This window comes from Microbacterium luteolum, assembly GCF_039533965.1.
In the GTDB taxonomy this organism is placed as follows: domain Bacteria; phylum Actinomycetota; class Actinomycetes; order Actinomycetales; family Microbacteriaceae; genus Microbacterium; species Microbacterium luteolum.
This window is the reverse complement of record NZ_BAAAUN010000001.1, coordinates 2,598,962-2,655,864: the sequence shown is the minus strand read 5'-3', so window position 1 is coordinate 2,655,864 and position 56,903 is coordinate 2,598,962. Positions and strand designations below refer to the sequence as shown.

General features: G+C 68.3%; 51 protein-coding genes and 2 tRNA genes (2 of these 53 running past the window's edge). 26 read left to right on the top strand and 27 right to left on the bottom strand.

The features are described 5' to 3' along the window. Positions 1-2,114: the 3' portion of a purple acid phosphatase family protein gene (locus ABD648_RS12795; protein WP_282215337.1), read on the top strand. It extends 418 nt beyond the left edge of the window; the window shows 2,114 of its 2,532 coding nt (coding positions 419-2,532); its start codon lies beyond the left edge, outside the window; the stop codon is at positions 2,112-2,114. Positions 2,115-2,210: 96 nt separating this feature from the next. Then, positions 2,211-3,968 (top strand): alkaline phosphatase family protein, encoded by a 1,758-nt coding sequence (locus ABD648_RS12790; RefSeq protein WP_282215336.1) that lies wholly within the window; start codon positions 2,211-2,213, stop codon positions 3,966-3,968. A gap of 6 nt (positions 3,969-3,974) precedes the next feature. Here the strand turns inward: ABD648_RS12790 and ABD648_RS12785 are convergent, their stop codons facing one another. From ABD648_RS12785 to ABD648_RS12775, 3 genes are all read right to left on the bottom strand, one after another. After that, complete coding sequence (locus ABD648_RS12785; protein WP_282215335.1) at positions 3,975-5,921, bottom strand: MSCRAMM family protein; 1,947 nt, start codon at positions 5,919-5,921, stop codon at positions 3,975-3,977. A gap of 68 nt (positions 5,922-5,989) precedes the next feature. Beyond that, a complete protein-coding gene (locus tag ABD648_RS12780; protein WP_282215334.1) occupies positions 5,990-7,045 on the bottom strand; it encodes an LLM class flavin-dependent oxidoreductase in 1,056 nt (351 codons plus the stop codon). Positions 7,046-7,073: 28 nt separating this feature from the next. Further along, positions 7,074-8,609: a class I SAM-dependent methyltransferase gene (locus ABD648_RS12775; RefSeq protein WP_282215333.1), complete on the bottom strand. Its 1,536-nt coding sequence runs from the start codon at positions 8,607-8,609 to the stop codon at positions 7,074-7,076. Positions 8,610-8,708: 99 nt separating this feature from the next. On the opposite strand from ABD648_RS12775, the gene ABD648_RS12770 reads away from it, so the two are divergent. The 4 genes from ABD648_RS12770 (at position 8,709) to trxA (ending at position 13,942) form a co-directional block, all read left to right on the top strand. Next, positions 8,709-10,865 (top strand): DUF6049 family protein, encoded by a 2,157-nt coding sequence (locus tag ABD648_RS12770; protein WP_282215332.1) that lies wholly within the window; start codon positions 8,709-8,711, stop codon positions 10,863-10,865. Next, positions 10,855-12,474 carry a murein biosynthesis integral membrane protein MurJ gene (murJ, locus tag ABD648_RS12765; protein ID WP_282215331.1) on the top strand — a complete coding sequence of 540 codons (1,620 nt, stop codon included), beginning with the start codon at positions 10,855-10,857 and terminating at the stop codon, positions 12,472-12,474. Before ABD648_RS12770 ends, murJ begins: the two co-directional genes overlap by 11 nt. Positions 12,475-12,576: 102 nt before the next feature. Further along, on the top strand, positions 12,577-13,551 hold the full coding sequence (gene trxB / locus ABD648_RS12760) for a thioredoxin-disulfide reductase (RefSeq protein ID WP_282215330.1): 975 nt from the start codon (positions 12,577-12,579) through the stop codon (positions 13,549-13,551). A 67-nt stretch (positions 13,552-13,618) separates the two neighbouring features. Next, complete coding sequence (trxA, locus tag ABD648_RS12755; protein ID WP_046014687.1) at positions 13,619-13,942, top strand: thioredoxin; 324 nt, start codon at positions 13,619-13,621, stop codon at positions 13,940-13,942. A 420-nt stretch (positions 13,943-14,362) separates the two neighbouring features. Here the strand turns inward: trxA and ABD648_RS12750 are convergent, their stop codons facing one another. From ABD648_RS12750 to rpmH, 12 genes are all read right to left on the bottom strand, one after another. Beyond that, on the bottom strand, positions 14,363-14,572 hold the full coding sequence (locus ABD648_RS12750) for a GrpB family protein (protein ID WP_282215329.1): 210 nt from the start codon (positions 14,570-14,572) through the stop codon (positions 14,363-14,365). Between the two features lie 149 nt (positions 14,573-14,721). Next, positions 14,722-15,057, bottom strand: a complete 336-nt coding sequence (locus ABD648_RS12745) for a tryptophan synthase subunit alpha (RefSeq protein WP_116633351.1) — start codon at positions 15,055-15,057, stop codon at positions 14,722-14,724. 9 nt (positions 15,058-15,066) lie between these two features. Beyond that, on the bottom strand, positions 15,067-16,515 hold the full coding sequence (locus ABD648_RS12740) for a sugar porter family MFS transporter (RefSeq protein WP_282215328.1): 1,449 nt from the start codon (positions 16,513-16,515) through the stop codon (positions 15,067-15,069). A 61-nt stretch (positions 16,516-16,576) separates the two neighbouring features. Beyond that, positions 16,577-17,545, bottom strand: a complete 969-nt coding sequence (locus ABD648_RS12735; RefSeq protein WP_282215327.1) for a ParB/RepB/Spo0J family partition protein — start codon at positions 17,543-17,545, stop codon at positions 16,577-16,579. Next, positions 17,545-18,420 carry a ParA family protein gene (locus ABD648_RS12730; protein WP_282215326.1) on the bottom strand — a complete coding sequence of 292 codons (876 nt, stop codon included), beginning with the start codon at positions 18,418-18,420 and terminating at the stop codon, positions 17,545-17,547. Before ABD648_RS12730 ends, ABD648_RS12735 begins: the two co-directional genes overlap by 1 nt. A gap of 1,301 nt (positions 18,421-19,721) precedes the next feature. Further along, entirely contained in the window at positions 19,722-20,084 is a 363-nt protein-coding gene (locus ABD648_RS12725; RefSeq protein WP_282215325.1) for a VOC family protein, read from the bottom strand. A 245-nt stretch (positions 20,085-20,329) separates the two neighbouring features. Then, on the bottom strand, positions 20,330-20,971 hold the full coding sequence (gene rsmG, locus ABD648_RS12720) for a 16S rRNA (guanine(527)-N(7))-methyltransferase RsmG (RefSeq protein WP_282215324.1): 642 nt from the start codon (positions 20,969-20,971) through the stop codon (positions 20,330-20,332). A gap of 40 nt (positions 20,972-21,011) precedes the next feature. Further along, positions 21,012-21,503 carry a Jag family protein gene (locus tag ABD648_RS12715; RefSeq protein WP_282215323.1) on the bottom strand — a complete coding sequence of 164 codons (492 nt, stop codon included), beginning with the start codon at positions 21,501-21,503 and terminating at the stop codon, positions 21,012-21,014. Continuing rightward, complete coding sequence (gene yidC / locus ABD648_RS12710) at positions 21,500-22,570, bottom strand: membrane protein insertase YidC (RefSeq protein ID WP_282215322.1); 1,071 nt, start codon at positions 22,568-22,570, stop codon at positions 21,500-21,502. The genes ABD648_RS12715 and yidC overlap by 4 nt, the downstream gene beginning before the upstream one ends. 3 nt (positions 22,571-22,573) lie before the next feature. Beyond that, a complete protein-coding gene (gene yidD / locus ABD648_RS12705) occupies positions 22,574-22,924 on the bottom strand; it encodes a membrane protein insertion efficiency factor YidD (protein ID WP_282215321.1) in 351 nt (116 codons plus the stop codon). After that, positions 22,921-23,277, bottom strand: a complete 357-nt coding sequence (gene rnpA / locus ABD648_RS12700) for a ribonuclease P protein component (protein ID WP_282215320.1) — start codon at positions 23,275-23,277, stop codon at positions 22,921-22,923. Before rnpA ends, yidD begins: the two co-directional genes overlap by 4 nt. Before the next feature lie 6 nt (positions 23,278-23,283). Further along, complete coding sequence (rpmH, locus tag ABD648_RS12695; RefSeq protein ID WP_045278552.1) at positions 23,284-23,421, bottom strand: 50S ribosomal protein L34; 138 nt, start codon at positions 23,419-23,421, stop codon at positions 23,284-23,286. Between the two features lie 240 nt (positions 23,422-23,661). Between rpmH and dnaA the strand changes: the two genes are divergently transcribed. The 7 genes from dnaA to ABD648_RS12660 all read left to right on the top strand — a co-directional run bounded on the left by dnaA (position 23,662) and on the right by ABD648_RS12660 (position 34,128). Continuing rightward, complete coding sequence (dnaA, locus tag ABD648_RS12690; protein WP_425561708.1) at positions 23,662-25,131, top strand: chromosomal replication initiator protein DnaA; 1,470 nt, start codon at positions 23,662-23,664, stop codon at positions 25,129-25,131. A gap of 493 nt (positions 25,132-25,624) precedes the next feature. After that, positions 25,625-26,767, top strand: a complete 1,143-nt coding sequence (dnaN, locus tag ABD648_RS12685; protein WP_282215319.1) for a DNA polymerase III subunit beta — start codon at positions 25,625-25,627, stop codon at positions 26,765-26,767. Positions 26,768-27,130: 363 nt separating this feature from the next. Further along, complete coding sequence (gene recF, locus ABD648_RS12680; RefSeq protein WP_282215318.1) at positions 27,131-28,360, top strand: DNA replication/repair protein RecF; 1,230 nt, start codon at positions 27,131-27,133, stop codon at positions 28,358-28,360. Then, complete coding sequence (locus tag ABD648_RS12675) at positions 28,353-28,856, top strand: DciA family protein (RefSeq protein WP_282215317.1); 504 nt, start codon at positions 28,353-28,355, stop codon at positions 28,854-28,856. Before recF ends, ABD648_RS12675 begins: the two co-directional genes overlap by 8 nt. Before the next feature lie 118 nt (positions 28,857-28,974). Further along, positions 28,975-31,059 (top strand): DNA topoisomerase (ATP-hydrolyzing) subunit B, encoded by a 2,085-nt coding sequence (gyrB, locus tag ABD648_RS12670; RefSeq protein WP_282215316.1) that lies wholly within the window; start codon positions 28,975-28,977, stop codon positions 31,057-31,059. Positions 31,060-31,171: 112 nt separating this feature from the next. Continuing rightward, on the top strand, positions 31,172-33,727 hold the full coding sequence (gene gyrA, locus ABD648_RS12665) for a DNA gyrase subunit A (protein WP_282215315.1): 2,556 nt from the start codon (positions 31,172-31,174) through the stop codon (positions 33,725-33,727). Continuing rightward, positions 33,724-34,128, top strand: a complete 405-nt coding sequence (locus tag ABD648_RS12660) for a DUF3566 domain-containing protein (protein WP_116633337.1) — start codon at positions 33,724-33,726, stop codon at positions 34,126-34,128. Before gyrA ends, ABD648_RS12660 begins: the two co-directional genes overlap by 4 nt. A gap of 88 nt (positions 34,129-34,216) precedes the next feature. Here the strand turns inward: ABD648_RS12660 and ABD648_RS12655 are convergent, their stop codons facing one another. Then, positions 34,217-34,927 (bottom strand): VIT1/CCC1 transporter family protein, encoded by a 711-nt coding sequence (locus tag ABD648_RS12655; protein ID WP_282215314.1) that lies wholly within the window; start codon positions 34,925-34,927, stop codon positions 34,217-34,219. Positions 34,928-35,048: 121 nt separating this feature from the next. Between ABD648_RS12655 and ABD648_RS12650 the strand changes: the two genes are divergently transcribed. From ABD648_RS12650 to ABD648_RS12630, 5 genes are all read left to right on the top strand, one after another. After that, positions 35,049-36,317: a sensor histidine kinase gene (locus ABD648_RS12650; protein WP_282215313.1), complete on the top strand. Its 1,269-nt coding sequence runs from the start codon at positions 35,049-35,051 to the stop codon at positions 36,315-36,317. Then, on the top strand, positions 36,305-36,994 hold the full coding sequence (locus ABD648_RS12645; RefSeq protein WP_282215312.1) for a LuxR C-terminal-related transcriptional regulator: 690 nt from the start codon (positions 36,305-36,307) through the stop codon (positions 36,992-36,994). The genes ABD648_RS12650 and ABD648_RS12645 overlap by 13 nt, the downstream gene beginning before the upstream one ends. Further along, the gene (locus tag ABD648_RS12640) at positions 36,991-37,911 is read left to right on the top strand and encodes a DUF4097 family beta strand repeat-containing protein (RefSeq protein WP_282215311.1); all 921 of its coding nucleotides are present in this window, start codon (positions 36,991-36,993) and stop codon (positions 37,909-37,911) included. The genes ABD648_RS12645 and ABD648_RS12640 overlap by 4 nt, the downstream gene beginning before the upstream one ends. Before the next feature lie 87 nt (positions 37,912-37,998). Continuing rightward, a tRNA-Ile gene (locus ABD648_RS12635) sits at positions 37,999-38,072 on the top strand. Positions 38,073-38,099: 27 nt separating this feature from the next. Beyond that, positions 38,100-38,172: transfer RNA gene (locus ABD648_RS12630), tRNA-Ala, on the top strand. Between the two features lie 46 nt (positions 38,173-38,218). Here the strand turns inward: ABD648_RS12630 and ABD648_RS12625 are convergent. Both ABD648_RS12625 and ABD648_RS12620 read right to left on the bottom strand, forming a co-directional pair. After that, entirely contained in the window at positions 38,219-38,695 is a 477-nt protein-coding gene (locus ABD648_RS12625) for a DUF3253 domain-containing protein (protein WP_282215310.1), read from the bottom strand. A gap of 65 nt (positions 38,696-38,760) precedes the next feature. Then, positions 38,761-41,262 carry a LuxR family transcriptional regulator gene (locus ABD648_RS12620; protein ID WP_282215309.1) on the bottom strand — a complete coding sequence of 834 codons (2,502 nt, stop codon included), beginning with the start codon at positions 41,260-41,262 and terminating at the stop codon, positions 38,761-38,763. Positions 41,263-41,429: 167 nt separating this feature from the next. Here ABD648_RS12620 and ABD648_RS12615 point away from each other — a divergent pair, with 167 nt between their 5' ends. Beyond that, positions 41,430-43,502, top strand: a complete 2,073-nt coding sequence (locus tag ABD648_RS12615; RefSeq protein ID WP_282215308.1) for a hypothetical protein — start codon at positions 41,430-41,432, stop codon at positions 43,500-43,502. A 96-nt stretch (positions 43,503-43,598) separates the two neighbouring features. Here the strand turns inward: ABD648_RS12615 and ABD648_RS12610 are convergent, their stop codons facing one another. Beyond that, complete coding sequence (locus ABD648_RS12610) at positions 43,599-44,429, bottom strand: helix-turn-helix transcriptional regulator (RefSeq protein WP_282215307.1); 831 nt, start codon at positions 44,427-44,429, stop codon at positions 43,599-43,601. A gap of 76 nt (positions 44,430-44,505) precedes the next feature. On the opposite strand from ABD648_RS12610, the gene ilvD reads away from it, so the two are divergent. After that, complete coding sequence (gene ilvD, locus ABD648_RS12605) at positions 44,506-46,410, top strand: dihydroxy-acid dehydratase (protein ID WP_282215306.1); 1,905 nt, start codon at positions 44,506-44,508, stop codon at positions 46,408-46,410. A gap of 25 nt (positions 46,411-46,435) precedes the next feature. Here the strand turns inward: ilvD and ABD648_RS12600 are convergent, their stop codons facing one another. From ABD648_RS12600 to ABD648_RS12590, 3 genes are all read right to left on the bottom strand, one after another. Beyond that, positions 46,436-47,560 (bottom strand): M24 family metallopeptidase, encoded by a 1,125-nt coding sequence (locus ABD648_RS12600; RefSeq protein ID WP_282215305.1) that lies wholly within the window; start codon positions 47,558-47,560, stop codon positions 46,436-46,438. 62 nt (positions 47,561-47,622) lie between these two features. Continuing rightward, positions 47,623-48,072, bottom strand: a complete 450-nt coding sequence (locus ABD648_RS12595; protein WP_282215304.1) for a hypothetical protein — start codon at positions 48,070-48,072, stop codon at positions 47,623-47,625. Between the two features lie 95 nt (positions 48,073-48,167). Further along, positions 48,168-48,662, bottom strand: coding sequence for a GyrI-like domain-containing protein (locus ABD648_RS12590; RefSeq protein ID WP_282215303.1), 495 nt, complete (start codon positions 48,660-48,662; stop codon positions 48,168-48,170). Positions 48,663-48,738: 76 nt separating this feature from the next. On the opposite strand from ABD648_RS12590, the gene ABD648_RS12585 reads away from it, so the two are divergent. Further along, positions 48,739-49,161, top strand: coding sequence for an NUDIX hydrolase (locus ABD648_RS12585; RefSeq protein ID WP_282215302.1), 423 nt, complete (start codon positions 48,739-48,741; stop codon positions 49,159-49,161). A gap of 93 nt (positions 49,162-49,254) precedes the next feature. Here ABD648_RS12585 and ABD648_RS12580 read toward each other — a convergent pair whose 3' ends face one another. Both ABD648_RS12580 and ABD648_RS12575 read right to left on the bottom strand, forming a co-directional pair. Beyond that, the gene (locus ABD648_RS12580) at positions 49,255-49,710 is read right to left on the bottom strand and encodes an aminoacyl-tRNA deacylase (protein ID WP_282217545.1); all 456 of its coding nucleotides are present in this window, start codon (positions 49,708-49,710) and stop codon (positions 49,255-49,257) included. Positions 49,711-49,766: 56 nt separating this feature from the next. Beyond that, on the bottom strand, positions 49,767-50,273 hold the full coding sequence (locus ABD648_RS12575; protein ID WP_282215301.1) for a DNA helicase: 507 nt from the start codon (positions 50,271-50,273) through the stop codon (positions 49,767-49,769). A 173-nt stretch (positions 50,274-50,446) separates the two neighbouring features. Here ABD648_RS12575 and ABD648_RS12570 point away from each other — a divergent pair, with 173 nt between their 5' ends. Then, positions 50,447-51,004 (top strand): peptidylprolyl isomerase, encoded by a 558-nt coding sequence (locus ABD648_RS12570; RefSeq protein ID WP_282215300.1) that lies wholly within the window; start codon positions 50,447-50,449, stop codon positions 51,002-51,004. 21 nt (positions 51,005-51,025) lie between these two features. Next, a complete protein-coding gene (locus ABD648_RS12565; RefSeq protein WP_282215299.1) occupies positions 51,026-51,925 on the top strand; it encodes a rhomboid family intramembrane serine protease in 900 nt (299 codons plus the stop codon). A gap of 292 nt (positions 51,926-52,217) precedes the next feature. Here ABD648_RS12565 and ABD648_RS12560 read toward each other — a convergent pair whose 3' ends face one another. Next, a complete protein-coding gene (locus tag ABD648_RS12560) occupies positions 52,218-52,457 on the bottom strand; it encodes a cell division protein CrgA (RefSeq protein WP_282215298.1) in 240 nt (79 codons plus the stop codon). Between the two features lie 77 nt (positions 52,458-52,534). Between ABD648_RS12560 and ABD648_RS12555 the strand changes: the two genes are divergently transcribed. From ABD648_RS12555 to ABD648_RS12545, 3 genes are read left to right on the top strand one after another with little or no spacing between them, the layout of a single operon-like run. After that, complete coding sequence (locus ABD648_RS12555; protein ID WP_282215297.1) at positions 52,535-53,329, top strand: class E sortase; 795 nt, start codon at positions 52,535-52,537, stop codon at positions 53,327-53,329. Positions 53,330-53,357: 28 nt separating this feature from the next. Next, positions 53,358-53,513 carry a hypothetical protein gene (locus ABD648_RS12550; protein ID WP_165807956.1) on the top strand — a complete coding sequence of 52 codons (156 nt, stop codon included), beginning with the start codon at positions 53,358-53,360 and terminating at the stop codon, positions 53,511-53,513. After that, on the top strand, positions 53,510-54,142 hold the full coding sequence (locus ABD648_RS12545) for an anthranilate synthase component II (protein ID WP_282215296.1): 633 nt from the start codon (positions 53,510-53,512) through the stop codon (positions 54,140-54,142). The genes ABD648_RS12550 and ABD648_RS12545 overlap by 4 nt, the downstream gene beginning before the upstream one ends. A gap of 86 nt (positions 54,143-54,228) precedes the next feature. Here the strand turns inward: ABD648_RS12545 and pknB are convergent, their stop codons facing one another. Further along, positions 54,229-55,920: a Stk1 family PASTA domain-containing Ser/Thr kinase gene (gene pknB / locus ABD648_RS12540; protein WP_282215295.1), complete on the bottom strand. Its 1,692-nt coding sequence runs from the start codon at positions 55,918-55,920 to the stop codon at positions 54,229-54,231. Positions 55,921-55,963: 43 nt separating this feature from the next. Continuing rightward, positions 55,964-56,903, bottom strand: partial view of a protein kinase domain-containing protein gene (locus tag ABD648_RS12535; protein ID WP_282215294.1) — the 3' portion only. 803 nt of this gene lie beyond the right edge of the window; 940 of the gene's 1,743 nt are visible here — the last part of the coding sequence; its start codon lies off the right edge, out of view; the stop codon is at positions 55,964-55,966.

Below are 56,903 nucleotides of genomic sequence, written 5' to 3'. Positions count from 1 at the left end.
AGGTGGCGTCGCTCTCGAGCTCCGTCACCTACGACGACGCGATCGTCGTGTGGATCAACGGCACAGAGGTCGCCCGCTTCGTCGACGGCCGCATCACCGACACCACGAACGTCGAGTACGCCGGCGACTCGAACGGCGACCCGCTGACCAGCACCATCACCGCCGAGGGCGACGTCCTGCAGGACGGCACGAACACGGTCGCCGTCGCGCTCTTCCAGGACCGCGAGACCAGCTCCGACATCTACTTCGACATGTCGTCGCTCACGCTGGTCGAGGCGTCCGACCCGGGCACCCCGGTCGTCGCCCCGCCGACACGCGTCATCCTGACCCCGACCGAGCAGCCCGAGATCTCGCAGTCCTTCTCGTGGCTCGCCGGCGATGCCTCGCACACGATCGGCCAGGTCGAGATCGCACCGGCCGCCGGCGGCGACACCCGCACGGTCGACGCCTATGACGCTGGCGTGGTGAACGGCAACCCGAACCACCACTTCTCCGCCACGGTCACCGACCTCAGCCCCGCGACCGAGTACCGCTACCGCGTCGGGCTCCCGGGCAGCTGGAGCGACTGGTTCACCTTCACGACGGCCGACCCGAACGCGACGGACTTCCAGTTCGTCTACTACGGCGACGCGCAGATCGGCCTCGACACGACCTGGCCGAGCGTCGTCAAGCAGGCCGAGGCGAACGCGCCCCGATCGATCGGCTCCGTGCACGCCGGTGACCTGATCAACAAGTCCAGCAACGAGGACGAGTGGCTGAACTGGTTCAAGGGCATGGAGGACTCGGCCACGCACACCAACGTGATGGCGGCGCCGGGCAACCACGAGTACTCGGGCGACAAGCTGCTCACCGCCTGGAAGGCCGCGTTCGAGTACCCGCACAACAACCCGTCGATGGAGTCGATCGGCGAACTGGCCGACCTCGCCAAGGGCGACACCGAGGTCGCGGCGCAGTACCGCTCGCTGTTCGACCACTGGAGCGCGTTCGCTGCCGAGACCGCGTACTACACGGACTACCAGGACGTGCGCTTCATCACCCTCAACGCGACCCGCGACGCGACGTTCCTCACGCCGCCGGCTCTGCCGTCCTGCACGGGAGACGACTGCCCGATCAACCAGGGCGAGGAGCTGTGGATCCGCTTCCAGGGCGCCTGGCTCGACCTGCTCCTGCAGAACAGCCCGTCGAAGTGGAACGTCGTCACGTTCCACCAGCCGGTCTTCTCCGCATCCGAGGGTCGCGACGAGCCGAAGCTCCGTGCCGACTGGGTACCGGTCTTCCAGCGCAACGACATCGACCTCGTGCTCATGGGTCACGACCACACCTATGCGCGCGGCTACGTGAACACCGACGCGACCGAGACCCCTGGCCTCACGACCGGACCGGTCTACGTCGTCTCGAACTCGGGCGCGAAGCACTACGAGCTCGAGACCCCGGAGAAGAACGTCTGGACCAACAACGGCGCCACCCAGGTGCTGCGCGGCCAGGGCGTCACCACGTACCAGGTGATCGACGTCTCGCACGATCAGCTCGTCTACCGCTCGTACCTCGCGGAGAAGCAGCCGAACGCCACGACCGACCTTCCCGTCGGCGCCGTCTACGACACCTTCACGGTGACGAAGTCGGATGCCGGTGAGAAGTGGGTCACCGAGGCCGGGGTCACGCCCCCGACCACCGAGCCGGAGGTTCCGGCAGAGGTCGAGCTCGGGGCGGCATCCGTCAAGGCCGGTGGCACGGTCACGGTCTCGGGTACCGGATTCGCAGCGGATGCCGAGCTGCGGCTCGAGCTGCGCTCCGACCCGGTCGACCTCGGTACGGTCACCGTGGGCGCGGACGGCGCGTTCTCGCGCAGCGTGACGATCCCGGCGGCCACCCCGGCCGGCGTGCACACCCTCGCGGTGATCCGCGCCGACGGCACCGAGGTCACCGCCTCGCTCACCGTCACGGCGGCGACGTCGGGCGGCGGAGCGGTGACCCCGGGCGCCGGTGGCCCCGCTGCGGGCGGCCTCGCCACGACCGGTGCCGACAGCACCCCGTACGTGGTCGCCGCGGTGGTGCTCCTCGCGCTGGGTCTCGGCCTCTTCGCGCTGCGACGCCGCCGGAAGCACGCCGAGTAGTCCACGGCATCCAGCGAAAGGCGTCGTCGGGGCTTCGGCTCCGGCGGCGCCTTCGGCCTCTGTCGGGGCGACTCGGCCCGCCGTAGGATCAGCCTCGTGACCGAAGACCCCGCGCGACCCGGACCCGACCCCTCCCGCCGAGGGTTCCTCAAGCTGGGCGGGGCCGCGTTGGCCGGAGCAGTGGTCGGCGGAGCCGGCGGCGCCGCCATCGGAGCGACGATCGCCGCGAGCCATCGCGACGGCTTCGCCTCCGATCCGGATCCGTTCGCCGCCCTGACTCCTCGGAGCGAGCCGGGATTCGATCACCTCGTCGTGGTGATGGGCGAGAACCGCTCGTTCGACAACCTGCTCGGCTACCTGTACTCGAAGGAGAACCTGCCCGAAGGCGAGACGTTCGAGGGGCTGGCCTTCGGCGACCACAGCAACACCGCCCCCGATGGGACCGTCGTCGCAGCGCACGTCCACCAGGGCGACACCGACCGGATCATGAGCCTTCCCGACCCGGATCCGGGCGAGGAGTATCCGCACGTCAACACCCAGATCTTCGGCACGATCGATCCGAAGACGAACGCCGATCTCTTCGTCGACGAGATGACGGCGCCGTTCAATGCCCCGACGAAGGGCGAGAAGGCGACGATGTCGGGGTTCCTCGAGGACTACATCATCAACTTCCGGCGCCTCCGTCGTGGGGTCGACCCGAAACCGGAAGAGGCCGCGCACATCATGGGCTCGTTCTCCCCGGAGATGCTGCCCGTGCTGTCGACGCTCGCCGCCGAGTTCGCCGTGTTCGACCACTGGTACGCGGGTGTGCCGTCGCAGACGTTCTGCAACCGGTCGTTCTTCCACGCATCGACCTCGCACGGCTTCGTCACGAACCAGGGCGAGGGCGGGTACCGGAAGTGGCTCGACGCCGCGGCGGCGCCGACGGTCTTCAACCGGCTCGAAGACAAGAAGCTGAGCTGGAAGATCTACCTCGACAAGCTGCAGCTCGTCTCGTTCACGGGCATGCTGCATGCGGCCGTGCTCGAGAAGTACTGGCGTACCGAGCACTTCGGCACGATGGAGGACTTCTACGCCGAGGCGAAGGAAGGGAAGCTCCCCGCCTACGCCTTCATCGAGCCTCGGATGGTCTACGACCACAACGACTTCCACCCGCCGTTCGGCGCCGTGCGCGAGAGCAGCGCCGACGGCGAGGAGATCTTCGACAGCGCGGTGTCCGATGTCCGTGCGGGCGACCGTCTCATCCACGACATCTACGAGGCGGTGCGCACCAGCGCGTCCCCGCAGGGCTCGAACGCCGTGAACACGCTGCTGCTCATCACGTTCGACGAGCACGGCGGATGCTACGACCACGTGCCCCCGCCCGCTGCGACGAAGCCGACAGCCGACACGAAAGCCGGCGAGATGGGTTTCACGTTCGACCGCCTCGGATGCCGGGTACCGGCGATCGCCGTCTCGGCGTACACGAAGCGCGGCACGATCATCCACGACGAGATGCACCACGGCTCGGTGACCGCGACGCTCTCCCGCCTGCACGGGCTGAAGCCGCTGAACGACCGCGACCAGTCGGCCAACACGCTGACGAACGTCGTGAACCTCGACAAGCCGCGGCATCCGGCCGACTGGCCCGTCACCACCCCGGCGTACACGCCACCCAACCCCGAGGAGGCTCCGCCGCAGCCGAACGACGCCGATCAGACCAGGCCTCTCACGCCGCCGGCCCGCGGCCTGCTCGGTCTGCTCATCGCGCGCTACGGCAAGCCGGGCGAGCCCGAGCCCCAGACGTTCGCCGACGCCTACCGACTGCTCCACGAGCACGGCGAAGAGCTCTTCGGACCTCCGAAGGGCAGCTGAGGCCGCTCAGTCCTTGGTCGCCCGGCGACGCGAGACGACGAACAGCACGGCTCCGATGAGGAGCACGGCGGCACCGCCCGCGGCCCAGGCGAACGTCTCCGGGCCGAGCCCCGTGGCCGGAAGCGGCTTTCCGCCGCCGTTGCCTCCGCCGCCGACGGGCGGATCAGGGTCAGGCGACGGAGGTGTGACCACGATGGCGCCGAGGGTGAAGTCCTGCTCCACCACGGCCTCGCCGGCGGCAGTGATCACGACGGTCCTGGTCGCCGAGCCGACGACCGTGGTTCCGGCGGGGGGCACGACGGTGAACGTGTAGGTGCCTGGCGGGAGATCGCCGAGGCCGAACGATCCGTCGGCATCCGTGATCAGCTGCGCGGGCACGCCCGGACCGGTGACCTGGATGACCGCTCCGGGCACGGGTGCCCCGCCGTCGGTGCGCACCGTTCCGTCGACGGCGCCGAGGCGGGCGAGCTCGAAGTCCACGTTCTCGACGTCGGCTCCCGCGATCTGCTCGTTCCGCGTGACCGGGGTCACGGCCACGTACCCGCCCGGCGTCGTGATGGTGATCTCGTAGTCACCCGCGGGAAGGCGCGGGAAGGCGTATCCGCCGCTTCCGTCGGTCACGGTCGTGAGAACGGCGCCACCCGGACCGGTCGCGGTGACCGTCACCCCGGCGACGCCGGTGCCGTTGGACGAGACCAGGCCGCTGAGACTCGGGTTCTCCGCAACCTGGAAGTCGACGTTCTCGATCGGGTCCTCGCTGCCGGGAGGGATCGTGAAGGCCGGCGGTGACGTGACGAGGGTGTACCCGTCGGGCGTGGTGATGGCCGCCGTGTGCGTGCCGACCGGGATCGAATCGAACAGGTAGCGCCCGTCGGCATCCGTCGTGGTGGTCTGCCCGTCGATCGTCACGGTGACGCCCGCGATCGGGCCGCCACCGGCATCCGTCACCTGCCCGGAGACCGCGACGGGAACGATGTCGCGAACCGTGAAGTCCGCGACCGCGTCGGAGGTCGTGAGATCCGCGGTGAGAGTGGCGGGGCCGGTCGAGATCTTCCCTGCCGGGGGCGCGACGCGGACGATGTAGCCGTCAGTCGCGATGAAGCCCGGGAACGCGTAGGTGCCGTCGGCCGCGGTCGTCGTCGTGCCGACCACCGCACCGGTGCCGTCGATCAGCGTGAGGCCGACGCCGGTCAGGGGCCCGTCGACGATGTCGACGACTGATCCGGTGATGTCCCGCGCCTGCGAGGCGAACCAGGTCTGGTAGACGGGGAAGCCGGATCGGCGGGTGAAGAAGAAGGTGAGCGAGGTGATCGGAGCGGCCGGTTCGAACCAGGCGGCCGAGCCGCTGGTGTCGGCAGCTGCCGCGTTCCCGGTCAGGGTGAGCGTCGCGGGGTCCCAGCTCGGGATGTCATCCGCCGCGCCCGTGCATGACGGCTTTCCGACGACGCCGGGCGCGCAGTAGTTGAAGCCGCCCTGGAAGCCGAGTTCCGCGGCGTCGAGCGCCTGCCCGTCGGGACCGATGGCCTGGATGCGCACGGCATCCGCGTCGATGTCGCCGAGTGCGAACGCCCATCCCGACGACGGCGTCGGCGTCGCGAACGAATACGTCGTGGTCGAGGGGCTCGCCGCATTGTCGGCCTTCGGCCGCAGGTTCAGGTACGCCTGGTCACGGCTCGACCCGTACTTGGCTCCGATCGGGGTGCCCTCCGACAGCCAGGTGGATGCTCCGGAGATCACGGCCGGTCCGCCGCCGCGGGAGTCGCTCGTCATGGTCGCGGTGAGAGCGGGCTGCGGCGCGATCTGGACCGTGGTCGTGTAAGCCCCGGCACCGCCGGCCAGCGGCTGCCAGGTGGCCCAGGAACTGGTCGTCGCCGCGGCCGCCGGGATGGCGCCCACGAGCACGGCGACCATGACGATCGCTCCGGCAAGAATCCCCCGCTGACGCACACGCATGCGGCCAGCGTACCGATATACCGGAATGACGTGAAGGGCGGATGCCGCGGCATCCGCCCTCTGCGCGATCAGACCGGGTCGCCCTGGACGGGGCCTTCGGTGTTCGGCTTCCACCCGAGCGCCGGAGCGACATGGGTCGCGAACGACTCGAGCACGTGCAGGTTGTACGCCGGTCCGAGCTGGTTCGGAATGGTCAGCAGCAGGGTGTCGGCGCTCATCACGGCCTCGTCGCGCTTCAGCTGCTCGATGAGCACATCGGGCTCCGCGGCGTAGGTCTTGCCGAACGTGGAGCGGAACCCGTCGATGATGCCGATCTGGTCGCCGTTCTCCTCGCTGCGCAGACCGAAGTACGCCCGGTCCATGTCGGAGATCAGCGGGAAGACGCTGCGGCTGACCGAGACGCGGGGCCGACCCGTGTGGTCCGCCTCCTTGTAGGCGGCGCGGAAGAGCTCGATCTGCTCGCGCTGCAGCTCGTGGAACGGCTGACCGGTGGCCTCGGTGACCAGCGTGGAGCTCATCATGTTCAGGCCCTTGCGGCCGGTCTCTTCGGCCGTGCCCCGGGAACCGGAGCCCCACCAGATGTGATCGCGGAGCGTCGGGGACTGCGGCTCGATCGCGAGGTAGCGTCCCTCTCCGACCATGCGGGGGTCACCGGCGGCGATCCGCTCCCCCTCGATCGCACGGAGGAAGATGTCGAACTTCTCGCGCGCCAGCACGCTGCCGCGCTCCGGGTCCTCCTGATCGACGTAGCCGAAGGCCTCGTAGCCGCGCAGCGCGGTCTCGGGTGAACCACGGCTCACGCCGAGAGCGATCCGGCCGTCGGCGATCAGGTCGAGCGCGGCCGCCTCCTCGGCGAACTGCAGCGGGTTCTCGTAGCGCATGTCGATCACGCCGGTGCCGACCTCGATGCGCTTCGTGCGTGCCGCCATGGCCGACAGCAGCGGCATCGGCGACGCCGCCTGCCGCGCCCAGTGGTGCACGCGCACCGAGGCGCCGTTGACGCCGATCTCGTCCGCACCCTCGGCGATCTCGATCGTCTGCTTCAGCATGTCGCCCGCCGTGCGGGTCGCCGAGCCGGGCACATCTGCGTAGTGCCCGAAGGAGAGGAATCCGAATGCCTTCATGATCTATTCCAACGCATGGATGCTGCGCCTATTCCCCCGGCACCAGCAGACCGTCGAACACGAGGGCGCGGATGCGGGGCTCGAGCTCGGACCAGAGGTCGCCCAGCGGCACCTCGAACAGGTCAGCCAGCGCCGCGACGATCTGCCCGACGGTCAGCTCCCCGTCACACGCGCCGACGAACGCGGCGAGCGCAGGATCGACGTTCACGGTGCGGGCGAATCCGCTGCCCTGTCGCAGCTCGATGACGCTCGGATCGTCGTTGCCGGGCAGCAGGTGCCGCGCCTCCGTCACATCGGATGCCGTGACGAGCGTCGCCGGCACGCCCTCGGTCAGCACGTCGTGGGCGGCCAGCCCGATGGCGAGCGCCGTGCCGACGTTCGACACCGGCTGCGACAGCTTCTCCATGCGCCGGATCGGTGCGGCATCCGCCTGCTCAATGCCCGAGCCCGCCGACGGGCGCCGGATCAGCACGTAGCCGAAGCCGACGGAGATGACCTCGCGCGCGGCGAAGTCATCGAGCCAGGCCGTGAGCAGCGGCGTGAACTCGGGGTCGCGCGGCGTCGTGCCTCCGTCGCGGATCCACAGCTCGGCGTAGCCGAGAGGAGACAGCTGCTCGCGCTCGATCACCCAGAGGTCGAGGTCGGCCGGCACCCAGGCGTCGAGACGCGCGAGTCCTGCGACACCCGCGCGCGACTCCCAGTTGCCGAGCAGCTGGGCGATGCCGCCGACGGTGAGGAACGCCGGGGCAGTCCGCACGAACTGCTCGACCAGCGCATCGCCGACGAGACCGCCGTCGCGGTACTCGTAGGCGGGGACTCCATCGACGCGCGGGGTGATGACGAACGGCGGGTTCGAGACGATCAGGTCGAACGCCTCCCCCTCGACCGGATCGAACATGCTCCCGAGGCGGAACTCGATGTTGGTCACGCCGTTGAGCCGGGCGTTGAGCTCGGCGAAGGCCAGTGCCCGTGCGGAGATGTCCGTCGCGACCACGGTCCGCGCCCGGCGGGCGACCAGCAGCGCCTGGATGCCGCACCCGGTGCCGAGATCGAGGGCCCGGTCCACTTCGATCGGCACGATCGTCTCGGCGAGGGTGCGCGACGCCCCGCCGACGCCGAGCACGTGGTCGGCGGGCAGAGCGCCGTCGAGCGCGACCTCGTCGAGATCGCTGGCGATCCACCACTCCCCGACACCGTCGGCGTCGACAAACGACTGCGGGCGCAGCAGGGCGGCGGGCGTCACGGTGTCGGCGTCCGCCGTCGCGAGCCCGAGGGCGATCAGCCCCTCGACGCCCAAGCGGGGCAGGGCGTCGTCGACCGCGACCCTCGGCTGCGGCATCCCGAGCATGAGCAGGCGCCCGAGGGTGGCCAGGACACCGCTGTCACCGGCGATCGCACGGAGGATCGGTTCGCGCATGCCCCGAGCGAGGGCGTCGTCGGCCTCCTCGCCCCACAGGCGTCGCAGCGGCTCGGAGCGGAGGTCGGCGGCATCGAGATCGGCGGCGAGATCGGCGCTGCCGAGCGGCTCGGGAACGGGTGCGGGGGTGTCGGACACGGCCGTCACTCTACGCGTCTTCAGGGTTCTCCTTCCTCGGGCCTCCTAGAATCACAAGGTCAGTACTCACGAGCAGCCCCCGTCCCGGGGCGTTCGAGGAAGACCTTCATGTCCGTCAACACCCCCGAAACCGGCTTCCGTGCGCGCCTGCAGCAGCTCGCGCGCAGGACCGTCGTCTTCGCGATCGCACTGTCCGTCGGCGGATTCGTGGTTCCGAGTGCCGCATCCGCCGCGGAGACGCCGCCGGCCGATGGCGAGCAGAGCGTCGAGCTCCACGTCTCCGCAGGACTCCGCGGAACGATCGCACCCGGTTCTTCGACCTCGGCGACCCTCACCGTGCGGAACAGGACCGACGAGGAACTGAGCGCCGGTCGCGTCCAGGTCGAGATCGGAAGCACCCCGCTGGCCGACGACGAGGCCGTCACGAACTGGCTCGACCAGGAAGAGGCATCCGGCGACTTCACGCCGCTCGGGACCGACAGCACGGGATCGATCGATGCGGGCGAATCCGCGACCGCCACGGTGTTCCTTACCGAGAGCGCCGTCGGCGATCTCGTTCCCGGCATCTACCCGCTGCGAGCCGAGCTGACCGGCGCGACCACCGGCGGACCGGCGGCGGATGACACGGTCGCCAGGGACGCCTCGGCGACCAGCATCCTGGTCGTGACGGCGGCGCAGACGTCTCTGATCGGCGTGCTCGTGCCGATCACGGCCACGCCCGCCGGCGGGGCGCTCCTCACAGCGGACGAGCTCGCGGCTCTCACCGCCCCCGAGGGCTCGCTGACGGCGCAACTCGACGGCGTCGCCGGCACAACGGCCGTGCTCGCGATCGACCCGTCGATCCCGGCCGCGATCCGCGCTCTCGGCACCGCAGCACCGGAACAGGCGACGGACTGGCTCGCCCGCCTCGATGACCTCCCGAACCCACGCTTCGCCCTGCAGTTCGGCGATGCGGATGCCGCCGTCCAGGCGCAGGCGCAACTCCCCGAGCTGCTGCAGCCGACGACGCTCTCGCCCTTCCTGGATCCCGCGAACTTCCCGGTCGCGCGCGTCACCACGCCCCCGACCGCCGCCGGCGACGGGACCACCGCCCCCACGCCCGCGCCGACCGAGGCCCCGGTCCTCCCCGATGACGAGCAGCTCACGGTCGTCGAGGGCGCGTTGCCCCGCATCCTGTGGCCGCGCGCAGACGTGACGCCGCAAGATCTCGCCGCCTTCCAGACGTACCTCGGCGAGGGGACGACCACGATCGTCTCCTCCTCCACGGTGAGCGGGCAGAGCGCAGCGCACGCGACCGCCGAGGGCCAGGACCTCCTCGTCACCGACGCCGTCGCCTCCGCCGCGCTCTCGGATGCCGCGGCCGAAGCCGACCCCGCCGCCCGTCAGCGCCTGCTCGCCGAAGCGGCCGCACGCCTCTTCCTGGCGGAGAGTCGAGCCCCCGGAGCGCCGCTGCTCATCGGGCTGGACCGTGATGAGACCCGCACTCCGGACGCACTGCGCGAGGTGATCTCTGCGGCCGACTCGATCGGCTTCGACCTCGGCACGCTGCGCGACACCCCGCCGGCCGCCGCGACGATCTCCGTCGAGACGGGCACCCCGGGAGCGGCAGACGTCGCGAGCCTCCTCGCAGACGAGCAGACCCTCGTCGCCTTCTCGACGATCCTCACCGACCCGCAGGTGCTGCTCGGCCCGGAGCGCATCAGGATCCTGCGCACGCTCGCGGTGGGAACTCCGGCGGAGGATTTCGCCGCGGTCGTCGCCGCGCACCGGGCGCAGACCACCGCGACCCTCGGCGCGGTCAGCATCCCGCCGTCGAGCACCATCCAGCTGCTCTCCGCCAACGCCGACCTGCCGATCCGGGTGCGCAACGATCTGCCCTGGCCGGTGACGGTGCAGCTGACCGCCTCGCCGAGCGACCCTCGCCTCGAGGTGAAGCCGCTCATCGAGACGGTCGTGCAGGCGAACAACACCGCGACCGTCAAGGTTCCCGTGTCGGCACGAGTCGGCAGCGGCGAGGTCGACCTGCGGCTGGGCCTCATCAGCCCCACGGGTGTGCAGATCCAGGGCGTCCAGACCGTCCGCGTCGCGGTGCGCGCGGAGTGGGAAGGCATCGGCCTCGGCATCTTCGGCGGACTCGCCGTGCTGCTGATCGGCCTCGGCGTGATCCGCACCGTGCGCCGCAAGCGCCGGGAGGCAGCCGAGGAGGCCGCAGCGGATGCCGCAGCACTGGAAGCAGCAGAGCCGAAGGACGGGCGTGGAGAGTAGCCTCGGGCGCGCGAGCGCCGTCATCGGCGCCGGCACCCTGGTGTCGCGCCTCACCGGACTCCTCCGGAGCATCGTGCTGGTCGGAGTGCTGGGCGCCGTCGGTTCGGAGGCCGCGGACGCGTTCACGTTCGCCAACACCCTCCCGAACAGCGTCTTCGCCCTGATCTCCGTCGGTGTGCTGACGGCGGTGATCGTGCCGCAGATCGTGAAGGCGACGGCGGATGCCGACGGCGGCAACGCCTTCATCTCCAAGCTCTTCACTCTCGGCACCGTCGTCCTGGTCGTCACCACGTTGATCGCGACCATCGCCGCGCCCTGGCTGGTCGTGCTGGTGGCCGGCCAAGCGCCCCCCGCCGCCCAGGCGCTCGCGACCGCCCTCGCGTACTGGTGCCTCCCGCAGATCCTCTTCTACGGGCTCTACGCGCTGCTCGGGGAGGCGCTCAACGCCCGACGGATCTTCGGACCCTTCACCTGGGCTCCGGTCGTGAACAACATCGTCTCGATCGTCGGCTTCCTGCTCCTCGGAGCGCTCTTCGCTCCCGTGCCGACCAAGGCCGCGGAGTGGACGCCGACGATGATCACCACCCTCGGCGCCACGGCGACCCTGGGCATCGCGCTGCAGGCGGTCGTGCTGCTGGTGTTCTGGCGGCGCACCGGTCTCGCGCTCAAGCCCGACTTCCGCTGGCGAGGCGTGGGCCTCGGGACGGTCGGGAAACTCGCCGGCTGGACGTTCCTGATGGCCTTCGCAAGCCTCGCCGCGGGAGTGCTGCAGGGGAACATCGTGAGTGCGGCCTCGGGAACGGGCGCCTCCGCGACGGTCACCGCCAACGCCTGGCTCATCTTCATGCTCCCGTACTCGGTGATCGTGCTGTCGATCGGGACGCCGTACTTCACCCAGATCAGCGAGCATGCCGCGGCTGGTCGACACGTCGAGGTGCGAGAAGACATCTCGCGCAGCATCCGCACCCTGCTGTTCTTCATCGTCGCGGCCGTCGCGGCCGTCGCCGCCGCCGCGATCCCCGCGTCCCGGGTCTTCACGAGCTCGCCCGCCGACGCCGAAGCGGCCGCGCTGGTGCTGATCTGCTACCTCGTGAGCCTGATCCCCCTGACGATCCTCTTCATCGTCCAGCGGACGTTCTACGCCTACGACGACACCCGCACGCCGTTCTGGTTCACGATCTTCCAGTGCTGCCTCATCGTCGGCACGGCGCTGATCGCCTGGGGGCTGCTCCAGGCCGATGTGATCCCGATCACGGGTCTCGCCGCGGCCGTCGCCCTCGGCCAGTCGATCTCCAGCACCGTGCAGACGATCGTCGCCACGTGGTTGCTGCACCGCAAGATCGGCAGCCTCGGAGTGCGCTCCTGGCTCGTCACTCTCGGCCGCTTCGCCGTGGCCGCGATCCCCGCGGGGCTCGCCGGCTGGGGCGTCTTCGTCCTGTTCGGCGCGAGTGCCGGCTGGACCGTCTCGGACAAGATCCCCGGCGCCCTCGGCACCGCCGTGATCGGCCTCGTCGTGGTCGTCGTCTACCTCGGGATCCTCGCCCTGCTGCGCGCGCCGGAGCTCAAGGTCGCCGGTTCGCTCGTGCGCCGTTTCCTGCCAGGTCGCTGAGCCCGGCCGGGCGCCCCGCGCGGGGAATGCCGCGCGGTTACCATGGGTTGAACCATTCGGGACGTCTTTCGGCGCCACCGCAATTTCTCAGACGGAGAGCACATGCGTCAGGTCATCATCATCGGTTCCGGCCCCGCCGGATTCACGGCCGCCATCTACGCTGCACGCGCGAACCTCAAGCCGCTGCTCATCGCGAGCTCCGTCGAGGTCGGCGGCGAGCTGATGAACACCACCGAGGTCGAGAACTACCCTGGCTTCCCCGAGGGCATCCAGGGACCCGAGCTCATGGCCAAGTTCCAGGAGCAGGCCGAGAAGTTCGGCACCGAGGTGCTCTACGACGACGTCACAGAGCTGCAGCTCGACGGGCCGGTCAAGACGGTCACCCTCGGCAGCGGTGCGGTGCACGAGACGCAGACGCTGATCTACGCCACCGGTTCCGCCTACCGCAAGCTCGACATCGCGGGCGAGGAGCGCCTCTCCGGATACGGCGTCTCCTGGTGCGCCACGTGCGACGGGTTCTTCTTCCGCCAGAAGACCATCGCGGTCGTCGGAGGCGGCGACTCGGCGATGGAAGAGGCGACGTTCCTCACGCGCTTCGCCGACAAGGTCTACGTGATCCACCGCAAGGACACCCTGCGTGCCTCGAAGATCATGCAGGAGCGCGCCTTCGCGAACGAGAAGATCGAGTTCGTGTGGAACAGCGAGGTCACCGAGGTCCTCGGTGGCGACTCCGTCACCGGCGTGCAGCTGCGCAACACCGTCGACGGCACGCTGAGCGACCTGCCGCTCGACGGTCTGTTCATCGCGATCGGCAACGACCCGCGCACGCACCTCGTGCACGACAAGCTGAAGCTGACCGCCGAGGGCACGATCTGGGTCGACGGCCGGTCCTCGGTCACCTCGGTCCCCGGTGTCTTCGCCGCCGGCGACGTCATCGACCCGACCTACCGCCAGGCCATCACGGCTGCCGGCACGGGCACGATCGCCGCCCTCGACGCGGAGCACTTCCTCGCCGATATTGACGACGCCTCCGTCGAGTTCCCGGCCGCGGAGGCCGCCGAGATCCTCACCGCCTAGGCACGCGGGAACACTTTCACCTCGTTTGCTGTTGTAGCAGGCGAACCTCGAATCAAGGAGAACTCTGATGAGTGCAAAGGCTACGAGCCAGGCGACCTGGGAACAGGACGTTCTGCAGGCCGACGGTCCCGTGCTGGTGGACTTCTGGGCCGAGTGGTGCGGTCCCTGTCGCATGGTCGCCCCGGTGCTGGACGAGATCCAGGCCGACAACCCCGACAAGATCACCATCCTCAAGCTCAACGTCGACGAGAACCCCGAGCTCGCGATGAAGTACCAGATCACGTCGATCCCGGCGATGAAGGTGTTCGACGGCGGTGAGGTCAAGACGACCATCATCGGCGCCAAGCCCAAGTTCGCCCTCGAGAAGGACCTCGCCGCATTCATCGGCTGATCCTCTGAGACCCAGCAGGGCCGTCACCTCTTCGGAGGTGGCGGCCTTTTCTGTGCCGGGTCGTCGGTCGTCGGTCGTTGAGCGACACGCCCCCGGTCGTTGAGCGAGCGAAGCGAGACGAAACGTTAGTACGTCGGGGTCCCGGGCTCCGGGATGTTCCCCTCTCTCGCAGAGCGGGTTCCCTCCCGCTGCGCGGGCCCCTCCCGATGCTCGTTCGGGGAACATCCCTACGCCCTGCGCTGCGCGGACGGGCGCAGTGATGCGGGCGCGGGCCACAGAGGGTGTGATTGTGGGGCACAGAGGGTGTGAATACGGGGGCACGATTTCGGGGGGTTTCACGAATTTCGGATGCTTTGGGACGATACATCCGAAGTACGTGGGGTTGTCCGAATTCGTTGCAGAGCGGATGCCGGGGACGGGTCAGTTCTTGTCGGAGACGGGGACGGACGGAACGGCATCCGCCGGGTGAGTCCGCAGCCAATCGCGCAGGATGCGCTGGTTCACGGTGTCCCAATCGCTCGCGGTGAAGAAGTGCGCGATGCGAGTGCGGATGCCGTCCACCTCGAACACCATCGACGACCGGTCCCGGGGCGCAGTCGTCGAGCGCAGCGAGACGCTGCCGTACCCCAATGAGAAAGAGTCCCGCTGCCTTGCATTTCCGCAACGTGAGGGAGTCGGGGCGCTCCCGGAGTGAGCATCGGGAGGGGACCCGCGCAGCGGGGAGGGCGCCCGCTCTGCGAACGAAGGGAGCGTCACGACTCCCGACCCACGAGTCGACGCTACGAGGCGTCGGCGACCGTCGGGTCCCACCGGCGGTGACGCTGCTTCTCGTCGAGAAGCCCCCAGACCGCCGGGGTCAGTTCCGGGTACTCCAGGGCGATCTGCCGGAGCACGCGGTAGTGGCGCGCCGCATTGGGGCGCACCCCGTCGTTCGCGGTGATGTTGTCGGCCCGCAGAAGGTAGACGACGAGCTCGTCGACGCTCGGGAGCTCCTCCATGAAGTCCCACGGGTCCTCGCCGCCGAGGAGCCGTTCCTGGATGAGAACCGCGAGCTCGTCCGCCGCCTCCGCACGCAGCACTTCGAGGCTGGCGCGGCGCTGGACGGACTCGGACATGCTTCCAGCCTACGTCCGACTCGGGCGTCGCCGGCGCTCGACCTTCGTGTCTTCGCGCATGTCCTCGAGCTCTTTGCCCTTGGTCTCCGCGACCTTGAAGTACACGAAGAAGAACGACAGCAGGGCGAAGAACGCGTAAAACCCGTAGGCGAACGGGAGACCGATCGCCGAGAACGCCGGGAACGTCGTCGAGATGAAGAAGTTCGCGACCCACTGCGCTGCCGCGGCGACGGCGAGGGCGCCGGCACGGATCGAGTTGGGGAACATCTCCCCCAGCAGCACCCACACCAGCGGGCCCCAGGTGGCGCCGAAGAACACCACGAAGCCGTTCGCGCAGATCAGTGCGACCGTCGACCACGGATCGGGCAGCGTGACCGCCCCCTGGGCATCCAACGTGCCGAACGAGAACGCGAGTGCCATCAGCCCGAGCGTCAGGGTCATGCCGACCGAGCCCACCAGGAGCATGATGCGCCGACCGACGCGGTCGACGAGCAGGATCGCGATGATCGTGACCACGATGTTCGTCACCGAGGTGATGACCGTGATCAACAGGGCTTCCGACTCCCCGAACCCGACCGACTGCCACAAAGTCGTGGAGTAGTAGAAGATCACGTTGATGCCCACGAACTGCTGGAACACCGACAGCAGGATGCCGACCCACACGATCGGCTTCAGCCCGAGGCGGTTGCCGCGCAGATCCCTCAACGACTCGGAGCGCTCGGTGTTGAGGGTGCCGGTGATCTCGGCGATCTTCGCCTTGACGTCAACGGCTCCCGTGACCGTCGTCAGCACCTCGGACGCCTTCTCGATCTCGCCCTTCGCGACGAGGTAGCGCGGAGACTCGGGAAGCCTCATCGACATGACGCCGTAGACGATCGAGGGGACGGCGCCGGCGATGAACATCCAGCGCCAGGCATCCAGTCCCCAGAGCGGCTCTGCCGCTCCCCCGGCGACGTTGGCGAGCATGGCGTCGGAGAGCAGCGCGATGAAGATACCGGTGACGATGGCCAACTGCTGGAGCGATCCCAGGCGTCCGCGGATGTGCGCCGGGGAGACCTCGGCGATGTAGGCCGGAGCGATGACGGATGCCGCGCCGACGCCGAGGCCGCCGATGACGCGCCAGAAGATGAGATCGATGACTCCGAACGCGAAGCCGGAGCCGAGGGATGAGAGCAGGAAGAGGACCGCAGCCACGACCATCACCGGGATGCGCCCGAAACGGTTGGCGAGCGGGCCGGCGAACCAGGCTCCGACAGCACAGCCGATCAGCGCCGACGACACGGCGAATCCCTTGAGCCCGACGTTGAGGTCGAAGCCCGACTGACTGCCGGCCAGAGCGTCGACCGCACCGTTGATCACGGCGGTGTCGAAACCGAACAGGAAGCCGCCGAGAGCGGCGGCGATGCTGACCGCGATGACGCGGCCTCGAACGGCTGATCCGGGTTGTGTGCGCGACATTGTGCCCCTCCTCGACATCATCTGACGCGAGTCTAGGCCTGCATCTGCCGCTGGGGGTGGGTCAGCTGCGGCCGTATCCCTTTTCGCCGAGCTCCTCGAGAATCCGGTTCAGATCCTGGATCGACGCGAAATCGATCGTGACCTGGCCTTTACGGGCACCCAGTGCGATCTTCACGCGCGTGTTCAGGCGGTCCCCGAGCTTGCCGGCGACCTCGTCGAGGTAGGCGCGTCGCGCCCCGGGAGTCGGCTTCGGGGTCTTCCCCGCGTCGGCCGGCTGCGACTTCGCGACCTCTTCCGTGGCACGCACGGAGAGATCCTCGTTCACGACCTTGTCAGCCAGCCGCTGCATCGCCTCGGGGGTCTCCAGGCTGAGGATCGCGCGGGCGTGACCGGCGGTGAGCACGCCGGCCGCGACCCGCTGCTGCACCGGGACCGGGAGCTTGAGGAGGCGGATCGTGTTGCTGATCTGCGGCCGCGACCGCCCGATGCGCGTCGCGAGCTCCTCCTGCGTGATGCCGAAGTCCTCGAGGAGCTGCTGGTAGGCGGATGCCTCTTCCAGAGGGTTGAGCTCGGAGCGGTGCAGGTTCTCGAGGAGCGCGTCGCGGAGAAGGTCCTCGTCCGCGGTCTCGCGGACGATCACGGGGATCGTGTCGAGCCCCGCCTCACGAGCAGCGCGGGTTCGCCGCTCCCCCATGATGAGCTCGTACTCGCCGTCGGAGTTCTTCCGCACGACGACGGGCTGCAGCACACCGAACTCGCGAACGCTGTGCACCAGCTCCGCGAGGTCCTCGGGGTTGAAGTGCGTGCGCGGCTGCCGAGGGTTCGGCACGATCTTGTTCGGATCGACCTGCACGAGATGGATGCCGGGAACGGCTGCGAGCTCCTCCTGCTCACGCGCGACCGTGCTGACCTGGTCATCGCTCGGACGGAGGTTCGCGCCCGGGAAGAACACGTCGACAGGACGCTCCGCCTGATCGGCCGTCGGAATCAGGGCGCCGATGCCCCGGCCCAGTCCAGTGCGCTTCGCCATCATTTCTCCTTGCTCTGCGTCGCTGTGCGCGACGCGATCTCGACAGCGGCCTCGCGATACGCGATCGCTCCGGCGGACTGCCCATCGTAGGCGATCACCGTCTGGCCGAAGCTCGGCGCCTCCGACACCCGCACCGAGCGCGGAATGACGGTCTCCAGCACCTGCGTCGGGAAGTGGGTGCGCACCTCATCCGCCACCTGCTGGGCCAGGCGGGTTCGCCCATCGAACATCGTCAGGAGGATGGTCGAGAGGTGCAGCGAGGGATTCAGGTGCTTCTGGATCATCTGGATGCTGCCGAGCAGCTGACTCAGACCCTCCAGCGCGTAGTACTCGCACTGGATCGGGATGAAAACCTCGGATGCCGCCGTGAAGGCGTTGATCGTCAGCAGCCCCAGCGACGGAGGGCAGTCGATGATGACGAAGTCCATCGGGCTGTCGACGAGGTAGTCCTCGAGGGCACGACGCAGACGATGCTCCCTCGCGACCTGGGCGACGAGCTCGATCTCCGCGCCGGCGAGGTGGATCGTGCTCGGAGCACAGAAGAGGTTGGGATCCTCCGGGCTCTGCTGCACGATGTCCGCGAGCGGGAACTCCTCGATGAGCACGTCATAGATGCTGGGAACCTCCGCGCTGTGCGGGACTCCGAGAGCCGTGGACGCATTGCCCTGCGGATCGAGGTCGATGACCAGCACCTTGGCACCCAGGCCGGCGAGCGCGGATGCGACGTTGACGGCCGTGGTCGTCTTGCCCACTCCGCCCTTCTGGTTCGACACCGTCAGAACGCGGGTCTCCCCGGTGAACTCGACCTTCGCGGCTTCAAGCGCACGGCGCCGAGCGGAGAGGTCGGCGAGTTCCCGCGCGAGCGGCGTGTCCATCCCGAACGATTCGTTCGATGATGCCTTCTCGGATTGTTTCACGTGAAACATCCACTCCTTTCGGGGCCGCGTACCACTCTAATCGCAGGAGACGACCTTGGACTTACCGGCGGTCTCCGAGGCTCGTCGGGTGACGCCCTGAGCGCTTTCCCGCGGTGCCCTCGGGGTGCAGGGGTCGGTCCCCCGACATTCGTGGCGCCGACGTCTGTCCCACGCGGGGAACCGCGGATGTCCGTGTCGGCGATCGGCGCATTCACGCCTCGATTCGAAGCGCAGCAGGCGGAAACCGACACATGTTTCACGTGAAACGGGGTGTTCGCGAAGCCTCGGCGTCGTGCTGTCAGCCGTGGCCCTCCCCCACCTGCACTGTCACGCGCTCCTCGAGCTGCGGCTCGCAACCCATGACGGAGGTTGTGCTTGACGTGACCATGAGCGTGCTCGCATGGCCTACCCGTCCCAGCGGCCCACCACCATCACGGTTCCATGAAGGCTGCACTTGAAGAGCGTCGCCTTGGTGGATATCACCGGCGAGCCCAGTCGTCTCTCGACGGTCACCTCTCGCGACCTCCACATCCTACGGTCGCTGATCATCCTCCTGTGAAGCGACTCCTGAGGCTTGGAGGGGTAGGCCACCTCCACCCGAGGAATCACGCGAGCGCACGCCGGAGCGACTCCGGGACATGTTTCACGTGAAACGGAGTGCTCGCGGCTCATCGTCGCCCGGTCCTCGCGCGGGACTCCTCAGTCGCCTCACGTCAGTGAGTCACGTAGTCGAGGTACCCCCGTGCAGATCTTGCCCATCCGCGAGCGGAAGGTCGCGGAATGCTCGCCGGTCCCCCATCAGAATTCCCCGGTTCGGAAGCCCCTCCTCTTTCACACACCCATCGAGCGCTCGGTCCCGCGATCACGCGGTTCATTCCCTCGCGCAGGACTGCAGACATCCGTACCCACTCTCCTGCGCGTCAGGAAAGGTGAGTACTGGAGATGTTTCACGTGAAACGCTAGATATGGAGCGGGTGCCAGACGTACCCTCCACAGTCACATGGTTCCCGTACGGGCGCGCATCAGAACCGCATCCATGCACGAGCGCACCCAGCGTTCAGGGAGGGACGTTTTTCCGGCACGTCGAGAGTCCCCTGTACCGCCGATCCTCGAGTCCATGGCGGGCGCGGCTTGGTACGCGAGACCCCTGACCTGCTCGCAATTCGATGTTTCACGTGAAACATCGAGCACGGGCGGCTGGTCTCCTCGTGTGCGCCTCCGTCACACAGATGCAGGCGCGGCGAAACCGCGAGGGCACCCTACTGCGGAGCAGAGGGCTCCGCGTGCGTGCCGACGTTGATGACGCTCCCACCGGCGTCCCTGTAGAAGAAGCGGGTGACTCCCCAGGGTTCGTCCGTCAGCGGATGCACGATCTCCGCACCGGCGGCGATGGCCTGGCGCAGTGCCTCCCCTACGTCATCCACGAAGACCGAGACATCCGGGTTCACCGCAGCGGACGCGTCACGAGTCATGACGCTCAGCTGTCGCCCGGCCTCATCCGCGAGGGTCACGATCCATCCATGGTCCATGACCACCGACATCCCCAGCACGCGCCGATGCGTCTCCACGGCACTTGCGACATCCGTCACGGTCAGGATCGGCACCACTCGTTCCACACGCATGCTTCTAATAGGACAACAGAACCCGTGGCGACGCCAGCCCCAGCCATCAAGACCGACCTCGCACTCAAGCACTGCATGCACGCTGGTCCGCGAGTGCGGGATCACTCCCGGCGTGAGCATCGGGAGGGGTCCCCGCTTGCGGGGAGGGTGCCCGCTCTGCGAACGAAGGGAGTGATCCCGCTCACGCCCACGAGGAACTATCGAAAGACAGCTGAGCGATGTTTCACGTGAAACATCCCCCCGAATCAGCGAACGACGGCCCGCACGACTCGCGTGGTCTCGAGGAGCACGCCCTCGCCCAGCACCTCGACGCGTACGTCGGACAGCCGGAACTTCTTGATCTGCTTCTGAGCAGCGTCGATCTCATTGCCGACGTTCATACCCTTGAGGAGCGTGAGCTCTCCCCCGTCCCGCACGAGGGGTGCCGTCAGAGGGATGAGCGTGCGGAGTGCACTAACCGCTCGCGCCGTGACGACGTCGAAGCCCTCGGCGGGGCGCACGTCCTCCGCCCGGGCACGCACGACATCGACATTGTCGAGCCCGAGAGTGGAGACCTGCTCGTTGAGCCAGGTGATCCGTCGCTCCATGGGCTCGATCAGCGTCCACTGCACGTCAGGCCGTGCGATCGCCAGTACCAGACCCGGCAGGCCGGCACCGGAACCGATGTCCGCGACGGACCCGTGGAAGAGTGGCGCAGCGACCACGCTGTTGAGAATGTGCCGGGTCCACAGGCGTGGAAGCTCGAGCGGACCGATGAGGCCGCGCTCCTCCCCCTCCCGGGCCAGCGCCTCGGTGAAGGATCGAGCCGCATCGATACGATCACCGAAGAGCTCAGCGGCGATCTCGGGTTCGGCTTCGAGCTCACCACTATCCGTGTTCGTCGTCACGCGACCAGGTTCCTCGCCACTCGATGTTTCACGTGAAACATCAACGGCGACGAAGCACCGTGTGCCGGTCGGCGCCCTCGCCGTAAGACTCGGAGACGAGGCCACGGTCCGCAGCGATGTCGTGCACCAGCTTGCGCTCGTAGCTCGACATCGAAGGCAGCGACGCCTGCGAGGATCCCTCGTCGAGCTTCGCGGCCGCCGCGTCCACCAGCGTCTCGAGCTGACGGCGACGCGTGTCGCGTGATCCGCCGATGTCGAGGATCAGACGCGAGAACGAGCCCGTGCGGTTCTGCACCGCGAGACGCGTGAGCTCCTGAAGTGCCTGCACAGTGTCCGGCGCCGAGAGCAGCGCGAGTCCTTCGCCCTCCGCTTCGACCGAGACATACGCACGGCCCTGGCGGACATCCAGGTTCAGATCGCCATCGATGTCGGCGATGTCGAGCAGCTCCTCGAGGTAGTCCGCGGCGACGTCGCCCTCGTTCTCCAACTGTGCCACCGTCGGTTCGGTGGTCTCGGTCACGACCTCGCTCATGAACCGCTCCCCTTCTTCTTCGCACGCTTCTTGCCGACCGGCTGCTGACGCTTGGGTGCCTCGGCCTTGGCCTTCTCCACCTCGTCGAGCAGACGCTTCTGCTCCGCCTCGTAGGCAGCCATCGGGACGACCTTGCCGGACGAGTCGATCGCCTTGCCCTTCTTCGCCAGACGCTCTTCACGAGCCTTCGCCGCTTCGGACCCAGGAGTCGGCATCTCGCGGATCACGAGGAACTGCTGGCCCATGGTCCAGATGTTCGAGATGAACCAGTAGACGACCACACCGAGCGGGAAGAAGATACCCGAGAAGATGAAGCCGAGCGGCAGCACGTAGAGCATGATCTTCTGCATCTGGTACGCCTGGCCGGTCTTGGCCTCGGGCGACAGGTTCTTCGAGATGATCTGCAGCTGGGTGAAGAACTGCGAACCGATCATCAGGACGACGAGCGTGACCAGAATGATGATCGCCGTGGTGTTGCCCGCGTCGACGGCATCGCCGAGCGTTCCGTGCAGCGAGGCGACGTCGAACAGCTTGGCGTCGTAGAACTCCTTGGTGAGCTGTGGGGTGAGCAACCCCACACCACCGAGCTCGTTCTCGGCATGCTTCTTGACGTCGCTCAGCACGCTGAAGAGCGAGAAGAAGATCGGCATCTGCACCAGCAGCGGAAGACAGCTCGACATCGGCGTCGTGCCGTGCTTCTTATACAGGCCCATGGTCTCGCGGCTCATCGCCTCGCGAGAGAGCTGATCCTTCTTACCGCGGTACTTCTCCTGGACTTTCCGCAGTTCAGGAGCAATTTCCATCATCTTTCGCTGGCTCTTGATCTGCTTCACGAAGAGCGGGATCAGAGCAGCGCGGACGACGATGACGAGCCCGACGATCGAGAGCACCCAGGTCAGACCGGATGCCGCGGGCAGACCGACCGCGGTGAGAAGCCAGTGCCAGGCGACGAGGATCATCTCGACGACCCACTTGAGCGGCCACAGGATCGTGCCGATCAGGTCGAAGCCACCCGCCGCGGGCGCATCGCTGGGGGTGGTGCTGGCGAGCAGAAGGTCAAGACCCACCGTTCAGTCCTTTCGGGCAGGGACGACGAAACCGTGAGCAGTCAGGTCGTAGCGGAAGTGTTCATGCGGACGGACGTCATCGACGCCGCCGCGAGTCCAGGGATTGCAGCGGAGGATGCGCCACGCAGAGGACAACGTCCCCCGCACGGCGCCGTGCTGCTGCACCGCACCTACAGCGTAAGCGGAGCAGGAGGGGTAGTAGGCACAGACATCTCCATACAGAGGGGAGATCGTCTTGCGGTACGCGGTGAGGAACCCGAGCACCAGATTGCGAGGAATCAGCGGGATGCTGCGCAGCAGGTCCTGTGACTGCATCCGAGCCGAGCCGATCGACGATGCCGGCAGCGCCGTCATGACGCACCCGCCGTCGATGCCGGCGCGAGCCGACCGAGACAGCGGTTCACATCCGCGCTGAGTTCGGCGAACGACGCCGTCGCGGATGCAGGAAGGGCACGGATGACGACATCCGTGCCCTCGGGTACGCGCGGGAGCGCATCCGCACAGACGGCTTTCAGACGCCGACGCACGGTATTGCGGACCACAGCGGTGCCCACCTGCTTGCTGATGATGAATCCGAACCGTGCAGCCCTGCTCTCACCCGTCGACATCATCGACGTGATGACGCTCGACCCGCCACAACGCGATCCGCGACGAACGACCAGTCGATAGTCGCTCCCGCGGGTCAGCCGATACGGGCGGGCGAGCACAGCAGACTACGCGGAGAGCTCGGTGCGGCCCTTCGCGCGGCGGGCAGCGAGGATGCCGCGGCCGGCGCGCGTGCGCATGCGAGCGCGGAAGCCGTGCTTCTTGGCGCGACGACGGTTGTTGGGCTGGAAAGTGCGCTTAGTCATGGAATCACTCCGGGAATACTGCCACCGGGTTCACTGCGACCGGAGACATGGGGAACTGCCAAAAAAATGGCATAAGTCAACCAAGTAAGGGTACGTCCTGCCGGCGCGCAGAGCAAATCTGCGCGCTGGGGAGGCCGGCACCCTGCACGAACCGCACAGCCATTATCCACAACCGAGGCGCGCCCGGAGTGCAGGACACGCGCGCGGAATTCCCGGGGCAGGTTGCCGTTCCCAGCCGCGATGACTACCGTGGCAACCGAAGTTATCCACAGGGGCACGGCACGTCGGAGCCCTCATCGATCCCCCGTCCGGAGCGTCATGTCCTCACCAGCCCAGCCCGACGTTCCGATCTGGACCACGGTGCAGGAGCTCCTCGTCGACGACGACCGGGTCACCCCGCAGCTTCAGGGCTTCCTGAGCCTGGCGGTTCCGGCAGGTGTGATGGCTGCGACGCTCTATCTCGAGGTCCCGAACGATCTCACCGCCGCACAGATCAACAAGCGTCTGCGGCTGCCGATCATGGAGGCCCTCTCCCACATCGGTGAAGAGGTCACCTCTTATCGCGTCGTCGTGAACCACGAGCTCGCCGAGCAGCCCACCGCGCCGATCGCCGTCGCGGACTTCGGTCGCCACGAGCCCGTGCGCGTCGAGTCCCCGATGGAGCAGCCCACGCAGCTGCGGCACGAATCGCGACTGAACCCGAAGTACACCTTCGACAACTTCGTCATCGGCCAGTCCAACCGCTTCGCCCATGCGGCAGCGGTCGCTGTCGCGGAGGCACCGGCGAAGGCGTACAACCCGCTCTTCATCTACGGCGACTCCGGTCTCGGCAAGACGCACCTTCTGCACGCGATCGGCGACTACGCCCAATCGCTCTACGCCGGCGTCAAGGTGCGCTACGTCTCGAGCGAGGAGTTCACCAACGACTTCATCAACTCGATCGCGAACAACCGCGGCGCGGCATTCCAGGCGCGCTACCGCGACGTCGACATCCTCCTCATCGACGACATCCAGTTCCTGCAGGGTCGTGCCGAGACGCAGGAGGCGTTCTTCCACACCTTCAACACCCTCCACGACCACAACAAGCAGGTGGTCATCACCAGCGATGTCGCACCGAAGCACCTGACCGGCTTCGAGGACAGGATGCGCAGCCGCTTCGAGTGGGGTCTGATCACCGACGTCCAGGCTCCCGACCTCGAGACCCGCATCGCGATCCTCCGGAAGAAGGCGCAGAGCGAGGCGCTCCACATCCCCGACGAGGTCCTCGAATACATCGCGACCGTCGTCTCCTCGAACATCCGCGAGCTCGAGGGCGCTCTCATCCGCGTCTCCGCATTCGCGAGCCTCAACCGGTCGTCGCTCGACATCTCCCTCGCGCAGACCGTGCTGCGCGACATCATCGACACGGCCGAGGACAACATCATCTCGCCGACAGACATCATCACGGCGACCGCTCAGTACTTCAAGCTGACGGTCGACGATCTCTACGGCTCGAGCCGTTCGCAGCAGATCGCCACCGCCCGCCAGATCGCGATGTACCTCTGCCGCGAGCGGACCAGCCTCTCCCTGCCGAAGATCGGACAGCTCTTCGGCAATCGGGATCACACGACGGTGATGTACGCGTACAAGAAGATCAGCGAGCTCATGAAGGAGCGTCGTTCGATCTACAACCAGGTCACCGAGATCACGACCCAGCTCGGCCGACGCTGACCGCACGCAGGCCCGTAGAGGGGGATACGACACCGATTCCGGTGCCGTATCCCCCTTTTCGTCGTCTCGACACGCCTGTGCAGCATCCGATAAATGCCTCTATGCACATGTGGATAACTTGTGGATGATCGAGCGAACCATCGGGACGAATGTGGGCTCAGGCGTCAAACCTGTGGATAACTACGTGAACGTCGGAGAGGGGTCGGATGCTCCGAACCCGCGGATTCCTCAGGGTTTCCACAAGTCACAGCCGTGTAGTTCCTTACTCGCGTCTGCTTTCCACCGAGTTATCCACAGAATCCACAGCGGTTAACACCGTTAAGGAGTTAACACTTAGAAGCGGCGATCCGATCACCAGACGATGGGGAGAACGCTGAGCGGATCACAAAACCTCCGAGCGTAGGGATACGCGGGACTGTGGGGCTAGCATGGGAAGCCCTGCACCGGCAGGACTGACGACGACATGTCACAGAACGACGACAAGGGAGCACCCGTGAGGTTTCAGGTCAACCGCGATGTCTTCAGCGAGGCAGTGTCGTTCGTCGTCAAGCTCCTCCCCCAGCGGAACCCGCAGCCGATCCTCGCCGGAGTGCTGATCGAAGCAGACGGTTCGGGCCTCACGCTCTCCGCGTTCGACTACGAGGCATCCGCTCGCACGACCATCGAGGCCACCGTCGAGACACCGGGCACGATCCTGGTCCACGGCCGTCTGCTCTCCGACATCGCCAGCCGCCTCCCGAACGCTCCGATCGAGATCGCCGTCGAGGACGACGGCGGGATCACCGTCACGTGCGGCTCCGCCCGATTCACCCTCGCCGCCATGCCCGTCGAGGAATATCCGTCGATCCCCGAGGTCTCCGGGTCCTCCGGCGTGGTTCCCGCCGACGACTTCGGCACCGCGATCGCGCAGGTCGGCTTCGCTGCGTCGCGCGACGACGTCACCCCGGTGCTGACGGGTGTGCAGCTCGCCGTCTCCGGTCACAACCTCAGCCTCGTCGCGACCGACCGCTACCGGGTCTCGATCCGCGACGTGCCGTGGGACGGCGAAGAGGTCGAGGCCACTGCCCTCGTCCCGGCGCGCACCCTGGTGGAGGTCGGAAAGACCTTCGGCCACGCCGGCACGATCCAGATCGCCTTCTCCGGTGCCGGTGAGCGCGAGATCATCGCCTTCACGGCGGGCAACAAGACCGTGACGTCGCTGCTGATCAAGGGCAACTTCCCGCCGGTCCGCCGTCTCTTCCCCGAGCAGACCGACCACTACGCCGTCGTCAACACCGCCGACCTCGTCGAGGCCGTCCGCCGTGTGTCGCTGGTGCTCGACCGCGCTGCCCCGCTGCGGTTCACGTTCTCGAGCGACAGCGTCACGATGGATGCGTCGGGCAGCGAGCACGCTCGGGCATCCGAGTCGGTCGACGCGATCCTCTCGGGCGGCGACGAGGTCACCCTCGGCCTGAACCCGCAGTACCTGATCGAGGCACTCGGTGCGGTGAAGAGCGAGTTCGTCCGCGTGACCTTCACGTCGAGCGACAACGCCAACAAGCTCAGCCCGGTTCTCATCACGAGCCAGACGTCGGTGGATCAGGCCGGTCTCGACTCGTTCAAGTACCTGCTGCAGCCCAACCTCCTCCTTCGCTGACCTACTCCGCCAACCGTTCCGGCCCCTTCGACAAGCTCAGGGACCCAGCGAGGCTCGGGACCCAGGTCGCGCGAGGATGCAGTTCCGCTCCACGTTTCGTCTCGCTCCGCTCGCTCGATCAACGACCGGGCTACGCGGAATTCGCACGCAGTCGGAGAGCGAAGCGAGCCGCTGCCACCCCCGTACCCACCCGTTCGTCGATGCGTACAACGCAAGGGAGTCGGGTCGTTCCCGGGAGTGAGCATCGGGAGGGGCCCGCGAAGCGGGAGGGAACCCGCTCTGCGAACGAAGGGAACGACCCGACTCCCGACCCACAAGACCCAAGAACAAGAGACTGTCCGACCCCGAAGATAGGCTGATCCCGTGATTGTGGAGCACCTGAGTCTGGTCGATTTCCGCAATTACGCGACCGCTGAACTCGCCCTTCACAGCGGCCCGAACGTTCTCGTGGGCCGGAACGGCCAGGGGAAGACGAATCTGGCGGAGGCCGTGGTCTTCCTCGCGACGCTGGGTTCGCATCGGGTGTCGTCGGATGCGCCGATGGTGCGTGACGGTCAGGAGTACGCGATCATCCGGGCTCGTCTGTCCCATGGTGAGCGCAAGGTCCTCGTCGAGGTGCAGCTGAATCGGCAGGGGTCGAACAAGGCGCGCATCAACGGCTCTCCCTCGAAGGCGAACGAGCTTCCGCGGTATGCGCATGTGGTCCTGTTCGCTCCCGAAGACCTGCAGATCGTGCGCGGGGATCCGTCGGCACGTCGACGTTTCGCCGATCAGCTCCTCATCCAGCGCACTCCGCGGATGGCGTCGGTCCTGGCGGACTACGACCGCGTGCTCAAGCAGCGCAACGCCCTGTTGAAGTCGGCGCGTGCGCGCGGCATCCGCGGGGAGGGTCTCAGCACTCTCGATGTGTGGGACGACAAGCTCGTCGCTCTCGGCTCAGAGATCATCACCGCCCGTCAGCGTCTCGCCGCGGATCTGCAGCAGCCGGTGGCCGATGCCTACGCGGCCATCGCCGGCGAGGATCACCGTCCGCAGCTCGAGTGGGCACTGTCGGTGCGCGGCGGCGACCCCGAAGAAGACGGCGCCGACCCGACGGACGCCGATGACACCGCGCCGTACGACAAGGTCGGCGAGACGCGCCTGATCGCCGACATGTTCCGTGCCTCTCTCGCGGCGAAGCGTTCCAACGAGCTCGATCGAGGGCTCACCCTCACCGGGCCGCACCGCGACGACCTGGTGCTGCGGGTGCGCGATCTTCCCGTGAAGGGCTATGCCTCGCACGGTGAATCGTGGTCCGTCGCGCTCGCGCTGCGCCTCGCCTCGGCCGAGCTGCTGAGGAGCGAATCCCCGGCCGGCGACCCGGTGCTCATCCTCGACGACGTGTTCGCCGAGCTCGATGCCGACCGCCGTCAGCGCCTCGCTTCCCTGACCGCGGCGTACGAGCAGGTGGTGGTCACGGCGGCGGTGGAGGAGGATATCCCCGAGGTGCTGCACGCCCACGTGGTGCGGATCAGCGCCGGAACGATCAGCGATGAGCGATCCCTTCGACAGGCTGAGGGACCCAGCGCAGAGGAGGCGGGCGAAGATGACTGACGCCGCGTCCACGCCGGCAGCCGCCGATGTGCCGGAGACGGTCGCCACGTACCTTCGACTGCGAGGCCTGAAGCCGAGCTCCACCTCATGGAAGCGCAAGCGCCGGATCGTCGACGACGACAACGCGCCCTTCACCCCGGGTCGCGACCCGGGATCCCTCGGCGCCGTGCTCGACCGGCTGAGCCGGGACTCCGGCTGGCAGACGACCCTGGCCCGCGAGGACCTGGTGCGGCAGTGGGCCGACCTCGCCGGCGCCGACACCGCGAAGCACTCCGAACCGGTCTCCCTGGAGCGCGGTCTGCTGACCGTCAAGTGCGATTCGACGGCGTGGGCGAAGAACCTCCAGTTCATGCGCGCGACCATCCTCACCGAGATCGGTCGACGCTATCCGGATGCCGGTGTCGAGAACCTCCGCTTCATCGGGCCGGACGTTCCCTCGTGGAAATGGGGTCCCAGAGCCGTTCCAGGACGGGGCCCGCGCGATACCTACGGGTAGGGCACCATGCGAGGGGTCTGAAACGCTCAGAGGGCCACACGCGGCCTCTGAGCCGCATATCGTGACGAAATCCCGCTAGAATGGGAGTTCGTGATATCGATGTGGAGAATGCCCTCTGATGACGCCTGAATCCCCCGCAGACGAGACGGAATCGACCAACGGAGGAACCCCCGAGAACGGCTCCGTGAACGGACACTCGCCGATCTCACCCACCTCGAAGCAGCCCGGCGAATACGGCGCCGACGAGATCCAGATCCTCGAAGGACTCGAGGCCGTCCGCAAGCGCCCCGGCATGTACATCGGCTCCACGGGTCCACGTGGTCTGCACCACCTCGTCTACGAGATCGTCGACAACTCCGTCGATGAGGCGCTCGCGGGCTACTGCGACGCGATCATCGTCTCCCTCCTGGAGGACGGCGGGGTCCGTGTGGTCGACAACGGCCGCGGCATCCCGGTCGACCCGCACTCCTCCGACCCGAACAAGTCGACCGTCGAGGTCGTCCTGACGATCCTGCACGCCGGCGGAAAGTTCGGCGGCGGCGGATACGCGGTCTCCGGCGGTCTGCACGGCGTCGGCTCCTCGGTCGTGAACGCGCTCTCGACGCGGTTCGAGATCGACATCAAGCGCCAGGGGTACACCTGGCACCACAGCTTCGCCGACGGCGGTCACCCGCAGCAGGCGCTGGAGCGCGGCGCCGAGACCGACGAGACCGGAACCGACATCACGTTCTGGCCCGACCCCGCGATCTTCACCGAGGGCGTCGAGTTCGACTACGAGACCCTGCGCACGCGTTTCCAGCAGATGGCGTTCCTGAACAAGGGGCTGCGCATCGAGCTGCACGACGAGCGCGCCGGCCACACCGAGGTCATCGAAGAGGGCGGGACGAGTGTTGAGCAGCAGCGAGGCGACGTCTTCCTCTACGAGCGCGGTCTCGTCGACTACGTCGAGTACCTGAACAAGGTGCGTCACGCCGAGGTCGTGAACGACGAGATCATCGCCTTCGAGTCGGAAGACGCCGAGCGCAAGATCTCGCTCGAGGTCGCGATGCAGTGGACGACCTCGTACACCGAGAACGTCTTCACGTACGCGAACACGATCAACACCCACGAGGGCGGCACGCACGAGGAGGGTTTCCGTGCGGCACTGACCACGCTGGTCAACAAGTACGCCCGGGCGAACAACCTGCTCAAGGAGAAGGACGACAACCTCTCCGGCGATGACGTGCGCGAGGGGCTGACCGCGGTCATCTCCATCAAGCTCGGCGAACCGCAGTTCGAGGGCCAGACGAAGACCAAGCTCGGCAACACCGAGGCGAAGGCCTTCGTCCAGAAGGTCGTGGGCGATCAGCTCGGCGACTGGCTCGACCGCAACCCGACGCAGGCGAAGAACGTGATCCGCAAGGCCATCGACGCCGCGACCGCGCGTCTCGCAGCGCGCAAGGCGCGCGAAACCGCTCGTCGCAAGAGCGTGTTCGAGTCGGCGGCGATGCCGGACAAGCTCAAGGACTGCACGAGCAAGGACCCGTCGATCAGCGAGATCTTCCTCGTGGAGGGTGACTCGGCCGGCGGTTCCGCGGTGCAGGGCCGCGACCCGCACACCCAGGCGATCCTGGCGCTCCGAGGCAAGATCCTCAACGTGGAGCGGGCGCGCCTCGACAAGGCGCTCGGCAACCGCGAGGTCCAGGCGATGATCCAGGCCTTCGGCACGGGCATCGGCGAGGACTTCGACATCGAGAAGGCCCGGTATCACAAGATCGTCCTGATGGCGGATGCCGACGTCGACGGTCAGCACATCACGACGCTGCTGCTCACGCTGCTGTTCCGCTACATGCGCGGTCTCATCGAGGCGGGCTTCGTCTACCTGGCCATGCCGCCGCTGTACCGCCTGAAGTGGTCGAACTCCGCGCACGAGTACGTGTTCAGCGATGCCGAACGCGACGCTCTGCTCAAGCACGGCCTCGAGAACGGCAAGCGCATCCCGAAGGACGCCGGCATCCAGCGTTACAAGGGTCTCGGTGAGATGAACGCCAAGGAGCTGTGGGAGACCACGATGGATCACACCACGCGGACCCTCCGCCAGGTGACCATCGAGGATGCCGCGGCCGCCGATGAGATCTTCAGCGTGCTGATGGGTGAGGACGTCGAATCCCGACGCAGCTTCATCCAGCGCAACGCCAAGGACGTCCGCTTCCTCGACATCTAGCGAACCCCTGGGTCCCTGAGCTTGTCGAAGGGCACCCAGACGAAACCGAATTGGGTCCCTGAGCCTGTCGAAGGGCAGCGACCCAGAACTGAACGACCGGAATCGAACACACATGACTGACGAAGAACGCCCCGTCCCCGAACACGATCACGGCAAGATCGACCAGGTCGACCTGCAGTCCGAGATGCAGCGCAGCTATCTCGACTACGCCATGGCCGTCATCGTCGGCCGCGCCCTCCCGGATGTGCGCGACGGCCTCAAGCCCGTGCACCGCCGTGTGATCTACGGCATGTACGACGGCGGGTTCCGCCCCGACAAGTCGTTCTCGAAGTGCGCCCGCGTGGTCGGCGAGGTCATGGGGCAGTACCACCCGCACGGTGACACGGCGATCTACGACGCGCTCGTGCGTCTGGTGCAGCCCTGGGCTCTGCGGTATCCGCTCGCTCTCGGCCAGGGAAACTTCGGCTCCCCCGGCAACATGGGTGCCGCGGCTCCCCGATACACCGAGACCAAGATGGCTCCGCTCGCGCTCGAGATGGTGCGCGACATCGAAGAGGACACGGTCGACTTCCAGGACAACTACGACGGTCAGACGCAGGAGCCGACGGTCCTCCCGGCCCGGTTCCCGAACCTGCTCGTCAACGGTTCGGTCGGCATCGCGGTCGGCATGGCGACCAACATCCCCCCGCACAACCTGCGCGAGGTGGCGGATGCCGCGCTCTGGGCGCTCGACAATGCGGGGATCAGCCGCGAGGAGCTGCTCGACGGTCTGATCCAGCGCATCCCGGGCCCGGACTTCCCGACCGGCGCGCAGATCCTGGGCACCAAGGGCATCCACGAGGCGTACCGCACGGGTCGCGGATCGATCACAATGCGCGCTGTCGTCAACGTCGAGGAGATCCAGGGCCGCACGTGCCTCGTGATCACCGAGCTGCCGTACCAGGTCAACCCCGACAACGTCGCGGTGAAGATCGGCGACCTGGCCCGTGACGGCAAGATCACCGGCATCGCCGACATCCGCGACGAGTCGTCGGACCGCACCGGTCAGCGTCTTGTCGTCGTGCTCAAGCGCGACGCGGTCGCCAAGGTCGTGCTGAACAACCTGTACAAGCACACGCAGCTGCAGGAGAACTTCGGCGCCAACATGCTCGCGATCGTCGACGGCGTGCCGCGCACGCTCGCGATCGACGGCTTCGTGTCGTACTGGATCACGCACCAGATCGAGGTGATCGTCCGTCGCACGCAATACCGCCTCACCGAGGCGGAGAAGCGCATGCACATCCTGCGCGCGTATCTGAAGGCGCTCGACGCGCTCGACGAGGTCATCGCGCTCATCCGCCGATCGCAGACGACGCAGGAGGCGAACGAGGGACTGCAGAAGCTCCTCGACATCGACGAGATCCAGGCCGACGCGATCCTGCAGATGCAGCTGCGTCGTCTCGCCGCCCTCGAGCGTCAGAAGATCATCGAGCAGGCCGAGGAGCTCGAAGCGCTGATCGCGGACTACAAGGCGATCCTCGCCGACGAAGGTCGTCAGCGCACCATCATCCGTGAAGAGCTCACGGCCATCGTCGACCGCTTCGGCGACGAGCGCCGCACGCACATCCTGCACGGCTTCGACGGCGACGTCTCGATGGAAGACCTCATCGCCGAGGAGGAGATGGTCGTCACCGTCACGCGCGAGGGCTACATCAAGCGCACGCGCAGCGACAACTACCGTTCGCAGCACCGTGGCGGGAAGGGCATCAAGGGCGCACAGCTGCGTGCCGACGACATCGTCGAGCACTTCTTCGTGACGACGACGCACCACTGGCTCCTCTTCTTCACCGACAAGGGCCGCGTCTACCGCGCGAAGACCTACGAGGTGCCCGAGGCCGGACGCGACGCGAAGGGCACGCACGTCGCGAACCTTCTCGCGCTGCAGCCGGACGAGAGCATCGCGCAGGTGCTCGACATCCGCGACTACAAGGTCGCCGAGTACCTGGTGCTGGCGACCCGCGAGGGTCTGGTGAAGAAGACGCGTCTCGACGCGTACGACACCAACCGCCAGGGCGGCGTCATCGCCATACGCCTGAACGACGAGGACGAGCTGGTCAGCGCGCTGCTGGTCGACGCGTCCGACGACATCCTCCTCATCAGCCGCCGCGGCATGTCGGTGCGGTTCGAGGCGACCGACGAGGCGCTGCGTCCGATGGGTCGCGCGACCGCCGGTGTGCGGGGCATGAAGTTCAAGCTCGACGAGGACAGCCTGCTCTCGGCATCGTTCGCGGCACCGGGCAAGTTCGTGTTCGTGGTCACCGACGGCGGATACGCCAAGCGCACCGCCGTCGAGGAGTATCGCGTCCAGGGACGCGGTGGAACAGGCATCAAGGTCGCCAAGCTGAACGACGATCGGGGCACGCTCGCCGGTGGTCTGATCGTCTCCGAGGATGACGAGGTCTTGGTGGTTCTGTCCAGCGGCAAGGTGGTACGCTCTGCCGTGGCCGAGGTGCCCGCCAAGGGCCGAGACACCATGGGAGTGGTGTTCGCACGGACGACGGAAGCCGACCGCATCCTCGCCATCGCCCGAAACGGCGAGCGAGGCCTCGCAGATGACGAGGCGGAGGCGGACTCCGAGACCGCGGCCCCCGAGACGACACCGACACCTGAGGAAAGCACGGACGAATGAGCACAGTAGCCGACAAGCTGGCGAAGAAGTCCACACGCAAGACCGGCGGCAAGCAGGTCCGCCTGCGTCTGGTCTACGTCGACTTCTGGTCGGCCGTGAAGCTCTCGTTCCTCGGAGCGGTCGCTCTCGCGGTCGTCACGATGGTGTCGTTCTTCCTCATCTTCCTGGTGCTGCAGGCGACGGGCATCATGGCGACGGCCGATGAGTTCGTGCGCAGCTTCACCGACGGGGCGGTCCCGCTGTCCGAGATCGTGGGCCTCCCGCAGGTGATGGCGTTCGCCGCCGTCGTCGCGATTCTCAACCTGATCGTCTTCACCGTGCTCGGCGCCGTGATCGCCGGAATCTACAACCTCGCCGTGAAGGTGACGGGCGGACTGCTCGTAGGCTTCATGTCGAACTGACGCTTCGACGGGCTCAGGGCGCTTCGACAGGCTCAGGGATCCCGAGTCGAAAGGGGCGGATGCCACGGCATCCGCCCCTTTCGCGTTCCTAGACGATGCCGGTCGTGCCGAGCAGCGTGCCGATCAGCCAGGTCGCGACCAGGGCGAGGGCGCCGCCGACGACCAGGCGGACGGATGCCCGGACCGGCGCGGAACCGCCGATGACGGCTCCGACCGCGCCCGTCGCTGCGAGGGCGAGCAGCACGGCGGCGAACGTCACCGGAACGCGCCACTCCGGCGGGGGCAGCAGGATGGCGAGCAGCGGCAGCAGCGCGCCCAGAGTGAAGGCGACGGCTGACGACAGGGCTGCATGCCAGGGGTTCACGAGGTCGTCCTGATCGATCCCCAGCTCGACCTCGAGGTGCGCCGAGAGCGCATCGTGCGCGGTGAGCTCCTCCGCGACCTTCTGCGCCGTCTCATCGCTGAGCCCGCGATCACGGTAGAGGGCCGTGAGCTCGGCGAGCTCTTCGACGGGCATCGTGCGCAGCTCCTCGCGCTCCTTCGCGATGAGTGCGCGTTCGCTGTCGCGCTGGCTGCTCACCGAGACGTACTCGCCGAGAGCCATGGAGACCGCGCCGCCGACGAGCCCGGCGAGTCCGGCGGTGAGCAGGGCGGCATTGTCGGTCGTCGCGCCGGCCACACCCACGACCAGCGCCGCGACCGAGACGATGCCGTCGTTCGCCCCGAGCACCCCGGCGCGGAGCCAATTCAGTCGCTGGCCGATCCCCGCCGCGTGCGGTTCATCCTGATGAACGGTCATGGCCTCAGTGAATCAGACTCCACTCCCGGCGGACAGCCCGACCGGCGGCTACGGAAAACCCGAAGACGGGAGTCCGGATGCCTCGGTGTCGGCCGGATGACCGCGCCCGTACCTTGGAACCATGACGACACACACTGCGCCTCCGCCGCAGGCCGCGGCCGTGAAGCCACCGCTGCGCATCTTCCTCACCGTCCTGCACCTCGCAGGCGTCGGGGTCCTCGGCGGCATCATCTTCACCACGCTCGGCGGGCTCCTCGGAACCGGTCTGGGTCTTCTCTTCGCGTTCGGCATCGGCATCATCCTGCTCGTCGGTCTGGTCTACGCTCTGTTCGGCGTCGGCTGGTTCGAGGTCGCCCGGGTCGGCGCGCTGTACCGCACCCCGATCGCACCGCTCCGACTGCGACAGCGCGATCGCCCCGGCTTCGGCGGCTGGCTCCGGTCGCTCGGACGCCAGGCCATCGACGGACGGATGTGGCGCGCCGTCGCGAACTTCGCGATCGCGGCCATCCTCGGCTTCGTCGTGCTCCGGCTCTTCTGGGCCCTCATCTGGTCGATCTTCATCTCGTTCGCGCCGCTCACCGACGCCGAGTCCGTCATGGGCCCATTCGGCGGCACCGGAATCGCCGTCGAGTGGGCACCGCTGGTCGGGATCCTCGGCATCGCGGCGTCCGCCTTCGGGATCTTCTGTCTCGCACTCCTGCACCGCACGCTGTCGCTCGCGATCGTGATCCGCAGCCGCGAGGCCGAGCTCACCGAGCGTGTCCGCACCACGACCGCACAGCGCGAAGGCGCGGTGCGAGCGGCGGATGTCGAGCGCACCCGCATCGAACGCGATCTGCACGACGGCGTCCAGCCTCGGCTGGTGTCGGTCGGCATGACGCTCGGTCTCGCGCAGCAGAAGATCGACAACGATCCGGATGCCGCGAAGGAGCTGATCGCCGAGGCGCACACCTCCACCAAGGCCGCCATCACCGAGCTGCGTCAGCTGGCCCGCGGCATCCACGCCTCGGTCCTGGACGACCGCGGACTGGATGCGGCCCTCTCGGCCCTCGCCGGCCGGTCGCACATCCCCGTGCACCTCGACGTGCGCATGGACGGCCGGTGCAGCCGAGAGGCCGAGGCCGCCGTGTACTTCGCGATCGCCGAGTCGCTCACCAACGCGGCCAAGCACTCTCGCGCCAGTGAGGCGCGGGTGATCGTGCGGCTCCGTGAGGGGAACACCCTCTGGGCCCGCGTCGAGGACAACGGCATGGGCGGCGCGCAGGTGCAGCCCGGCGGCGGGCTCGACGGCATCGCGAATCGCGTCCTCGCGGCCGGCGGGACCTTCCGTCTCGACAGCCCGCTCGGCGGACCGACGTCGCTGGAGGTGAACGTGCCATGCGCATCCTGATCTGCGAGGACTCCGTCCTGCTGCGCGAGGGTCTGGTCCGTCTCCTCGAAGACGCCGGCCACGAGGTGGTCTCAGCACTCCCCGACACCGTCGGCCTCGCCGACGCGGTGGAGTCGACCGACCCGGAGCTCTGCATCCTCGATGTGCGGCTGCCCCCGACATTCACCGATGAGGGCATCCGCGCGGCGCTCGGCCTGCGGTCCACGCATCCGTCGCTCGCGATCCTCGTGCTCTCGCAGTACGTCGAGGAGCGCTACGCGTCCGACCTGATCGCGGCGCAGGGCGGCCCGCTCGGCTACCTGCTCAAGGACCGGGTCGCCGACGTGGCCGAGTTCCTCGCGTCGGTGCAGCGCATCTCCGAGGGCGCGACCGTGCTCGACCCCGAGGTCGTGGCGCAGCTGCTCACGCGGAGGAACCGCGACGACCGGATGCTGCGGCTCACCGAGCGCGAGCGCACCGTGCTGGCACTGATCGCAGAGGGCAAGTCGAACCAGGCGATCGCCGGGCTCCTCTTCCTCTCGGAGGCGAGTGTGGAGAAGCACATCACCTCCATCTTCCAGAAGCTGGGCTTCGAGCAGGGCGAATCGGGAAACCGTCGCGTGCTCGCCGCCCTCGCCCACATCGAGAACACCGGCGGCCCCGTGCCTCCGGCCGGCCCGACAGGAGTGGCACGATGACGAACGAAGAGAACGACCTCACGGGCGGGCACACCCCGCTCACTCCCCCGGAGGCCTCCGCGCCCCAGGCCCCGGCGCCGATCGAGGTACCGTCGGCGACACCCGAGTCAGGTCGGTCGCCCGGAAGCACGGCGATCCTGACGGTCACTGCCGTCGTCGGCGGATTCGCCCTCCTCGGCGCAGGCGGTACGGCGGCGTTCGCCGCGACGGGCGACCTGAGCAACGCGAGTCGACCGGATTCCGTGCAGACCGTCGACGTGGAGGGGATCGACTCCGTCGACCTCGACGTCAACGCGAGCAGCACTCGGATCGAGTTCGGCGACGTCGACGAGGCCGAGCTGTCGATCACGAACGGGCGTGGGCCGGCGTGGACCTTCGAGCGAGAGGGTGATGAGCTCGTCGTGCGCAGTCCGGAGTCCCGGTGGGGATGGTGGTTCGGCACTTGGTTCGGCGACGAGGAGATCGCCGTGCTGACCCTTCCGGAGGCGCTCCGCGGTGAGCAGCTGGACGGCGACTTCACGGTGAACTCCGGCAGCCTCGACGTCAAGGGAGCATTCGGAGACCTGGGAATCGACGTGAACGCGGGCTCGATCGATGTCGAGGGCGAGGCCACGGGCATCGACGTCGACATGAGCGCCGGCCGAGCGGACGTCACGCTCGACGGTGTGCAGCAGGCCGTTCTCGGCGTCTCGGCAGGATCGCTCGATGTCGAGCTCACCGGCACCCCGCCCTCGCAGACGACCGTCGACGTGAGCGCAGGGTCGCTGGATCTGACGGTGCCCGATGTCGGCTACGCCATCACCCAGGACGTCAGCGCCGGTTCCCTCGACGTGAAGGTGGACCAGTCCGGCAGCGACCGCCGGATGATCGATGTCACCCTGTCGGCCGGGAGCGTGACCATCCGCCCCGGGAACTGATCTAGCTCGATCGAGGGGCCTCCCCAGGGCGGCCCCGCGCTCGATTCGGATTTTCCGTCTTTCTCCGGTAAAGTCTTGGAGGTTGACGGGGCTATAGCTCAGGCGGTTAGAGCGCTTCACTGATAATGAAGAGGTCCCAGGTTCAAGTCCTGGTAGCCCCACCCTTTCAATTCAAGAAACACCCTCACGGGGCCTTAGCTCAGTTGGTAGAGCGCCTGCTTTGCAAGCAGGATGTCAGGAGTTCGAATCTCCTAGGCTCCACACTTCTTCCATCCACAGGTGTTAACAACTCTGTTAACAACTCGCTTCAGAGCGCAGGGCCGCGGATGATCCGCACCGGACCGCGGGCCTCCTCGATCCGCACAGCCTCGCCCTTCTGCGTCACGACGATCTCGTCGCGGCCGGCGAGCTCGGCGGCCACCCGTCGGACATCGTCCATGCGTGCGCGCCAGGATGCGCCGCCGATCGCGCGCGCCACGTCGCTCGGACAGATCGACGATGCGCTGCGCTTGCGGACGAGGGCGCGCATGGCGGCCGCGGCACGCCCCGCGAACGCGGCATCCGTCGGTTCTTCCCACCAGGGTTCGCCGCGCTCGCCGAGGGCTGTCTTCGCATCGTGCACCCGCCGTCGTGCGTCCGGCTCGTCGGCCTTCACCGCGCGGCGGGCCGCCATCAGCTCGTCGACGAGCTCTTGGCGGAAGGTGTCGGGGATGGACGGATCGGTCGTGCGCCAGCGACCGCCGTCGACGATGATGTGATGTCCGTCGGGTGTGTGCTCCGCCATGTCGAGCAGTCTGCGCTCCGACACCACGCCCGCACAGAGGCTTGACGGATGGCGGGCTCCCCGTCCTACGACCGCCGCGGCTGCCGCATCGCGGTGTCCAGGTGTCTGGCGATGCCGGCCCGGGAGCGGAGGCCTGTCTTCTGCAGGATCCGCGCGACATGGCTCTCGACGGTGCGCGGGCTGAGGTAGAGGCGCTCGGCGATCGCCCGGTTGGTGTGCCCCTCGGCCACGAGCTCCGCCACATCGAGCTCGCGAGGGGTGAGCACGTCGAGCGGTCCTGCCTCCGCGGCAGTCGCCTCCAGCTGTGCCACCGTGGCCTCCGCGAAGCGACGGTAGAGCACCGACCCCGACTGCTCGAACAGTCCGATCGCTCGACGGGCGTCGTCGAGCGCGTCGTCGACACGGCCTTGAGCGAGTTCCACCCGGGCGCGGAACATCGTGCCGTGCCCGGCCTGTGACGTGTGCTCCGCCTGCTCGCCCCAGGCGATCGCCGCTTCGGCATGCTGCAGAGCCTGCGGCAGGTCACCCGCGGCCAGAGCCATCTCACCGAGGCCGATGTGCTTCTGCGAGGCGAAGATGTCGTTGCGGTCGATCGCGAGATCGGCGAGCTCGGCGGGCAACCCGAGCGCGATCGACGCGCGAGCGACGAAGAGGCGGACGATGCGTCGCCACCATCCGATCTGCGGGAGACCCGCGTCGACGAGGCGTCGGTACCGCGCGACGAACTCCTCGGCGTCGACCCTGCCGGGAGCGGCGACGATGCTCGCCGTGAGCGCGAGCGGGACCGCGTCGGGCCAGTTGTACTTCTCCGCCGCGGTGATCGCGAGCGCGCTGAGCTCTTCGGCCTCCTCGCACCGATCGAGGGGGATGTAGAGGAACGAGAGGATCATGTAGAGGTGCGGCAGCACATGGAAGCGTCCGCGCGACTCGGCAAGGCGGATGGCGCGCTCCACCAGTCGCACGCCGTCGTCGAAGTCGGCGAGGAAGTGCGCGCACCACCCCATCGCGGTGACGACGTCGATCACCGGCAGCAGCTCCGATGCGGTGAGCGACTCGAACCCCGCCTTGGCGACGAGATAGGCGGCGCGTCCGCGCTCCAGATCCCCGACCCGCAGATGCGAGAGCGCGCGCAGGCCGGCGAGGGCCATCGCGTGACCCGGGCGGGCGTCGTCGTCGTCCAGCCAGGTGCGCGAGTCGAGCTCGGCATCGCCGTCGTGCATAACCGCGAGGGTCGCGAGCTCCACGATCACCTCCGGTTCGAGCCGCGCAGCTCCCGCTTCGCGGACGAGTTCGAACGCCTCATCGGGCCGGCTCTGGATGCGCAGCGACTGCAGCAGCAGAGCGAGCCCCTCACCACGCGGTGTTCCGACCGCATGCACGTCGCGCAGCAGCTCCTCCGCATCGACCGGCCGGCCGTCGAGCAGGAGGGCGCGGGCGAGCAGCAGATCCCTCTCGCGATGCGGGATCCGGCGGGTGCGCGTGAGCAGGGCGATGCTGCTCTGCGGAGAGGTGGCGGAGACGATCTCGGCGGCCCGGATGATCGTCTCGACCTCCTCGGCGGTGAGGTGCGATCCGACGTGCTGCAGGTGCGACGCCCGCTCGAGGATGTCGGCGGAGTGCTGCGCCGCGATGCGGTGGGCACGGCGACGGCGAGCAGGCCGCATGTGCCGGTAGGCGGCGGCGCGGATGAACGGATGCACGATCCGCAGCTCGTCCGCGTCGATGAGGCCGCGCCGGGCGAGGTGCTCGGTGGCGACGGCGAGGGACGCGGCATCCGTTCCCGCGACCTCGCTCACGGTCGCGGGAGCGATCGCGGGCGTGAGAGCCAGAGCGTACAGAAGCGCGAGCGATGGCGGGTCGAGCGCGCTCAGCTCGCCGCGCAGCGCGTCGCCGATCTCCAGAGGCGTCGTGGCGTCGGCATCCACGAGGTCCGCTCCGGCGACCTGGGACTCGGCCAGGAGGCGGAGGAACAGGGGATTCCCTCCGGCGAGGTCGATGAGCGCGTCGTCGGCGACACCGTGCCCGCCGAGGATCGTCGCCGCGTCCGCGGAGTCGAGAGGGCGGAGCCGGATCCGCTGCAGGGAGGCGCCGCCGCGCTCGACCGCGCGCAGCAGCGAATCGGGGATGGTTCCACTGCGGAAGCAGAGCAGCACGGCGAGTGCCGAAACGCCCGGCGCGGCGATCAGGCTCTCGACCACGTCGAGGGCTTCCCCGTCGAGCCAGTGCGCATCATCGATCACGACGATGCTGGGTTCGGACGTCAAGGCTTCGCGGATGCGGCGTCGCAGCACGCGCGGCGCGCTCTCCTCGAGCAGAACGGGGAGGTCGTCATCGAGGAGCTCCTCGACGATCGGACGGATGCCGGCGAGCGGGATGTTCGTCGCCACCTCGTCCGGCCGTGCGAAGAGGACGCGGGCGCGGAGACCGGCGCGCAGGAACTCGTTCACCAGGGCGGTCTTGCCGATGCCGATCGAGCCCTCGACCACCACCACCGGCGGGACCGCCGTCGATTCGGCATCCAGGTGGGCGCGCAGCAGCGCGAGCTCGGCGTCTCGCCCGATGAACATGCGTCCCCCTCACCCCAGACAGGACGAGAGTAGCCGGAACCACGCGTGATCGGGGCGTTATCTCGATTCAATCGAGGAACCCGGTGTTTCTACGGATGTGCCGCTCGGTGAGCTCTTCATAGCCTGTGCCTGAATGCGTCCGCACACCCAGGTACAGGAATCACTTGATGACATCGCAGCTACGACCACGCCTCACGCGACTCCTCGGGGCTCTGACCGGCATCGCGCTCGCCGTCGGCTTCAGCGCCGTCGCCGTCGCGGCCCCTGCCCAGGCAGCCACCACTGACGGCGTGTACGTCGGTGAGAACAGTCACGGATACGACATCTCCCTCACGGTCACGGACGGGAAGGTCACCGACGTCACCACCTCGGCGACGGCGTTCTGCGGCGTGAATCCGCCCTTCCCGTTCCAGGTGCCGTTCAACGAGATCCCCGACACGGCGATCGCCGCGGACGGCTCCTTCCAGGCGCACTGGACGCATCAGATCGACGCCGACACGCAGGCCGAGTACTGGCTCGGCGGCACCTTCCACGCCGACGGCTCGGTCACGAACTCGGGGTCGAACGCCGCGGACCTCGTCGGGGCGGGCCTGATCTGCACGGGCACGCAGTTCACCTACGAGGCCGCGATCGACGGAGTCGCTCCGCGGATCGCCGTCTCACCGAACCCGGCGACGCTGTCGCAGATCACCGACCCGAACGGCGTCGTCCGTTTCACGGGCAGCGGGTTCGTGCCCGACAGCACCGTCGCGCTCTTCATCGACGGCCAGCAGGCGGCGACACGCACCGCCGGTGCGGACGGGGGCGTCGAGGTGATCCTCTACTGGCAGAACGCCACGGTGGGCACCCATTCGGCCCGGTTCACGAGCGGTGCGCGCACCGCGGAGACGACTCTCACGATCATCGCCGATCCGACGTACGACCCGACCGCATCCGTCGACCCGTCCACGGCGACGGTGTCACGGCTCGCGGGAGCCGGCGTGGTCGTCGAAGGCGCCGGCTTCCCGGCATCCGCCCCCGTCGAGATCGCCTTCGACGGCGCGGTCGTGACGACGGTCACGAGCGGCGCCGACGGCTCCCTCACCTACCCGCTGACGCGGTCGGCCGTCGCGCCCGGCGCGCACACCATCGCCCTGACCAGCGGGCCGTGGTCGGCGTCGGCAGCGCTGACCGTGGAAGCCGATCCCGTCGTCTACGACCCGCAGGTCGTGGTGACGCCCGAATCGATCACGCAGTCCGCGCTGGCCGCCACCGGTGTGCAGGTCGCCGGAACCGGATTCCCGGAGAACGCTCCGGTCGAGATCCTGTTCGACGGCGCCGTCGTCACGACGGTCACCAGCTCGGCATCCGGAGCAGTGACGACCACCGTCGCTCGCGCGGGCATCGCCGCCGGTACGTCCACGATCCTGCTGCGGAGCGGAGCGTGGGAGGCATCCGACACGGTGGTGGTCACCGCCGATCCGGTCGATCCCGCCGAGGTGACGCTCACCCCGTCCGAGATCGCGACCGGCGCGCTCGAGACCGACGGCATCTCGCTGTCGGCCGAGGGTCTTCCGGCCGACGTCCCGGTGCGGGTGCTGTTCGACGGCACGCAGGTCGCGATGTTCACGGCCTCGTCGGCCGGGGCGGGCACGGCATCGTTCACGGTCGCCGACGTCGCCGCGGGTGTGCACACCGTGCAGCTCGTGCAGGGCCCCGGCTTCGCGCCGCGGGGAGGCATCATGGCGGCTCTGGCACCGGGCGACATCCTCGGCGAGGCGACGCTGACCGTCACCGAGGATCCGATCCCCAGCGACCCGGAACTGGTGCTGGGCGTCTCGAGCATCGCGACAGACGCGCTCGCCGTGACGGGTGTCCTGCTCACCGGCACCGGGTTCACACCGGATCAGGACGTCGCCGTGGCGTTCGACGGGAGCCAGGTCGGCACCGTCACCGCGAATGCCGACGGAGAGGTCTCGTACATCCTCCGCGTGCCGGGCGTCGCTCCCGGCGCCTACCCCGTCACCCTCGCGCAGGGCGACCTCAGCGCGGAGGTGACCCTCACGGTCACCGCCGCATCCGTCCCGGGCACCCCAGGCCCGGGCACCCCAGGGCCTGGCACAGGTCCTGGACAGTCCGGCGGTGGCGACGGCCTCGCCGCGACCGGAGCGGATGCGGTGCTGTGGACCGGCATCGCGAGCATCGCCCTCGCGCTCATCGCCGCGGGTGGGCTCCTGCTGGTCCGTCGTCGTCGCGCATAACCCCTGCCGACGACTCCCGCCGCGGAGCCGTATCCGCCGTCTCGCTCCTCGTGAGCGGCGCGGTGGGTGCGGCTCCGTGGTGTTCGGAGGGCGTCGTCACTCGCGGCGGCGGAAGAACCTCGCCCGGGCCGCGGCATCCGACGGGGTGTAGACGACGAGCTGGATCTCGGTCTGATCCGACGGGCGCAGCTGGTGATGCTCGAAGACGAGACGCCCGAGCGTCGGATGCTGGAACACCCGCTCCCGGGATTCGAACCCGCGCACGTCGTGACTCTCCCAGCGTTCCCGGAACTCCGGGCTCGCCTCCATGAGCCGCCCGACGAGGTCGCGGTAGCGGGGGTCGCCGAGGCGCGGTCCTGCTTCGGCCCGGAACTCGGCGAGGAAGCGGCGGCTGGTGTCGTCCCAGTCGTCGAGCAGCTCGCGCACCGCGGGGTCGGTGAAGATCAGCCAGAGGAGGTTGCGCTTCTCCGGCGGGGTCGTCGCCACGTTCGGATACAGGGCCTCGTACGCGCTGTTCCACCCGGTCACTCCCCAATCGGGTGCCAGTGCATAGGCCGGATGCTCCTCGAGCGCGTCGAGGAAGCGCTGCACGTGCGCGGGTGCCGTCTCGACCGCCTCGCCCGAGCCGGGCCGGGTCGGAGAGAAGCCGGCCAGGCGCAGCGCGTAGTCGTGCTCGGCCACGCTGAGGTGCAGCGCAGTGGCCACGGCATCCAGCACCTGCCGCGACGGATTGATGTCGCGTCCCTGCTCGAGCCAGGTGTACCAGGTGACGCTGACGCCGGAGAGGTACGAGATCTCCTCGCGGCGCAGGCCGACGGTGCGGCCGCGGCCGGCGGGCGGGAGACCGTACGCGCCGCGGTCGAGCTGCTCGCGACGGGCGCGCAGGAAGGCCCCGAGCTCCTTGCGCTGCTGCTCATCCGTCGCCATCCAACAAACCTAGTGCTCCCACTACTAGTGTCAGCGCCGTCTTCCCACCGCTGCCCGCGGGACCCAGAGTGGAATCATGCCCACCCCTCTTCGCTCCCGCACCGTCACGCACGGACGCAACGCCGCCGGCGCCCGCGCGCTCTTCCGCGCCGCCGGTGTGAACGCCGCCGACTTCGGCAAGCCCATGATCGCCGTCGCGAACAGCTTCACCGAGTTCGTCCCCGGTCACACGCACCTGCAGCCGGTCGGGCGCATCGTCTCCGACGCGATCTCGGCGGCGGGCGGCATCCCCCGCGAGTTCAACACCATCGCGGTCGACGACGGCATCGCGATGGGCCACGGCGGGATGCTGTACTCGCTGCCGTCGCGCGACCTGATCGCCGACTCGGTCGAGTACATGGTCAACGCGCATCAGGCGGACGCGCTCGTCTGCATCTCGAACTGCGACAAGATCACCCCCGGGATGCTCATGGCCGCCCTGCGGCTGAACATCCCGACGGTGTTCGTCTCGGGCGGTCCGATGGAGGCCGGTCGGGCGACGCTCGTCGACGGCTCCGTGCGCACGCTCGACCTGGTCGACGCGATCTCCGAGGCCGCGAACGACACGGTGTCGGATGCCGACATGAAGCGCATCGAGGAGAACGCCTGCCCGACCTGCGGCTCGTGCTCCGGCATGTTCACCGCGAACTCGATGAACTGCCTCGTCGAGGCGCTCGGCCTCGCGCTCCCGGGCAACGGCTCGGTGCTGGCCACGCACACCGCGCGCCGGGCCCTGTACGAGCGAGCCGGCGAGGTCGCGGTCGAGATCACCCGCCGCTTCTACGACGAGGACGACGCGTCGGTCCTTCCCCGCGAGGTCGCGAGCTTCGCCGCGTTCGAGAACGCCATGGCGCTCGACATCGCCATGGGCGGGTCGACCAACACGATCCTGCACTTGCTCGCCGCGGCCCACGAGGCCGGCATCGCCTTCGGGCTCGACGAGATCGACGCGGTCTCACGACGGGTGCCGTGCCTCGCCAAGATCGCGCCGAACCCGGCCTACGGACGCATGTACTACATGGAGGACGTGCACCGCGCCGGCGGCATCCCCGCCGTGCTCGGCGAACTGCGCCGCGGCGGCCTGCTCGACGAGAACGTCAGCACGATCCACTCCCCCTCGTTCGCCGCCTGGCTCGACGACTGGGACATCCGCGGAGGGAAGGCGACGGATGCCGCGCACGACCTCTGGTACGCGGCGCCCGGCGGCGTGCGATCGTCGAGTGCGTTCTCGCAGTCGGAACACTGGGCGGCGCTCGACGAGGATGCCGCGACCGGCTGCATCCGCGACGTCGAGCACGCCTACTCGGTCGACGGCGGTCTCGCGGTGCTGCGCGGCAACCTCGCGGTCGACGGCGCGGTCGTGAAGACCGCGGGCGTCGATCCGTCGATCCTCGTGTTCTCGGGTCCCGCCGTCGTCTGCGAGTCGCAGGAGGAGGCCGTCGCGAAGATCCTCGGCAAGAAGGTGCAGCCCGGTGACGTGGTCGTGATCCGATACGAGGGACCGAAGGGCGGACCCGGCATGCAGGAGATGCTGCATCCGACGTCGTTCCTCAAGGGGCGCGGCCTCGGCAAGGTGTGCGCGCTCATCACCGACGGCCGCTTCTCCGGCGGCACGTCCGGCCTGTCGATCGGCCACGTCTCCCCCGAGGCAGCGGCCGGCGGAGTGATCGCCCTCGTCGAAGACGGCGACATCATCGACATCGACATCCCCTCGCGCGCCATGACCCTGCGGGTGAGCGAGGCCGAGCTGGACGATCGGCGCGCACGTCTGATCGACGGCACCGGCTACCGTCCGGTCGACCGTGCGCGTCCGGTCTCTCTCGCGCTCCGCGCCTACGCCGCGATGGCGACGTCGGCCGACCGTGGCGCCGTGCGCGATGTCGAGAAGGTCGAGCGGGCGCTGCGCGAGCAGGAGGTCCGCGAGGCGGCCGCCCTCGTCTGACCCGGATGCCGCGGTCGGCGCCGGCTCAGGCGCCGGCGACGGGAGTGAGCTCGTGCGGAGCGACGTTCAGCCGTTCGCAGCCATCCGCCGTCACGACCACGATGTCCTCGATGCGTGCACCCCACTCGCCGGCGAAGTAGATGCCCGGCTCGATGCTGAACGCCATGCCCTCGCGCAGCACGAGGTCGTTGCCGGGCGCGATGTACGGCTCCTCGTGCACGGAGACCCCGATGCCGTGACCCGTGCGGTGCAGGAACGCCTCGCCGAGTCCGGCATCCGCCAGCACGTCCCGCGCGGCAGCGTCCACCGCGGATGCCGTCGCGCCGGGGCGCGCTGCATCGACGGCCGCCTGCTGTGCGCGCACGAGGACCGCGATGCGCTCGGCGGCGGCGGCGTCGGGCGTGCCGACGACGTAGGTGCGGGTGCTGTCGGAGTTGTAGCCGCTCGGCACGGCGCCGCCGATGTCGACCACCACCACATCGCCGTCCTCGATCACCCGGTCCGACACCTCGTGGTGCGGGTCGGCACCGTTCGGGCCCGAGCCGACGATCACGAACTCGACGGTGCGATGCCCTTCCGCGACGATGGCCTCGGCGATGTCGGCGGCGACCTCCCGCTCGGTGCGTCCGGCGCGCAGCCACTCCGGCACGCGACGGTGCACGCGGTCGATCGCCTCACCTGCCCGTCGGAGCTCCCCGATCTCGGTGGCGTCCTTGATCATGCGGCTCTCGCGCAGCACCGGGGTCGCGAGCTCCAGGGTCAGACCCAGCCGGGTGCCGAGCGGGATGACATGCAGTGCCGGAAGGGCATCCGAGACGCCGACGCGCGAGGCCTCGCCGACAGCGGACGAGACCAGCTCGTAGGGGTTCTCGCCGTCGACCCAGTCGGCGACCGCGAGGTGGAGCTCTCCGACGGCGGTCGAGCGCACCTTCGCGAGCTCCATCCGCGGGACGACGACGGTGGGCGCGGATGCCGCTCCGATCACCAGCGCGGTGAGGCGCTCGATCGTGTCGCCCTCCACTCCGACCAGGTACTGCAGATCGGGGCCGGGCCCGACGATGATCGCGTCGAGTCCGGCCTCGGCGGCGAGGGCGGATGCCCGCTCGAGGCGGGCGGCGTACACGGAGGCGGGGAAGGCGGGTGTGCTCACGGCGTCCACGCTACTGCGCGGGGTCGCGGCTGTCTCCGCCCTTCCAGCCGGACTGCCGTTCGTCAGCTGATCGCGAGACGAATCCGCTCCGTGAGGAGCTTCTTGTTGGCAGTTGTCAGCTCGAGCACGGCGTACGCGGTCGGCCACATCGTGCCGTCATCGAGGTTCGAGATCGGTTCGAAGCCGAACGTGCCGTAGCGCACCTTGAACTTGCTCGCCGGCTGGAAGAAGCAGAGGACCTTGCCGTCCTTGCCCCACGCGGGCATGCCGTAATAGGTGCGGGGCACGAGGTCGGGCGCGACCTCGGTGACCAGCTCGTGCAGTCCCGTCGCAAGCTTCTTGTCCGAGGCATCCGACAGCTTGGCGATGGCCTCTTTGAGGTCGGCCTCTCCTTCGGCGCGCTGCTCTTCGGGCGTCTTCTTCGCCCGCGAGCGCTTCGCCTTGGCCTCTTTCGCCGCGGCCTGCATGGCCTCGCGTTCCTCGGCGGTGAAGTTCTTGGTGTCCTCAGCCATGATCGGCTCCTCTCGTCGTGCTCCGGTGATATGTCTCAGGCTACGGACGCGTCGCGCCCCGGCGCTTCTTGATTCGTGATCGATCTCTCTCGCGTTCACTCCCCCGCGAGGAGGAAGGCCAGCTCCGTCGTCCACGCGGTCTTGCGGCGCTCGACGCGCGGGTCGGTGCGGAGGATCTCGAACCGGCCGGCCCATACGCCCGTCGACGGGTCGGCGTCGAAGCGCCGCTCCGATGCGTCCACCCATCCGAGCAGCATCCGGTTGGCCTGGAGCGAGCTGCCGCGATACGCGAGCAGGGCGTAGTCGCCGGCGGGTGCCGTCCCGGGTCGTACCCGGTCGTCACCGTGCACGGCGACCCCCATCACGCCGACCTCGATGTCCATGTCGGCCGCCATGTCGACCTGGTGGAGTCGGAGGAAGAACGGGCCATCGACCTGCAGGTCGTGGTCCTCGAGCCAGGAGAACAGCTCATCGAGCAGGCGATCGCGCACGCCCAGCATTCCGCGGAAGGGAGTGACGAGGCGGATGCCCACCGTCGGGATCTCGTCCCGGTGCTCGATGCGCGGGCCGTCGGACACGTCGAATGCCATGCGCCCATGATGCTCCCTGGGCGGCGGCTCCGCCAGGCGGTCAGGCGTGCCGCAGCGGACGGATAGGGTGAGTCCCATGGACCTGCGTGTCGCGGCATACGCGGTCGTCACCGATGACGACGGCCGGCTGCTGCTCGCGCGCTGGACCGAGGGTCGCCGTGTGGCCTGGACCATGCCCGGCGGAGGACTCGAGCCCGGCGAAGCGCCGGAGGATGCCGTGCGGCGTGAGCTTCGCGAGGAGACGGGCTATTCGGTCAAGGTCGGCGAGCTCCTCGGCATCCACTCCCGGGTGATCCCCGCCGGCCGGCGCGTGCACAAGGCGGCTGTGCCCCTGCACACCCTGCGCATCCTCTACCGTGCCGAGGTCACCGGAGGAAAGCTCACCTTCGAAGCCGACGGGTCCACGGACATGGCCGAGTGGTTCCCCCTCAAGGCCGTCGCCGAGCTGCAGCGCGTCAAGCTCGTCGACATCGCGCTGCGGATGGCCGGCATCCTCTGAGGACTCACTAGTCCCACGAAGCCTGGGTCCCTGAGCTTGTCGAAGGGCCCCATCACGACGCTTCGACAGGCTCAGCGACCCACTACCGGGCGCTCAGCGCTCTTCCGGCACCGAGATGTCGGCGACCGTCGCGCCGTAGGCCGCGATGAGGTCGTCGGCCTCGACGAAGAGGCTGTAGCCGTGCGCGCCCGCGCCCATGGCGATGCGCTGCCCGACGATGCTCTCGTCCGCGTAGACGGGCCAGTCGGTGGTGCTGCCGATCGGGACGATCGTTCCGCGTTCGTACCCCGTCGCCGCGAGCGCCAGCTCGGGTTCGGGAAGGCGCAGCTTGTTGACGCCGACCAGCGCGCGGAGCTTCGGCCACGAGATCGAGCGACCACCGGGCACCAACGCGAACAGGTAGGTGTCGTCCGAGCGCTTCACCACGAGGGTCTTGACGATTCCCGACGGATCGATGCCGAGCAGCTCGGCGGCTTCGAACAGGCTGTTCGCCGCCGGGCGCTCACGGATGTCGATCGCCAGACCGCGTGCGGCGGCGGCATCCCGCACCCGGGCATGCCGATCCCCTCCGTCGCCCGAGGCGGCGGAGGGGAGATCAGACGAGGTCACGCGTCCGGCGCGGAGAGCGGGTCGTCCGCGACCCAGAGCTCGTCGTCGGCACGCAGCGCCTGCCACGCGGCGTAGAGCACGCCCACGGCGGCTGCGGCACCGAGGATGATCGCGACGACCGATCCGAGGCCGGGGCCCGACTTCTGCTTCTTGCCGAACGCTCCACGCGGTGCCGGGGCTGCGACGCCGTGACGCTTGGCGTTCGCGTAGTCCCATGCGGTGAGGGCGCTGCCGACGACACCGCCCACGATCGGGACGACCTTGTCGTCGACGACGTGACGGCCGATCTTCACGCCCTGGTCGACGACGGGGGCGAAGCGACGGTTGTACGTGTCCTGCACGACGGGGAGCACCTGCTCGCGGCCGAGGCTGCCGAGCTGACGGCTCGCCTCACGGGCGACGTCTGCGGCGTGGCCGACGACGACCTGCTGCGACTCCCAGAGCTGGGTGGCTTCCTTCTGCAGACGACGCAGTTCCTTCTTCCGCTTGCGGCTGAGGCTCACGATGTTCTCCTGTCCATTGCAGTGCGGGTTCCCCATCTTGCCAGACGAGGCTGGGTGGGAGTCGGGAAATTGCGTCCCCTTGCCAACGGACGAGCCGAGCGGTAGCGTACGTGCCCCGCTGCGGGCGCGCCATGAACGGGCGAACTCACCGGAAGCTCTGCGAGAATGGGCACATGGCTCACGCTTCCCACGTCGCAACTCTGCACACCAACCACGGTGACATCGTCATCAACCTCTTCGGCGATCACGCTCCGAAGACGGTCAAGAACTTCGTCGGCCTGGCCGACGGCTCCCAGGAGTGGACGCACCCCGCCACCGGCAAGCCGGGCGAGGGCGCTCTCTACAAGGACGTCGTCTTCCACCGCATCATCCCGAACTTCATGATCCAGGGCGGCGACCCGCTCGGACAGGGCGTCGGCGGTCCCGGATACAACTTCGACGACGAGATCAACATGGAGCTCGACTTCAACGAGCCCTACATCCTCGCGATGGCGAACGCCGGCCTCCGCCGCAACGCCATCACCGGCAAGCCCGAGGGCACCAACGGCTCGCAGTTCTTCATCACCACCGACCCGACCCCGTGGCTGCAGGGCAAGCACACGATCTTCGGCGCCGTCGCGGATGACGCCTCCAAGGCCGTCGTCGACGCGATCGCGGCCGTCCCGACCGCCGCGGGCGACCGCCCGATCGAGCCGGTCGTTCTGCAGTCGATCGACATCGTCGCGGCCTGACGACAGCTGCGGCCGATCCGGATGACGACGCCTGAGTTCGCGGACAACCGCGACAACTTCTGCTACCGGCATCCGGATCGGCGGAGCTTCGTGCTCTGCCAGCGCTGCCTCCGCACGATCTGCCCCGAGTGCCAGACGCAGGCGCCGGTCGGTGTGATCTGCCCGGAGTGCATGAAGGAGCAGCAGAAGAACCGCACCCCCGCCCAGAAGCGCGCGCAGCGACGCTGGGGCGGGAGAAATTCCAGCGCGACGATGACGCTCGCCCGCAGCGGCAGGCCGATCGTCACCTACATCCTGCTCGCGGTGACCTCGTTCATCGGGCTGGTGCAGCTCATCCCCGGCATCGGGAGGGAGATCACCAGCACCCTGCTCTTCGCCGCGCCGTATCTCTATCCGAACCTCTTCGCCCTGCCGTTCGAGCCCTGGCGGTTGCTCACCGCGATGTTCGTGCACGGCGGGTTCATCCACCTGGCGTTGAACATGCTCGCCCTGTGGATGCTGGGGCAGAGCCTCGAGCCCATGCTCGGCCGCGCCCGTTTCCTCGCGCTGTACCTGATCAGCGGTCTGGGCGGATCCGTCGCCGTCGCGGTCATCGCCCCCGGGACCTCGACCGTCGGTGCGTCCGGCGCGATCTTCGGACTCATGGCGGCGCTGCTGATCATCGGACGGCACATCGGCGCCAACGTCACCGGTCTCCTGGTGATCCTCGGCATCAACCTGGTCTACGGATTCGTGTTCTCGCAGAACATCGCCTGGCAGGCGCACCTCGGCGGACTGATCATCGGTGCGCTGATCGCGTTCATCTACACCCGCACCAAGCGCCGGGAACAGCGCATCTGGCAGATCGTGCTGCTCGCCGCCGTCACGGTGCTGCTGATCGTGGTCGTCGCGTTCGTGCCGCCGCTGATCCTTCTGGCCTGATCCACCGCTGTCGACAGGGTTTCGACCCTGTGAATGACATCGGTGTAATTCTCCCCAGGCTGTGGACAAGGCTGTGGATAACTTCTTGGGGGACGGTCGCAGGGACGTTCCCTTCGTTCGCAGAGCGGGTTCCCTCCCGCTTCGCGGGCCCCTCCCGATGCTCACTCCGGGAACGTCCCTGCGACCTTCGGTCGGACGGGAACGCCAGACACGACCCTGAGACAGGGTGCGGTTGGGTAAGACGAAGGGCCCCTCGCGATGCGAGGGGCCCTTCGGAAGAAACTGAGGCGGGTCAGCGCCAGCGGGTGGTCATCAGGAACCCGATGAGAGCGATGCCGAGGCCGATGGCTAGATTCCAGTTGTCGAGCCCCGGAATCGGGAACTGCATGCCGGAGATGTAGAACACGAGGATCCACGCGAGACCGAGCAGCATGAAGCCGATCATCACCGGCTTGAACCACACGGCGTTGGGAGCGGCCTCGCCTTCGGCGCGCTCGACGGCGGGGTCTTCGGTCTTACGCTCACGTGCCATGCCCACATTCTACCCATGACGCCTATCCGGCCCCAGACCTTCGTCCATCGGCCAGCTGCGGGCGATAAGATCGCGCCATGACTGCATCCGTCGTGCCTGGGGGGCGACGCCCGCGACGCGAGCGCCCGCGCTCCCGCGCGACCTTCGCGAGCGTCCTCGGCGAGCTGCTCCTCACCGCCGGCGTCGTCGTGCTCCTGTTCGTGGCGTGGCAGATGTGGATCGGCGACATCATCATCAGCGCGCAGAAGAACGACGAGGGCGCCGCGATGTCGCAGCAGCTCGCGCAGGGCGAGGTCCCCGAGCCGCCTCCGCTGATCGAGACCGACGACGGGGCCACGGTGTACCAGGCTCCGATCCCCGCCGCCCCGGCCGACGGGCAGTGGTTCGCGCAGATGCACATCCCGCGCTTCGGCGCTGACTACAACTTCGGGATCTGGGGCGGCACCAGCAGAGCCGGCACGCTCGACCAGCTGGGGATCGGCGTCTACAAGGATTCCAAGATGCCCGGCGAGGCCGGGAACTTCTCGATGGCCGGTCACCGCACGACCTGGGGCAAGCCGTTCAACCAGCTCGACAAGCTCCAGCTGAACGACGCGATCGTCGTCGAGACCGCCGACGGCTGGTACACGTACCGGTTCCGGAACCTCGAGTACGTCACGCCGTCGCAGACCGACGTGCTGGCCGACGTTCCGCAGCTGCCCGGTGCGCAGACGGGCGAGCAGTACATCACACTGACCGCCTGCTCTCCCCTCTACTCGCTCGAGGAGCGCATCATCGCCTACGGAGTGTTCGAGAGCTTCCAGCCGCGGGCTGAAGGCCCGCCGACCGCCCTCACCGACCCGCCGCCGCCTCCGGCCGCACCGTCGATCTGATCGTGGCCGCCTCCGAGGGAGAAGACTGATGTACTCCGCACTCTGGCGCCTGCTCCCCGGTCCCTGGTGGGTCCGGGTGATCATCCTGCTCGTCGTCATCGCCGCCGTGCTCTACGGACTGTTCTGGTACGTGTTCCCGTGGGTGAGCCCGCTCATCACCCCGGGCGAGGTCGACGTCGAATGACGCGTGTCCTCGTGGTCGACAACCACGACAGCTTCGTGCACACCCTGGTCGGGTACCTTCACGAGCTGGGTGCCGACACCACGATGATCGAGTCGGATGCGACGGATGCCGACGGGATCGAGCAGCTCCTCCCCGGATATGACGCGGTGCTCCTCTCCCCCGGGCCCGGAACCCCCGCCGACGCCGGAGCGTCCATGGACGCGGTCAGGGTCGCGACGAGGGTGCGGATGCCGCTCCTCGGCGTGTGTCTCGGGCATCAGGCCATCGGCGAGGTCTTCGGCACGCCGGTGACCGAGGCGCCGGAGCTCATGCACGGCATGACCTCGGCCGTGACGCACGACGGATCCCCGCTCTTCGCCGGCATCCCGTCGCCCTTCGACGCCGGTCGGTACCATTCGCTCGCGCTCGCGGCATCCGCTCTTCCCGCCGATGTCGTCGTGACCGCGTGGACGGAGACCGGCACCGTGATGGGCCTCGCGCACCGCGAGCTCCCGATCCACGGCGTGCAGTTCCACCCCGAGAGCGTGCTCACCGAGGGCGGCTATCGGCTCCTCGCGAACTGGCTCGAGATGTGCGGAGACACGGATGCCGTGGCGCTCTCCGAGCACCTGCATCCGCTGACGCGCTGACGTTCGCCGAAGGCCCCTTCGACAAGCTCAGGGACCCAGACAGGCGCCGGGACCCAGACAGGCTGGGACCCGGGTCGTGCGACGCCCTACGGTCCGGTGCAGAACCGGAGCTCGACCGGTGAACCGATCGGCACGTCGCCCGGTGCGACCGACATGGAGTGGACGGTCGCCGGTTTCGTGGCGGGGCAGTCCGCCGCCTCCACGGGCGTGGGGGTGAGACCGAGATCGGTGAGGTTCGTCGAGGCGGCATCCACCGTCCAGCCGGTGAGGTCTGTCAACGTGACCTTGCCGCTCGCGACGACCAGGTCGACGACCGTTCCCGGCGGAACCTCGGCGTCGGCCGCCTGGCTGGCTGTCATCACGGTGTCGGCCTTCGTCGCCTTGTCGTTGCGTTGCACGACCGTACCGAGTTGGAGACCCGCGTCGAGCAGAGCCTTCTTCGCATCGGTGAGAGCCATGCCCTCCAGCTGCGGGACGACGACGACGTCCTCGCCCGACGACACGTAGAGCGTGACAGCCGTGCGCTCCTCGACGGCGACACCGGCTTCCGGATCCGTGCGGATGACATTGCCCTCGGCGATCTCGGAACTCGACTCGATCACGATGGTCGAAGTGAGGTCGAGTTTCGCGAGGTCGTCCTGCGCGCGCTCGGACGAGACGTTCACGAGATCAGGGACGACCCTCGAGGAGCTCGGCACCTCGGACGGACGCATGCTGATCGTGACGACCCAGAACAGAACGGATGCCAGCAGCACGGCGAGCAGCGCGACTCCCGCCCAGATCCACGCGACCGGAGGGCCGGACTGCGTGCGGGCCATCGTCGTGTCGGTGCTGAGCTGACGCAGCGACCGCGCGGTCTCCTGCGCCTGGCGCGGGCTGGGACCGTAGAGCTCGCTGGTCAGCGCCCCGACCTGCTTGCGGGTGGGAGCGGCGCCGGTGAGCGCGGAGTCCAGTGCCGAGCGGAAATGCGCGGCATCCGGGAACCGTTGGTACGGATCCTTGGCGAGGGCGCGCAGAACGATCGGATCCAGGGCGCCCGGCGCGTCTTCGTTGACCTCGGTCGGCGGGACCGGAGTCTCGCTGACGTGCTGGTACGCGACGGCCACGGGCGACTCGCCGCGGAACGGCTGACGTCCGGTGAGCAGCTCGTACAGGACGACGCCGGTCGAGTACAGGTCGGCGCGCGCATCGACGGGCTCGCCCTTGGCCTGCTCCGGCGAGAAGTAGGCGGCCGTCCCGATGATCTGCGTGGTCTCGGCCACCGTGGACGACGAGTCGGAGACGGCACGGGCGATGCCGAAGTCCATCACCTTGACCTGGCCCTTTTCGGTGACCATGACGTTGCCGGGCTTGATGTCGCGGTGCACCACGCCGGCGCGGTGCGAGTAGTCGAGTGCCTCGAGGATGCCGTCGACGTAGCGGACCGCATCGTCGACGGGCACGGGACCCTGGGCGATGATGTCCTTCAGCAGCGTGCCGCTGATGAGCTCCATCACGATGTACGGCGGGTCGTCGGAGGACGGATCGTTCGAGGAGGGGTCTCCGGCGTCGAAGACGCGCACGATCGACGGGTGCGCCATGCGCGAGGCCGCCTGCGCCTCGAGACGGAACCGGTTGCGGAAGGCCGTGTCACGGGCGAGGTCGGGGTCGAGGATCTTGACCGCGACGGCACGACCGAGCGTCAGGTCGTATCCGCGGTAGACCTTCGCCATGCCGCCATGCCCGATGAGCTCGTCGACGCGGTACCTGCCCGCGAGAACGCGTGGCTCTGTGGACACGGATTACCCCCCTTGGAACGACGTTGACTGAGCTGGATCTAGGCTACCCGGCGGTTCCGCCGTCGCCGTCACCCTCGCCGTCCCCGCCCGGGGCCGTGATCGTGACCGACAGCGGGGGCGACGCATCGGAGGTGCGCTGGTCGCCGCCGGAGCACATGCCCTGGTAGGTCACGATGAGCTGCTGGCCCGCGACATCCGCCACCTTGATCTGCGTGTTGCGCTGCGTCGGCTGGAAGTTGGGGCCGCCCGACACGAACGTGCCGTTCTGCACCGAGACGACGTAGCCGGAGAGCGTGGATCCGCTCGGGCAGGTGAAACCGGTGCCCCAGGCGATCGTCACGGTGCCACCGGCGACCGGGTCGCCCGTGATCGTGGGAGTGTCCGTCGGCGTCGGGAGCGCGGTGCGACCGGCGTAGACCGTGAGCACGATCGGCGTGGTCGTGAGCACGTTGCCCGAAGGCGCGACGTTGTAGACCCTGCCGACCTGCTCGTCGGTCGGGGCGGGATCGCCGTCGACGCACGTGATGTCGCTCACGAAACCGGCGCCCGTGAGAGTGGTCGTCGCGCCGGCGCAGTCCATTTCCGCCAGGTTCAGCGCCGTCACATCGACACGCGTCTCCTTGGGCGTCGGTGGCGGGGTGGGCGTCGGCGTCTTGCTCGGCGGCGCCGAGGTCGTCGGTGAACCCGAGGGGTCGGCGTTGGTGTCGCCCTGCTGCGACAGCGCCCAGATGGTGCCGCCGAGCACGATCACGAGCAGCGCGATCAGGGCGATCAGCGGCCAGGTCCACGGGCTGCGCTTCTTCTTCTCCTTCTCGTCCGCTGCTTCCTCGGTGGGGAGCTGGGCGGTGGTCGGGAGGATGCGGGTGGCGCCTTCGTCACCCGTCGCGGACAGCATCCGGGTCGCGTCGTCGTTGCCGGCGATCCCTCCGGTGGCGATCGCCGGGACGGCGATGGCGGCGGAGTTCAGGTCACCGCGACGCAGA

What these genes read in the sequence shown, in the direction of transcription:
- gyrB (WP_282215316.1), top strand. Translation starts at nt 28,975, where the DNA reads ATGACGCCTGAATCCCCCGCAGACGAGACGGAATCGACCAACGGAGGA.
- gyrA (WP_282215315.1), top strand. Translation starts at nt 31,172, where the DNA reads ATGACTGACGAAGAACGCCCCGTCCCCGAACACGATCACGGCAAGATC.
- ABD648_RS12715 (WP_282215323.1), bottom strand. Translation starts at nt 21,503, where the DNA reads ATGAGCGAGGTCGTGACCGAGACCACCGAACCGACGGTGGCACAGTTG.
- ABD648_RS12740 (WP_282215328.1), bottom strand. Translation starts at nt 16,515, where the DNA reads ATGTCGCGCACACAACCCGGATCAGCCGTTCGAGGCCGCGTCATCGCG.
- ABD648_RS12610 (WP_282215307.1), bottom strand. Translation starts at nt 44,429, where the DNA reads ATGGCGACGGATGAGCAGCAGCGCAAGGAGCTCGGGGCCTTCCTGCGC.
- ABD648_RS12620 (WP_282215309.1), bottom strand. Translation starts at nt 41,262, where the DNA reads ATGTTCATCGGGCGAGACGCCGAGCTCGCGCTGCTGCGCGCCCACCTG.
- trxB (WP_282215330.1), top strand. Translation starts at nt 12,577, where the DNA reads ATGCGTCAGGTCATCATCATCGGTTCCGGCCCCGCCGGATTCACGGCC.
- ilvD (WP_282215306.1), top strand. Translation starts at nt 44,506, where the DNA reads ATGCCCACCCCTCTTCGCTCCCGCACCGTCACGCACGGACGCAACGCC.
- ABD648_RS12770 (WP_282215332.1), top strand. Translation starts at nt 8,709, where the DNA reads ATGTCCGTCAACACCCCCGAAACCGGCTTCCGTGCGCGCCTGCAGCAG.
- ABD648_RS12730 (WP_282215326.1), bottom strand. Translation starts at nt 18,420, where the DNA reads ATGGACACGCCGCTCGCGCGGGAACTCGCCGACCTCTCCGCTCGGCGC.
- ABD648_RS12785 (WP_282215335.1), bottom strand. Translation starts at nt 5,921, where the DNA reads ATGCGTGTGCGTCAGCGGGGGATTCTTGCCGGAGCGATCGTCATGGTC.
- ABD648_RS12660 (WP_116633337.1), top strand. Translation starts at nt 33,724, where the DNA reads ATGAGCACAGTAGCCGACAAGCTGGCGAAGAAGTCCACACGCAAGACC.
- ABD648_RS12640 (WP_282215311.1), top strand. Translation starts at nt 36,991, where the DNA reads ATGACGAACGAAGAGAACGACCTCACGGGCGGGCACACCCCGCTCACT.
- ABD648_RS12650 (WP_282215313.1), top strand. Translation starts at nt 35,049, where the DNA reads ATGACGACACACACTGCGCCTCCGCCGCAGGCCGCGGCCGTGAAGCCA.
- ABD648_RS12560 (WP_282215298.1), bottom strand. Translation starts at nt 52,457, where the DNA reads ATGGCACGTGAGCGTAAGACCGAAGACCCCGCCGTCGAGCGCGCCGAA.
- ABD648_RS12655 (WP_282215314.1), bottom strand. Translation starts at nt 34,927, where the DNA reads ATGACCGTTCATCAGGATGAACCGCACGCGGCGGGGATCGGCCAGCGA.
- trxA (WP_046014687.1), top strand. Translation starts at nt 13,619, where the DNA reads ATGAGTGCAAAGGCTACGAGCCAGGCGACCTGGGAACAGGACGTTCTG.
- ABD648_RS12545 (WP_282215296.1), top strand. Translation starts at nt 53,510, where the DNA reads ATGACGCGTGTCCTCGTGGTCGACAACCACGACAGCTTCGTGCACACC.
- ABD648_RS12550 (WP_165807956.1), top strand. Translation starts at nt 53,358, where the DNA reads ATGTACTCCGCACTCTGGCGCCTGCTCCCCGGTCCCTGGTGGGTCCGG.
- ABD648_RS12780 (WP_282215334.1), bottom strand. Translation starts at nt 7,045, where the DNA reads ATGAAGGCATTCGGATTCCTCTCCTTCGGGCACTACGCAGATGTGCCC.
- ABD648_RS12595 (WP_282215304.1), bottom strand. Translation starts at nt 48,072, where the DNA reads ATGGCTGAGGACACCAAGAACTTCACCGCCGAGGAACGCGAGGCCATG.
- yidD (WP_282215321.1), bottom strand. Translation starts at nt 22,924, where the DNA reads ATGACGGCGCTGCCGGCATCGTCGATCGGCTCGGCTCGGATGCAGTCA.
- ABD648_RS12735 (WP_282215327.1), bottom strand. Translation starts at nt 17,545, where the DNA reads ATGGCGAAGCGCACTGGACTGGGCCGGGGCATCGGCGCCCTGATTCCG.
- dnaA (WP_425561708.1), top strand. Translation starts at nt 23,662, where the DNA reads ATGACTACCGTGGCAACCGAAGTTATCCACAGGGGCACGGCACGTCGG.
- ABD648_RS12615 (WP_282215308.1), top strand. Translation starts at nt 41,430, where the DNA reads ATGACATCGCAGCTACGACCACGCCTCACGCGACTCCTCGGGGCTCTG.
- ABD648_RS12625 (WP_282215310.1), bottom strand. Translation starts at nt 38,695, where the DNA reads ATGGCGGAGCACACACCCGACGGACATCACATCATCGTCGACGGCGGT.
- ABD648_RS12565 (WP_282215299.1), top strand. Translation starts at nt 51,026, where the DNA reads ATGACGACGCCTGAGTTCGCGGACAACCGCGACAACTTCTGCTACCGG.
- ABD648_RS12675 (WP_282215317.1), top strand. Translation starts at nt 28,353, where the DNA reads ATGACTGACGCCGCGTCCACGCCGGCAGCCGCCGATGTGCCGGAGACG.
- ABD648_RS12645 (WP_282215312.1), top strand. Translation starts at nt 36,305, where the DNA reads ATGCGCATCCTGATCTGCGAGGACTCCGTCCTGCTGCGCGAGGGTCTG.
- ABD648_RS12745 (WP_116633351.1), bottom strand. Translation starts at nt 15,057, where the DNA reads ATGTCCGAGTCCGTCCAGCGCCGCGCCAGCCTCGAAGTGCTGCGTGCG.
- ABD648_RS12585 (WP_282215302.1), top strand. Translation starts at nt 48,739, where the DNA reads ATGGACCTGCGTGTCGCGGCATACGCGGTCGTCACCGATGACGACGGC.
- ABD648_RS12725 (WP_282215325.1), bottom strand. Translation starts at nt 20,084, where the DNA reads ATGCGTGTGGAACGAGTGGTGCCGATCCTGACCGTGACGGATGTCGCA.
- ABD648_RS12590 (WP_282215303.1), bottom strand. Translation starts at nt 48,662, where the DNA reads ATGGCATTCGACGTGTCCGACGGCCCGCGCATCGAGCACCGGGACGAG.
- ABD648_RS12570 (WP_282215300.1), top strand. Translation starts at nt 50,447, where the DNA reads ATGGCTCACGCTTCCCACGTCGCAACTCTGCACACCAACCACGGTGAC.
- rpmH (WP_045278552.1), bottom strand. Translation starts at nt 23,421, where the DNA reads ATGACTAAGCGCACTTTCCAGCCCAACAACCGTCGTCGCGCCAAGAAG.
- ABD648_RS12555 (WP_282215297.1), top strand. Translation starts at nt 52,535, where the DNA reads ATGACTGCATCCGTCGTGCCTGGGGGGCGACGCCCGCGACGCGAGCGC.